Source organism: Streptomyces sp. TAA204, from assembly GCF_000424965.1.
The window spans coordinates 1-57,671 of record NZ_AUKW01000002.1 but is presented as its reverse complement, the minus strand read 5'-3'; the positions used below and the strand labels follow the sequence as shown (position 1 = coordinate 57,671).

Sequence of the window (57,671 nt, the reverse complement as noted above, 5' to 3'; positions counted from 1 at the left end):
CCCCCGCGGCGATCTGGAGGAGCAGGTCGCCCGGGTGTGGAGCGAACTGCTCGGCGTCGAACAGGTCGGCGCCCACGACGACTTCTTCGCGCTGGGCGGCCACTCCCTGCTCGCCACGCGCGTGACCGGCCGGCTCAAGGCCGCTCTGCGCAAGGACGTGCGGGTGCGGACTCTCTTCGAGCAGCCGGTGCTCCGCGCGTTCGCGGAGGAGGTCTCGAACGCCGCGTCCCTCGCCTCCGGCGGCCCGCAGCTGCGGGCGGCGCCGCGTACCCCACGTCCGCAGCGCGAGGCAGACGGGGAAACCAGGAACAGCGAGGAGGAGTGACGTGACGACGGAGCGGGCTGAGCCGGAAGTCCTCACGGCGGGAGCAACGAGCGCGCCGAGCGTCCTGCCGATGTCCTCGGGGCAGCAGCGGTTGTGGTTCCTCGCCCAGCTCGACCCCGGCAGCGCCGCCGCCTACCTGGGCTACGGCGCGGCCCGACTGCGGGGCAGGCTTGACCGGGGGGCGCTGCAGAGCGCCGTCGACGCGCTGGTACGCCGCCACGAGACGCTGCGTACGTCCTTCGGGCTGTACGAGGGCGATCCGGTGCAGTTCGTCCATGAGACCTGCCGGCTGCCCGTGACCGAACGGGACCTGCCGGCGGGCGCCGACCCCGAACTGGCCCTGCGGGAGGCGCTCCGCCAGGAGACGTCCACGCCCTTCGCCGTCGGCGGGGCGCCGCTGGCGAGGGTTTCGCTGATCAGGCTCGCACCGCAGGAGCACGTCCTCGTCGTCACCTTCCACCACGGCATCGGCGACATGTGGTCCGGAGCCGTCTTCGTGCGGGAGCTCGCCGCCTGTTACGAGGCCGCACTGACCGGAGGCGAGGCGGACCTTCCCGAACTCCCCGTCCAGTACGGCGACTACGCCGCCTGGCAGCGTGAACGGCTCGACGGCGGCGAGCTGCTGGGCCAGCTCGCCTGGTGGCGGATGACGCTCGAGGGCGTGCCCGCGCTGGAACCGGCGACCGACCGGCCGCGCCCCGCGGTGCAGTCCTTCCAGGGAGCCACCCGCGTCGCGCACGTACCGGCGGGTGTGGTCGGCGAGTTGCAGCGGTTCGCGAACGGGCGCCGGGCAAGCCTGTTCATGGTTCTGCACGCCGCCTACTGCGTGCTGCTCTCGCGCTACTCCGGGCAGGAGGACATCCCGGTGGGCACCTCCGTGGCCGGCCGCGACAGGCCGGAGCTGGAGAACCTCATCGGGATGTTCATCAACACCCTTCTCCTGCGCACGGACCTGTCGGGCGACCCGACCTTCGGCGAACTGGTCGACCGTTCACGCGAAGTGTGCCTCGGCGCCTACGCGCACGCCGAGGTGCCCTTCGAAGCGCTGGTGAAGGAGCTGCGGCCGGAGCGGGACCTGTCCCGGGCCCCGCTCGCGCAAGCGATACTCATGCTGGGCAACACCCCCGACGACGACCTGCGCATCGCCGGACTGACCGTCGAGCCCGTGCCCGTCGACCCCGGCACCGCCAAGGTCGACCTCTTCCTCGCGCTCGTCCCCGACGGCGACGGCCTGCGCGCCGAACTCGAGTACGACGCGGCTCTGTTCACCGCGGACACCGCCGACCGGATGCTCGAACACTTCCTCATGCTCCTGCGGGAGGCACCCGCGGCGGGCGAGCGGAGGCTGTCCCAGCTGCCGCCGCTGCCCGAGCGGGAAGAGGAGCAGCTGCGTGCCTGGGGCACGGGCGACCTCACCGCCCCGCTGCGCGAGGTGCCCGTGCACCAGATGGTGGAGGAGCAGGCCGCGCGCCTCGGCGACAAGTGCGCCGTGCTCCTCGACGAACAGTCCCTCGGCTACCGCGAACTCAACGAACGTGCCAACCGCCTCGCTCATCTCCTGCGCCGGCGCGGCGTGGGCCCGGGCACCCGCGTGGGCGTCTGCACCGAGCGCACGCCCGACCTGCTCGTCGCGCTGCTCGCCGTGCTCAAGTCGGGGGGCGCCTACGTGCCGGTCGACCCCGAATACCCGCCCGAACGCGTCCGGTACCTCCTCCAGGACTCCGACGTGGCCGTGCTGCTGACCCACCGCACCCTCGCCGGCCGGCTGCCCCGGCACGACGCCGAGACCATCCACCTCGACGCCGCCCCGGACCCCGCGGCCGACGAGCCCTCCAGCGATCCCGAACCCGTCGCGGGAGCGGAGGACTTGGCGTACGTCATCTACACCTCCGGCTCCACCGGCCGCCCCAAGGGCGTGATGATCCCCCACGGCCGGCTGCCGAACCTCCTGGACTCCATGCGCACCGAACCGGGGCTCGACGAGAGCGACGTCGTGGCCGCCACGATCACGCACGCCTTCGACATGTCCGTGATCGACTTCTTCCTGCCCCTCACCACCGGTGCGACCGTCGCGCTCTTCCCCCGCGGCGACGTCGTCGACGGGGACCGGCTCGCCGCCCGGATGACGGCCACCGGGGCGACGTACTGGCAAGCCACCCCCGCCGCCTGGCAGTTGCTGCTCGACACCGGCTGGCAGGCCGGCCACCCCTTCCGCGGCCTGTGCGGCGCGGAGCCGCTGACCCCGGGGCTGGCGGCGCGGATGGCTGCCGCGGGGGTCGAGGCATGGCAGGTCTACGGGCCCACGGAGACGACCGTATGGGCGAGTTGCCACCGGGCCGGGGAGGGGGAGTCCCCCGTGCCGCTCGGACGGCCGCTCGCCCACACCCGCTTCCGCGTGCTGGACCGTACGGGGCAGCCGGTGCCCGTCACCGTCGCCGGGGAACTCCACATCAGCGGTCCCGGCGTCGCACGCGGCTACCACGGGCAGCCCGAGCTGACGGAGAGGCACTTCCTGCCGGAGCCCTCCGATCCGGACAGGTCCATGTACCGGACCGGTGACCTGGTGCGCTACCGCGGCGACGGACGGCTGGAGTTCGCCGGGCGGACGGACTCCCAGGTGAAGATCCGGGGGTTCCGCGTCGAGCCGGGTGAGATCGCTGCCGTCCTGCGTGAGCACCCGGAGGTACGCGAGGCGGTCGTGACCGTACGCGAGGACACTCCCGGCGACCGGCGGCTCACCGGCTACGTCGTCCCCGGCGCCATGCCCTCGCAGCCGCGCGAACTGGTCGGTGAGCTGCGCGGGACGGCTCTGGCCCGGCTGCCCGAGTACATGGTTCCGGCCGCCGTGGTCGTGCTGCCCGCGATGCCCAGGACCCCCAACGGCAAGGTCGACAAGGCAGCCCTGCCCGCGCCGGACGGCACGGACTCCCGCGCGCCGGCGGACGGCTTCACCCCGCCCCGTACCGGGACGGAGGAGTATCTCGCCCGCCTGTGGGCGGAGGTGCTCGCCGTCGACGAGGTCGGCGCCGACGACGACTTCTTCGCCCTGGGCGGGCACTCCCTGCTCGCCGGACGGGTGGCCGGGAAACTCACCAAGCGCTACGGGCGCCGGATCCCCGTCCGGATGCTCTTCGACAGGCCCACCGTCGCCTCGCTCGCCGAGGAGCTCGACGGCCCGGACGAGCAGGAGCATCCCGCCGCGCGGGAGCGGGGGACGCCGGCCGCCGCACAGCAGCCGCAGCCCAACGGTACGGCGGTCCACGCCGAGCCCGGCGGCCCGTCACCGCTGCCCCGTGCCACCGCGCCCGACGGGTCGGCCGGGCGCTCGCTGCTGCCCAGCTCCCTCGGACAGTCACGGCTGTGGTTCCTGCACAGGCTCGACCCCGGAAGCGCGCGGGCGTACCTGATGTCCGGACAGGTCGAACTGAGCGGCCCCGTCGAGGAGGACCTCCTGGAGGAAGCTCTCGGGCGGCTCACCGGCCGGCACGAGAGCCTGCGCACGGCCCTGGTCGAGAGCGAGGGGGAGCTGCGGCAGGCCGTCCTCCCGCGTGTGGCCGTCCCCCTCGACCGCGTCGACCTTCGCGGCGTCGAGGACGGGGCGAGGGAAGCGGAGGCCGAACGCGTCCTGCGGGACGCCGCGACCCGCCCGTTCGAGCTCACCCGGCCGCCCCTGATGCGCGTGACGCTGCTGCGCACCGGGGACGAGCGCCGCGTCCTCTCGCTCGTCTTCCACCACGCGGTGTGCGACCGGTGGTCCGTCGCCGTCTTCGTCCGTGAACTCGTGGCGCTGTACGAGGCACTCCACGAGGGGCGGGAGGCCGCCCTGCCGGAGCTGCCGGTCCAGTACGGCGACTACGCCGCCTGGCAGCGGGAGCAGCTGACCGCGCCCGAGACGGAACGCCAGCTTGCCTACTGGAAGGAGCAGCTCCGGGACCTGACTGCTCTCGACCTGCCCACGGACCACCCGCGGCCCCCGGTGCAGACCTTCCGCGGCGACATCCGCTACCGCCCCGTCCCGGCGGAGCTCATGCGGACCCTGGAGGACCTGGGCAGCCGTCACAGCGCGACGCTTTTCATGGTGCTCCTCGCCGCGTTCGACGTCCTGCTGCACCGCTACAGCGGCCGGCAGGACATCGCCGTCGGGTCGCCCGTCGCGGGGCGTGGGCGTCCCGAAGCGGAGAACCTCATCGGGTTCTTCGTCAACAACATCGTCCTGCGCACCGACCTGACCGGCGACCCCTCCTTCACGGAACTGCTCGCCCGCGTACGCGAGACGTGCGTCGAGGCGTACGCACGCCCGGACGTCCCCTTCGAACGGCTCGTCGACGAGGCAGGCGCGGCGCGCGACCTGTCCCGGACACCGCTGTTCCAGACGGTGTTCTCCTTCGGCAACGTCGAAGTGCCGCAGTCCCGCATGGGACAGGCGGACGTGCGGCCCTTCGACGTCCACTCCGGCACCTCCAAGTTCGATCTCGTGCTGGAGATCGTGCCGCGCGGGGACGGGTGGCGGGCGGCGATGGAGTTCAACACCGACCTCTTCGAACCCGCCACGGTCGAGAGGATCTTCGACCACTACCTCGAAGTCCTCCAGGCCGTCGCCGGCGCACCGCAGGGACGCCTGTCCGGGCTCCCCGCCCTCCCGGAGTGCGACCGTGCGGCCCTGGAGTCCTGGAGCCGCGGCGAGGAACGCACCGTTCCCGAGGTGCCGGCACACACCCTCTTCGAGGAGCAGGCCCGCGCACACCCGGACGCGACGGCGCTCAGCAGCGGCGGCACCACCGTCACCTATGCGGAGCTCAACGCCCGTGCCAACCGCCTCGCCCGGCTGCTGCGCGGTCTGGGTGTCGGCCCCGGCACCCTCGTCGCACTCCTCACCCGCCGCTCCGTGGAGACCTACGCCGGGATTCTCGGAGTGCTCAAGGCGGGCGGCGCCTACGTGCCGATCGACCCGGACCACCCCTCCGAGCGCATCCGATTCATGCTCGACGACTGTGCGGCTCCCGTCGTCCTGACACAGACCGGGCTGCGCGAGCGCTTCCCGGAGCCCCACCGGGCGGTCACCGTCCTCCTCGACCAGGAGCCCGCCGCCGGAGAGATGGACCGGCCCCAGGACGAGGACAACCCCGAACCGCTCGCGGGACCGGACGACTTGGCGTACGTCATCTACACCTCCGGCTCCACGGGCCGCCCCAAGGGCACGATGATCACCCACCGGGGAGTGGCGGACCTGCACCTGACCCGCGACCTGGCCGGCGTCGGCCGCGAGGACCGGATGCTGGCCTTCGCCTCCACCAGCTTCGACGCCTCGGTGTGGGAGTGGGTGATGGCGCTGCTCGGCGGAGCCACCCTGGTGATACCCGGCGGCGAGGGAGCCCTGGCGGGTGAGGACCTCGCGGCCGCGGTGCGGGCGGAGCGCCCGACGGTCGCTCTCTTCCCTCCGTCCCTGCTGGCCCTCGTGGACCCGGACGAGGTCCCCTCGCTGCGTACCGTCGTCTCCGGCGGAGAGGACTGTTCCGCTGCGGTGGCCGCACGCTGGGCGGGACGCGTCCGGCTTCTCAACGCGTACGGCCCCACGGAGATCACGGTCTACGCCACTCTGTCCGGCGCCCTGTCCGGCGACCGCCACCCGCCCATCGGCCGGCCGGTGCCCAACGCGGTCCTGGAGGTCCTGGACACCGGGGGACGCCCAGTCCCGGTCGGCGTCCCCGGTGAGCTCCACGTGGGGGGCCCGGGGGTGGGAACCGGCTACCTGGGCAGGCCCGGACTGACCGCCGAGCGCTTCGTCCCCGACCCCGGCCGGCCCGGGCGGCACCTCTACCGCACGGGCGACCTCGTGCGCTGGCTGCCCAGCGGTGAACTGGAGTACATCGGCCGCGAGGACGACCAGGTCAAGATCCGCGGATTCCGCATCGAACTCGGCGAGATCGAGGAGGTGCTGCGCGCACACGCGGCGGTGCGGGACGTCGTCGTACTCGTCCGCGAGGACGTGCCCGGCGACCCCCGGATCGCCGCCTACGTCAGGGCAGGCGGGAACACCGCGGCGGACGGCGGCGGCGAACTCGCCCGGGAACTCCTCGCGTCGGCGCGGGACCGGCTGCCCGGCCACATGGTTCCCGCCCACCTGCAGGTGCTCGCGGACTTCCCGCGCACCCCCAGCGGGAAGACCGACCGCGCCGCCCTGCCCGCCCCCGACGCGCGGCGGAACCCCGCCGACGGCGGTCACGCGGCGCCCTCCACCCCGGCCGAGGCGCGCGTCGCGGCGCTCTTCGCCGAGGTGCTCGGGACCCACGACGTCGGCGTGCACGACGACTTCTTCCACCGCGGGGGCAACTCCCTGTCCGCCACACGCCTCCACGCCGCGATACGGGACACCTGGCCCGGGGCCGGCATACCCCTGCGGCTGCTGTTCGAGAGGCCGACGCCGCACGCGCTGGCACAGGCCGTCACACGGGACGACGCCGGCGGTGACGGCCCGGACCCGGCGGACGACGTGGCCCTGGACCCGGCGATCCGGGTGGAGGGGGAGTGGGAGTGGAACCCCGCTCCGCGCGCGGTCCTGCTGACCGGGGCCACGGGCTTCCTCGGCGCCTTCCTCCTCGACACACTCCTGTCGAGCACCGGGGCCGAGATCGTCTGCCTCGTCCGCGCGGAGACCTCCGGAGAGGCCCGCGCCAAGCTCGTCGGTCATCTGCGCGACCTGCGGCTGTGGGACAGGTGGGACCGGGACGCCCGGGACCGCGTGCGTGCCCTGCCCGGCGATCTGACCGAGCCGCATCTCGGGCTCGGCCCGGACGGCTTCCGCGAACTGGCACACCACGTCGAGGAGATCCACCACAGCGGGGCCGCCGTCAACTTCGCCAAGCCCTACGCGGCGCTGCGCGAGACCAACGTCGGCGGCACGCAGCAGATCCTGAGGCTGGCGTGCACGGGCCGCGTCAAGCCCGTCCACCACATCTCCACCCTCTCGGTGTTCACGCTGCGGCACGACGGCGACCCGGCCGCACGCGAGGACGAACTGCCCTCCGCCGCGCCGCCCGCCGAGAACGGCTACAACCAGAGCAAGTGGGCCGCGGAACAACTCGTCGCCGTGGCCCGGGAGCGCGGCCTGCCGGTCTCGGTCTACCGCCCCGGCCGCATCGCCGGAGACAGCGCCTCCGGGGTGTGGCGCGCCGACGACGTCTTCTGCCACATCCTGCGCGCCTGCGCCCTCGTGGGCTCCGTACCGGCACTGGACTTCAGTACGGACATCGTCCCCGTCGACCACATCGCGCACGTCGTGGGGACTGTGGCCCGTCAGAAGGAACACCTCGGCAGGACCTACCAGTTCGGCGGCACCGGGCGGCTGCGCTTCGAGACGGTGCACCGCGCGCTGTGCCGCGCCGGGCACCGTACGCGCTGGGACACCTTCGAGGACTGGTACGAGGCGTGCCGCCTCTACGCCGAGAAGCATCCCGACAGCGGACTGGGTCCCACTCTTTCCCTGTTCGGGAAGCGTGTCGAGGACGACAGGCACGGCCTGCGGGAGCCGGTCTTCGACACCACCAACACGCGGCGGGCGACAGGGGACCGGCGTCCCCCGACGGTGGACGACGCGCTGCTGGAGCGGTACCTGCGCGAACTGACGGCCATCGGCTTCCTGCCGCCGCCGCCCGGCGCCCCGCCCGCCGGCGGCTGAGGCGCCGCGCTCACCGAATCCCGGGGGCGGCCACGTGCGGCCGGCCCCGGCCACCGTCCCCCCGTTCTCCGCCCCCCCGTCCCAGTCCCCCGTCACCGAAAGGCATGACATGACAGCCAAACCCACCGTGCTCGTCGTCGGCGCAGGCATCGGAGGACTGACGGCGGCACTGGCTCTGGGCCGCCAGGGCTTTCCGGTACGCGTCTTCGAACGGCGCACGAGCCTGCGCGTGGAGACCAGCGGAACCGGCGTGACGATCTGGAGCAACGCCACCACGGCGCTCTCGGCCCTGGGCGTGGAGAAGCAGCTGTTCGAGGTCGGCATCCCGATCGAGCGGAGCCGGGTGATGACGGAAGCCGACGTGCCCGTCATCCGCACCCCGGTGCAGAGCTTCACCGCGCCGGGCAGCACCCCCGGCGTCACCGTCGCCCGCGGAGACCTCGCCCGCGTCCTGACCGACGCGTGCGAGAGCCTCGACGTCGACATCCGCTTCGGGGCCCGCATCACGGACTTCACGGCCGACGACGAGCGGGTCGTCGTGAGTTTCGAGGACGGTTCGCAGACCGAGGGCGACGTGCTGGTCGGAGCGGACGGTCTGAGGTCCGGCATCGCGACCGGGCTCCTGGGCGAATCCGATCCCGTCTACACCGGCGTCACGACGTACAGGGGCGTCAGCGACAGCGACTGCGGCGTCCCCCGGGGCACGGTGCACCTCTTCCAGGGACGCCACGGCGTCAACGGCGGCGCCTGGCACATCGCTCACGGCCGCGTGACGTGGACCATCGGGCACCCGGCCCCGGCGGACGGCCAGGACGAGCCCGGCACGAGGCGGGCACGCGCGATGGACCTGGCCGACCGCTTCCAGGGGCCGCCCCGCTGCCTGGTGGAGAACACCCCCGAGGAGCGGCTCCTGCGTACCGACCTGTACTACAGCCCATGGCGGGAGCGGTGGAGCGAAGGGCGCGTCACCCTCCTCGGCGACGCCGCACACGCCGTGACGACCGTCCTCGGGCAGGGAGCGTGCCAGGCCATCGAGGACGGCGCGGTCCTCGCCGACGAGATGGCCGCCGCCCCCGGCGACCCCGTGGCGGCGATACGGGCCTACGAGCGGGCCCGGCAGGAACGCGTCCGCCGGGTGCGCGAGACGATCTTCAAAGTCGCAGGCGCCCCGCAGGTGAACAACCCGCTCCTGCGGCCGCTGTTCCTCCGGCTGACCACCTTCTTCGCCCACCGCAACCAGGAGGCCATGTGGCGCGGCCTGATGGAGCCGCCCCGTCTGCGCCGCACACCGGCGGTGGACGCCTCGGCCGGCCGCCCCTGAAAGCCGTCACCGGCCGTCCCGGCCACCTGCCCCCGCGAACGCGAGAGGACCCGAGATGACAGCACGCGCTGCCGGGGATGCTCCCCAAGCTCTGACCACACTGCCGGAACCGGCCCGGGCCTGGCAGGAGAAGGTCCGGCGCTTCTGCCAGGACTCCGTCGCCCCCCGCGCCCGCGCGATGGACGAATCCGGCAGGCTCGACGACGCTCTCGTCAAGGAGCTCTTCGGCGAGGGCCTGATGGGCATCGAGATCCCCGAGGTCTACGGAGGAAGCGGCGGCGACCTGTTCGACGTCGTACTGGCCATCGAGGAGACCGCCCGGCACGATCCCGCCGCCGCCGTCTTCGTCGACGTGCAGAACGCCCTCGTCATCAGCGCACTCCTCCGGCACGGCAGCGGCGACCAGAAGCGGCGTCACCTGCCCCGTCTCGCGGGCGGCCAGGTCGGCGCCTACGCCATATCGGAGGAGCACGCGGGCAGTGACGCCTTCGCGCTGGAGACCCGGGCCGAGCGGCGGGGCGACGGCTTCGTGATCAACGGCCGCAAGCGCTGGATCACCAGCGCCGCGGAAGCCGGGCTGTTCCTGGTCTTCGCCCGGACCGGGGAGGAGCCCTCGCCGTCGGTACCCGGGCTCAGCGCCTTTCTCGTGGACCGGGAGACACCGGGCCTCGCCGTGGGCGAACCGGTGCCGAAGATGGGCATCCGTGCGAGCTCGACCTGCGAGGTGGTCTTCGACGAGGTCCGCGTCGAACGGGGCAGCCTGATGGGCCGCCCCGGCGACGGGGGCGTCCTGATGGTGGAGACGCTCGACATCGGCAAGCTCGGCATCGCGGCCCAGCTCGTCGGCCTCGCGGACGGAGCCCTGAGTCACGCGCTGCGGCACGCGGAGGAGCGGGAGCAGTTCGGCACCAGGATCGCGGACTTCCAGGGAGTGCAGTTCCCGCTCGCCCGCATCGCCGCGGAACTCGAGGCCGCCCGCGTCCTGTTGTACAACACCGCCCGGCTGCTCCAGCACGGGGCGCCGCAGGCGGAGCGCATCAAGGCCACCTCCATGGCCAAGTACGTCGCCTCCGCCGTCGCCGAACGGGCCGCCTCACAAGCGGTGGAGACACTGGGCGGCGCCGGGTTCGCGGGGCGGCACCCGGTGGAGAAGCTCTACCGCGACGCGAAGATCGGCTCGATCTACGAGGGCACCTCGAACATCCAGTTCAAGACCATCGCCTCCCTGCTGACCCGCCGTGCAGAGGACCCGGCGGAACACACGGACCGCAGCGCCACCCCGAGAGAGGACTGAACGGCAATGGAGCACGACACCAAGCCGGGACGGGACCCGGTGGCCGCCCCCGGCCCGGCGACCCCGCTGCAGCTGTTCTGCCTTCCCTACGCCGGGGGTTCCTCGCGCCTCTACGCCGACTGGCAGGGCGGGCTCCCCGCTCACGTCGAGGTACGGCCCGTCGAGCCCCCAGGCCGGGGCACGCGCTTCAGGGAGGCGCCGCACGACCGGCTGGGGCCGCTGGTCGCGGATCTGCTGCCCGACGTCGTCGCCGTGGGGGACGCTCCTTACGCGCTCTTCGGATACAGCCTCGGAGCACTCGTCGCCTTCGAACTCGCCCGGACGATGGAGCAGCGCTACGGCCGTCCTCCCGTCCACCTCTGCGTCGGTGCGTTCCGGGCCCCGCATCTTCGGCGTACGGCGGTTCCCGACTACAACCTGCCCGAGCCGGTCTTCCGGGAACGGCTGCGGTCCTTCAACGGCACTCCGGCGGCAGTACTGGCCGACGATTCCCTCATGGAGCTGATGATCCCGATCCTCCGGGCAGACCTCGCCGTCGCCGACACCTACCGCTTCAGCGAGGAAGGGCCGCTCAGCTGCCCCATCACCGCCTTCGCCGGCAGCGAGGACGGCGAGGTCGATGTGGCGTCGGTGGCCCAGTGGAGCCGGCACACCAGCACGGCATTCAGCCTGAAGGTCCTCGAGGGCGATCACTTCTTCCTGCACCGTCAGCAGCCCGAAATCCTGAGGCGCCTGACGGAGGTTCTGGCCGGCTCCCCGGAAGACGCACGCGGACGGGGCGCCTGATCCGGGCGTCACGACCGTCGCGTTCGCGCCCCCGTGCGAGGGTGGCGCCGGACCACGGGTGAGGCCGGGACCACCGCATCCGGCCGCGGCTACACTGCCGGGTGCCGCGGCCGGCCGTGCGTCATCGTGGCCGTGGAACGGCGCCGCCCTCGGCACGGGTCCACTGCACGGGACCGACCGGGACCGACGCCGTCCGTACGGCTGCTGCTCTTCCGTCGATCGGAGCCGACACCATGCCTTCTCCCTCCAGGTCTCCCCGCCGGGCGGCACGGGCTCTGGCCGACTGGTCGCCGCGACGCTGGACGATCGCCTTCTGCGCGGCCGCCGGTACCGCGCTGGCCGTCGGACTTCCCACCGCCGTGGTGCCGAACCCGCTCTTCTCCCGGGCCGTCCCGGTGCAGTGGTGGAACTATCCCGCGCTCGCCCTGACCGCGGTCCTGGGAGGTCTCGTACTGGCGACGTACGTCCGCGGGCCGGAGGCCCCCGTGAGCCGGCGGCCGGCTGACCGCCTCGGATCGGTGGGCGGTGTCCTGTCGTTCCTCGCCGTGGGCTGCCCGGTGTGCAACAAACTCGTGATCCTGCTGCTCGGCACGTCAGGTGCTCTCAGTTACTGGGCGCCTGTGCAGCCGTTGGTCGCCGTCGCATCGGTTCTGCTCCTGCTCGAGGCGGCCCTGCGCCGGCTTTCGGTCGCGGACGAGTGCCCGGTCCCGCCCGGAACCGAGGCGACGGTCCACGGGGAAGACCGCGGCTCAGCGACCACCGTCCGCTAGCGGACCGGGCCCTGCGGGCGCGAACCGTCTCGGCACACCAGGCACGCCCACGGCCGCGTTCCGGAGGAACGTGAGCGGGAAACGTCACAGCGGTGAGCGCCGCTCCCGCGCGTGCGTGCCCCCGGCGGGCGCGTGCGAGCTTCGCTGGCCGCGAGGTGCCGTCGGACCGTGACGCCGCAGTACTCAAGAATCATCGTACGTATGGCCGAATGTTCGGCTAGCTTTGGTCCGGACTGAAGTGTGCCGGGGGCCGCGAACGAGCGGCAGGGCAAGGAACGTGGGCCTGCAGGGACGAGTGCCGGCAGTTCCATCGAGGAGGGACCGCCGATGGCAGCACAGGAGTGCCCCACGTGCGGGGAGCCTGTCCGGATGGAGGGCTCGTCGCCCTGCTCGTGCGGGCTGACCGCCGTTGAGGAAGCCGACGCGATCTTCGACGCGGCCAGGCCGCGTCAGGCGGCCGTCCCCTCCCGCCCTGCCGGGGAGCGCATGCCCCAACCGGCTGAGGACGGGACCGGGGGCGCCGGCGAGACCGGTGAGGGCAGTGAGGGCGGCAGGACCGGGGAGAGCCTGCAGCCCGGTGAGGGCGTCGAGACCGATGAGGGCGGGGCGCCCGGCCGTCCCCGCATGGGCCTGCGCGGCAGGGGCGCCGTCGTCGGCCTCGCCGCAGCCGTGACGCTCGGGGCCGGAGTGCTCATCGCGGAGAAGGCGAGTACCGGGCCCGGAGTGCAGAGCAGCGGCAGGGCATCCGCTCCTTCCCCGTCCGGCCGGGAAGTCACCCCGCCGGAGGCGGCGGAGGGCTCCGGCTCCCCCTCCGCACCGGGCGAACCGCGTGGTACATCCGGCTCTTCGGGCTCCCCGGACAGCGGTATGTCCGAGCAGGGCGGAAACGCGGGGGGCGGTGCGGAGCGCCACGGCCCGAAGTCCCCGGCGCCGCCGGACGGCGAGGCTCCCTCCCCGTCGTCGCCTGGTGACGCGTCTGGCGGCACCCCGAACGGTGGCGGGTCCTCGAATGGCGGTTCCGGGGGAGAACCGGGCGGAGACGAGGGCGGCTCGTCGGACGGCGGGAACAGCCACGGCGGCGGTGACAACGGCGACGGCGACGACGGGTCCGGCGGGCTGCTGGGCGGCCTCTTCGGTGGTCTCCTCGGCGGTGACGGCGACCGGTGACGAACGGCAGGGCCGGGGCGGGGCTCGGCCCGGCCGCCCGGCCGACCCCCTCCAGGAACAGGGGCATCTTGTCAGGGGTCCGGTCGACCACGTGGACGGTCAGCTTGGCCACGTCGTCGAAGGAGCCTCCGATTCCGCTCAGTGCCTTGCCGATGTTGAGGTAGCACCGCTCGACCTGAGCGGCGAGGTCCCCGGCCGCCCGTCCAGGGGCCAGGTCAGCTCGCCGGCCGGCCTGAGGAGGAGGCGACCGCGGCGGTGTTGGCGCAGACGATCACGAGGATCGCCCACCAGGCGAGCGCATCGAGGCGCTGGTCCAGTACCACCCGGCCGACCAGGGCGGCGAAGACCGGGTTGACGCTCATGAAGGCGCCGAAGAAGCAGGCGGGAACCCGCCGCAGCGCCAGCAGGTCGGCAAGGAACGGGACGGCGGAGGAGAGTACCCCGGCGGTCAGTGCGCAGAGCAGGGAAGCCGGGGTGGGCGGATGCTGCCACAGCACCACTGCGCCGAGGGGGACGCAGGCCGCCGCCGAGACGAAGGCCCCGGCCGCCGATCCCTGGATGCCGGGCACCCGACGGGCCACGGTGCGGTTGAGCAGGATGTAGGAGGCCCAGCAGGCGGCGGCCAGCAGCCCCAGCCCGATGCCCGCGTAGTCGGTGGAGGGCTGAGGACGGACGAGGACGGCGACGGCACCCGCGGCGGCCAGCGCGCAGACGGCGTCCTTGCGGCGGCGTGAGCCGGCCAGCGCGACGGCCAGGGGGCCGAGGAACTCCAGGGTGACGGCGAGTCCCAGGCCGATGCGGTCGATCGCCGTGTACAGCGAGAGATTCATGGCGCCGAACACCAGGGCCAGCCCGAGGACGGGCCGCCACTGTGCCGCGGTGAAGCTCCTGAAACTCGGCCTGCCGAGCGCACACAGCAGCACGGCCGCCACCCACTGCCGTACCGCGACCACGCCGGCCGGTCCGATCACCGGGAAGGCCAGCGCCCCCACCGAGGCCCCGATCTGGTTCGACAGCCCACTGCCGAGCATCAATCCCACGCCACCGGGACTCACCCCGCCCTGGGCGGAGGGGCCTTCGGGGCCGGTGGCGGCCGGCTGACCGGGGCCGCCCCGCGATATCTCCATCACCATGCCGACCACGGTGCGGCCGGCTGACAGATACGCAAAATGCATCCAGCATGCCGTTGATACGCTGTGCGCATGGATCGGGACGGCCTCACCGGCCTGGAGTTCAAGCATCTGCGCTGCCTGGTGGCGGTCGTGGACCAGGGCGGCTTCACCGACGCCGCCCTGGAACTGGGGATCTCCCAGGCCGCCGTCTCCCGGGGCGTCCTGGCCCTGGAACGTCTGCTCGGCGTCCGTCTTCTGCACCGCACGAGCCGTTCGGTGGAGCCGACGACGGCCGGGGTACGCGTCCTGGCCCGTGCCCGGGTGCTGCTGGCCGGTGCCGAAGAGCTGGTGCGTGAGGCGGTGAGCGGCCACGCCCGGCTGCGCGTCGGCCATGCCTGGTCCGCCTTCGGCCGCCGCACCGCCGAGTTCCAGCGCCGCTGGCACGAGCGCTACCCGGACGTGGAGGTGCAGCTGATCCGCCAGAACACCGCCACCGGCGGACTCGCCGAGGGCATGTGCGACCTGGCGGTCGTCCGCGCCACGCTCGACCTGCGGGCCTGGTCGCACGCGCTGATCGGCCACGAACGGCGCGTCGTCGCACTGGCCTCCGACGACCCCTGGGCCGGCCGGCGATCCGTGCGGCTGGACGAGATCCCCTCCCGCACCCTGGTGATCGACCGCCGCACCGGCACCACCACTCTCGGCCTGTGGCCCGAAGCGGAACGTCCGGCCGTGGAGTACACCCGCGACATCGACGACTGGCTCGCCGCCATCGCCACCGGCCGCTGCGTAGGGGTCACTCCGCAGTCCACCGCCGCTCAGTACCGCCGGGACGGCATCGTCTACCGTCCCCTGCGCAACGCCGACCCCGTTCCCGTCCATCTCATCTGGCGGCGGCACGACCCGCACCCCGCCACGCACGCGGCCGTCGCCCTGGCCATGGACCTCTACCGGGAGGACGCACGCGGCACGAACAGGCCTCCGGCCCGCCGGGACGCGGGCAAGCCGGGACGGGGGTAAGCCGGGAGGCAAGGGAAGCGGCTGCGGCCGCCGTGAGGTGAAGCGGTGTCGACGCGGCGGGACGGGTGTCGTCATCGTCAGGCGGAACGGTGGTCCCCGTCGGGCCCGCGCTCGGTGCGGCAGTAACCTCGCGGACAGGTCGCGTTCGTACCGGCGAGACGGAAGAGGATCGTTCATGTTCCGCAAGGTGTTGGTCGCCAACCGAGGTGAGATCGCCATTCGCGCGTTCCGCGCGGGCTTCGAGCTCGGCGCACGTACAGTCGCGGTCTTCCCGCACGAGGACCGCAACTCCCTGCACCGGCTGAAGGCCGACGAAGCCTATGAGATCGGTGAGCCCGGACACCCGGTGCGGGCGTACCTCTCCGTCGAGGCGATCGTCCGGGCGGCGCGCACGGCAGGCGCGGACGCCGTGTACCCCGGGTACGGGTTCCTCTCCGAGAACCCGGATCTGGCTCACGCCTGCGAGGAGGAGGGTGTCACCTTCGTCGGCCCCTCCGCGGAGATCCTCGAGCTGACCGGCAACAAGGCCCGCGCCGTTGCCGCCGCCCGCGCGGCCGGTGTACCGGTGCTCGGCTCCTCCGAGCCGTCGACCGACGTGGACGAACTGGTCCGCGCGGCGGACGGTCTCGGCTTCCCGGTGTTCGTCAAGGCCGTCGCCGGTGGCGGAGGGCGAGGAATGCGGCGGGTCGAGGACGCGGGGACGCTGCGCGAGTCGATCGAGACGGCCGCGCGTGAGGCCGAGTCCGCATTCGGTGACCCGACCGTCTTCCTCGAGCAGGCCGTGGTCGAACCCCGGCACATCGAGGTGCAGATCCTCGCCGACGGCTCCGGCGAGGTGATCCATCTCTTCGAACGTGACTGCTCGGTGCAGCGCCGCCACCAGAAGGTGGTCGAGATGGCACCCGCCCCGCACCTCGATCCCGATGTGCGCGAGAGGATCTGCGAGGACGCGGTGAATTTCGCCCGGCACATCGGCTACCGCAACGCGGGGACGGTGGAGTTCCTCCTCGACCGCGACGGGAAGCACGTGTTCATCGAGATGAACCCGCGCATCCAGGTCGAGCACACGGTGACCGAGGAGGTCACCGATGTCGACCTCGTGCAGGCCCAGTTGCGCATCGCCGCCGGCGAGACGCTCGCCGGTCTCGGGCTGTCGCAGGAGACCGTCGCCCTGCACGGCGCCGCACTGCAGTGCCGCATCACCACCGAGGACCCGGCCAACGACTTCCGCCCCGACACCGGAATGATCAGCGCATACCGCTCGCCGGGCGGCTCCGGAATCCGGCTCGACGGCGGCACCACCCACGCCGGTACGGCGATCAGCGCCCACTTCGACTCGATGCTGGTCAAACTCACCTGCCGGGGCCGGGACTTCCCCACCGCGATCGGCCGTGCCCGGCGTGCCGCGGCGGAGTTCCGCATCCGCGGAGTGGCCACGAACATCCCCTTCCTGCAGGCCGTGCTCGACGATCCGGACTTCAGCGCAGGCCGGGTCACCACGTCCTTCATCGAGCAGCGGCCGCATCTGCTGACCGCACGGCACTCCGCCGACCGCGGCTCGAAGCTGCTCACCTACCTCGCCGACGTCACGGTGAACAAGCCCAACGGCGAGCGGCCCCGGCTGGCTTCGCCGACCGCCAAACTGCCTCAGCCGCCCGAGGCCGAGCCGCCCGCCGGCTCCAGGCAGAAGCTCACCGAACTCGGTCCGGAGGGATTCGCCCGCTGGCTGCGCGAGTCACCCACCGTCGCAGTCACCGACACCACCTTCCGGGACGCGCATCAGTCGCTGCTCGCCACCCGTGTCCGTACGAAGGACATGCTCGCCGTGGCGCCGCTGATGGCGCACACCGTGCCGCAGCTGCTGTCCCTGGAATGCTGGGGAGGCGCCACGTACGACGTCGCTCTGCGTTTCCTCGCCGAGGACCCGTGGGAGCGCCTGGCCCAGTTGCGTGAGGCCGTGCCCAACATCTGTCTCCAGATGCTGCTGCGCGGACGCAACACCGTCGGCTACACGCCCTATCCGGCCGAAGTCACCAGCGCCTTCGTCGAGGAGGCCACGGCCACCGGCATCGACATCTTCCGCATCTTCGATGCCCTGAACGACGTCGGACAGATGCGGCCCGCGATCGAAGCCGTCCGCGAGACAGGTTCCGCGGTCGCCGAGGTCGCGCTGTGCTACACCTCCGACCTCAGCGACCCCGCGGAGAAGCTCTACACCCTGGACTACTACCTCGGGCTGGCCGAACAGGCCGTGGAGGCCGGTGCGCACGTGCTGGCGGTCAAGGACATGGCCGGACTGCTGCGCGCACCCGCGGCCACCCGCCTCGTCTCCGCGCTGCGCAGGGAGTTCGACCTGCCGGTCCACCTTCACACCCACGACACCGCGGGCGGTCAGCTCGCCACCTGTCTCGCGGCGATCCAGGCGGGCGCGGACGCCGTCGACGGGGCGGTGGCCTCCATGGCGGGCACCACATCCCAGCCGTCGCTGTCGGCGATCGTGGCCGCCACCGACCACTCCGACCGGCCGACAGGGCTCGACCTGGGGGCGATCGGCGACCTGGAGCCGTACTGGGAGGGCGTCCGCAAGATCTACGCGCCCTTCGAGGCAGGTCTGGCGTCACCGACCGGACGCGTCTACCACCACGAGATCCCCGGCGGGCAGTTGTCCAACCTGCGTACGCAGGCCGTCGCCCTCGGCCTGGGCGACCGCTTCGAAGACATCGAGGCGATGTACGCCGCCGCCGACAAGATCCTCGGACGCCTGGTGAAGGTCACCCCCTCCTCGAAGGTGGTCGGCGATCTCGCGCTGCACCTGGTCGGCTCCGGGGTCTCGCCGGAGGCATTCGAGGCCGAGCCGAACACCTACGACATCCCGGACTCCGTCATCGGTTTCCTGCGCGGCGAACTGGGCGACCCGCCCGGCGGCTGGCCGGAGCCGTTCCGCAGCAAGGCGCTGGAGGGCCGCGCCGCGCCGAAACCGGTGCGGGAACTGTCCGGCGAGGACCGCCGGGGGCTGGCGGAGGACCGGCAGGCGACGCTGAACCGGCTGCTCTTCCCCGGCCCCACCGAGGACTTCGAGACGCACCGTGAGACGTACGGCGACACCAGCGTGCTCGAGAGCCGCGACTTCTTCTACGGCCTCCGCCCGGGCAAGGAGTACGCGGTGGACCTCGAACCGGGGGTGCGGCTGCTCATCGAACTGGAAGCCGTCGGAGAGGCGGACGAGCGGGGCATGCGCACCGTGATGTCGACCCTGAACGGTCAACTGCGGCCGATCCAGGTGCGGGACGCCTCCGCGGCATCCGACGTCCCGCCGACGGAGAAGGCGGACAAGGCCGATCCGTCCCACGTCGCCGCGCCCTTCGCGGGAGTCGTCACACTCACGGTCGCCGAGGGCGACTCCGTCGAGTCCGGTGCGACCGTGGCCACGATCGAGGCGATGAAGATGGAAGCAGCCATCACCGCGCCGAAGAGCGGGACGGTCTCACGCCTCGCCGTCAACACCATCCAGCAGGTGGAGGGAGGCGACCTCCTCATCGAGCTCGCCTGAGGTCGCCCGCGTGGGATGCCGCCGTACTGGCCGCGCCCCGACGGCACAACGCTGTGGACGACCGGTACGGCGGCATCCTGACGGACGGCGGCACCGGCGGCATCACCCGTGGCGGCCCGGCAATCAGGGGGCGGCTTCGTCCGTGAAGCGGGACAGCGCTTGTCCACCGGTTTCGGAGGCGGTCGGCGACCCCGGGCGACCGGGGATGTTCACGGGCGGCTGCGGCTCGTCGCCGTCGGGCTTCGGGCGCCGCTGACCGGGGAGACGGCGATGGGTGGCGAGGATGCCGAGGATGACCAGGGCCGCGCCGGCCGTCTGTGTCCAGGCGACCGGCTCGCCCAGGAGAATCACGCCGAGAGTGACGCCGACGACCGGAGTCAGATAGGTGACAGCGGCGGCGTCGGCGGCGCCCCAGGCTGCGACGACGTTGGTGTTCCAGACATAGGCAAGACCCGTGCCGAAGACACCGAGGGCGAGGGTGGCGAACAGCGCCGGACCGACCGGAGCCATCGCCGGTGCCGGGGTGAGGAAGGGCGTTGCGGCCAGCATCAGCAATGCGCCCGTGGTGACCTGGATGACGGCGACAGAGAGTGCGGGCAGCTCGCGCGGCGAGACGAAACGCCGCAGGTGGACGAAGGCGATGCCGTAGCAGGCCGTAGCGGTCAGGCAGGCGAGCTGTGCCGCGAGGTTCCCGCCGAGGTCGACTGCGAGTGGGTCGAGGATCACGAGCACGCCGGCGAAGCCGAGCAGCAGTCCAGCGGTGCCGTGGCGGGTGAGGCGTTCGGCCGGCAGCAATGCGGCAGACCACGCCACGGTCATCAGCGGGGTGGTGGCGTTGTACGTGCTGGCGAGACCGGAGGGGATGCGCTGTTCTGCCCATGCGAAGAGCGTGAACGGCACGACGCAGAGCAGCACGGCCACGATGCTGAGGTGACCCCAGAGCACCGGGTCGCGTGGCAGCCGGCGGCGTGTGACGAGGACGGTCAGCCAGAGGGCTCCGGCGCCGAACACCATGCGGCCCCACACCACTTGCAGCGGAGACAGCTCCTCCAGTCCGATCTTGATGCACAGGAAGCTGGAGCCCCATGCCAGGGCGAGCAGGATGAACTGGGCAAAGACCGGCAACGCTTGTCTCCTCCGGGACGGGCACGTATCGCATGCCCTACCGAGAGAAGCGCGACCCGGGCCGGAACACTGGCGGGATTCCGACATCGCACTCAGGCCGGGTCGAAGCTGTCTGCGCCCGGCCGCCGCACCGGACGCACGCCGCGCCGACGGGCGCGGGCCCGCACCGGGGTGGCTGCCGGAGCCACCCCGGTGGTGGGTGTCCGTGCGGCTACTTCATTCCGAGGAGCTGCTCCACCGGGTCGATGGCGAAGTAGACGAGGAAGAGCGCCGCGGTGCTCCACAGCAGCCAGTGGACCTCGCGGGCCTTGCCCAGGCACGCCTTGATGACCACGTAGGAGATGAAGCCGGCGCCGATGCCGTTGGTGATGGAGTAGGTGAACGGCATGACGGAGATGGTCAGGAACGCGGGGATGGCCAACTCGTAGCGGTCCCAGTCGATGTGCCTGACCTGGGTCATCATCAGGAATCCGACGACGACCAGCGCGGGGGAGGCCGCCTGCATGGGCACGATCGTCAGGACGGGGGTGAAGAAGAGGGCGAGAGTGAACAGGCCGCCGGTGATCAGGTTGGCGAAGCCGGTACGGGCGCCCTCACCGACACCCGCCGCGGACTCGATGTAGGCGGTGGCCGACGAGGAGGAGGCGGCGCCGCCCGCGACGGCCGCCGCGCCGTCGATGAGCAGGACGCGGCCCAGACCGGGAACCTGGCCGCGCTCGTCGAGGAGTCCGGCCTCGGCGGTGACGCCGACGACGGTGCCCATCGTGTCGAAGAAGTCGGACAGGATGAGGGTGAAGACGAGCAGTACGACGGTCAGGACGCTGACCTGACCGAACGCCCCGAGCAGGTCGAACTTGCCCAGGAGCCCGAAGTCGGGGGCGGCGACGGGGTTGTCCGGCACCGAGGGGGAGGTCAGGCCCCAGGACTTGATGTCGGCGAGCTTGTTGATGACGACCGCGACGACGGTCATCACAACGATGCTGATGAGGATGGCGCCCTTGACCTTGCGGGCCAGGAGGACGACCGTCAAGAGCACGCCGAGGCAGAAGACGAGCATGGGCCAGCCGGTGAGGGTGCCGGTGCCGAGCTGCACGGGCACAGTGGTCTGAGCCGCGTCCGGAATACGGGTGACGAACCCGGCGTCCACGAAGCCGATCAGGGCGATGAACAGACCGATGCCGACGCTGATGGCCTGCTTGAGGGGCTGCGGGATGGCGTGCATGACGGCCTCGCGCAGACCCGTCAAGACCAGCACGCAGATCAGCAGGCCCTCGAGCACGATGAGGCCCATCGCGTCGTCCCACGCCATGAGGGGCGCGACCTGGACGGCGACGATGGCGTTGATGCCGAGACCGGCGGCCAGAGCGAGCGGCAGATTGCCGCCCACGCCCATGATCACGGTCATCACCGCGGCCACCAGAGCCGTGGCGGTCGCCAGCTGAGTGGCGTCCAGCTGCTGGCCGAATTTGTCCTCCGCACTGCCCAGGATGATGGGGTTGAGTACGAGGATGTACGCCATGGTGAAGAATGTGGCGAACCCACCGCGTATCTCCCGACTGACCGTCGAGCCGCGTTCACGGATGCGGAAGAACCGGTCGAGGGGACCGTCGCCGTTTCTGGTGGGTGGCGTGTCGGGCGGGCTCGTCGCGCTGGTCTGCATGACTGCGTCTCCTGGACCTACAGGTATGGGGGGAAGAAGAAGGTGGTGCGCCGCCGGCAGCGTGTGAGAGGCGGTGCGCAAACACGCGTGCGGCGCCTTGCCGAGCGGATCATACGCGGCAAGGCGGGTTGCACAATCGTGTGGCGGCATCCGGCGTCAGGCGGCCCCGCTCGCTCCTGTCGGTTCCTACAGAATCAGCCCCGACCTATCCCGCAAACCGGGATGCAGGTGACAGCGGCGAATGCGGTTGCCGTAGGTAACTGCTTACTCTCTGCCCGTGCATTCACCGATCCCCTTCAACGCGCGTGCTGCCCGCACGCTGCGCGAGAAGCTCGGGATGGCCCCCGGTCACGTCGCCTACGGCATCCGTGCCTCGTACGGCATGAACCACATCACCCCCGACACCGTCGCCGCGTGGGAACGCGGTGCCGCCGTGCCCACCCCCGGCGAACTCACCGCCCTGGCCGGGGCTCTGTGGTGCGCTCCCGACGAACTCATGGGCGCCCCCCGCACCTTGCTCGCACACCGGCTGTCCCGGGGCATCTCCGCCGAGGACGTCGCCCGGCTCATCGGCATCGACCTCGACGCCTACCGCCACATGGAGGAGACCGGCCACTGGACCGGCGACAAGCGGCAGTCCGCCAACCTCGGCAGCGTCCTCAGCCTTCCCCCGCGCGACTTCGTCGCCATCACCGGCCTGGAGGACGAGCTCGCCCGGCTGCTCACCGAAGCGGTCTCCACGCGCTGGCAGGCCCATGTCCGCGCCATCGCCCGGCTCGTGGCCATGGACCGCCGCGAGTTGAAGGAACCGCTGAGCGCCATGCACCACGAGTACCAGACCCTCCTGGCCGCCACCCTCAGCCGGGCCAGCGGCAGTGTCGCCTCCGGTGAGGAGGGGCGGCGCTACCTCGAGGACATCATCGAGCACTTCTGGGCCCGGATCCCGGAAGGCCGCTCGTAGAGGCGGGCAGCCGGCGCGGCGCGAGGTGCCACGGAGCGGGGGTGACGCGGCACGCGGACCACTGCGGTCGAACGGCGCAGCCCCCTGTGGGAGTGGTGCCGCGCTTGTGTAAGTTTGCGGGCGGTGTACCGGAGAATCCGGCCGGCAGGCGGGTGCGACACGGTCCACGGTCCGGGGCGCACCGGTTTCGTCCTTGTCTGCGCGCAGTCCGTGCCCGTCACTCGCACCGGTGGCCGCGCCCGGCGTGTGAGGGCCGCAGCCGGCCCACGGACCGGCCCCGGGCACCGGTACCGGCCGGCTCAGTACCGGCCGACAGGCACATGACAAGGGGGATTGCGTGAGCCAGACTGTGAAGAGGGCCGCCAGGGCGGTCTCGGAGAACCCCGAGCTGCGGGAAGCGGCCGAGGGCGAGTTGCGCAGCCGCGGCGGTGCCGCGGCGCAGCAGCGTTCCAAGGACGGGCGTGACCGCGGCGGTTCGGGCGAGCCGCGCGGCGAGGACGGGCTCGATCCCGCCGACTTCCCGGCCGCCCGCGAGCAGGGCGGCAGCATCGCCACCGTCATGACGCAGCAGACCGTGCCCATGGACGAGGCACGCGAGGTGCTCAACCGCAGCGAGCAGCGCCGTGAGGACGGACGCAGTGTCCACGCGATCTGCCCGATGGCCCTGCCGCGCGGCCGTTCGTTCATGAGCATGCTGCCGGTACTGCTGCTGCTGGTACTGGGCGTTCTCGGCAGCGCCGTCGCGGCGGCAGCGGGCAGTTCGCTGCTGACCCACCCGCTCTTCGGCGTCCACTACTGGGTGCTCTCCCTGGCCGCCGTCGCCTTCGTGTGGTGGCGTCAGGGCATGGTGATGGTGCCGGACGGATGTCAGGCGCTGATCACCCGTTTCGGGAAGCTGGAGCAGGTCGTCGGTCCCGGCCGGGTGGTTCTGCTCAACCCGTGGAAGCGGGCGTCGTACATCATCAACACCACCCGCGAGTACCCGTTCAACGCGCCGGTGCGCGAAGCCCCCACCAAGGGCGGCGTCAAGGCGTCGATCGATCTGTTCATCCAGTTCCGCATCAGCGACCCGGTCGAGTTCGTCTACACGCTCGGCGCCGTACGAGGCTTCGAGGAGAAGCTGAGCAACGCCGTCAGCGAGACCATCCGCAGCCTCATCTACGACCAGACGGCCGCGGAGATCTACGACATGGTCGGTGAGGACACCGGCCGTCTGCTGGAGCAGCTCAACCAGCAGTTCCGTCCCGCGGTGGAGCTGACCAACGCCAACATCACCCACGCCGAACCGTCCGACCGCGGCTACCGCATGGACCTGGCCTCGCCGGAGATGGTGCGCGTCGCCAAAGACGCCTACACCCACGAATACGCACTCCACCTGCGCAAGGAGCAGGACGAGGGCGACCTGACGAAGGAACTGGCCTCCCGCCGGGAGACACTCTCGGCGATCATGGCGGACGTCGCCCAGTACCAGGCGCAGATGGACACCGCGGTGGAACGTGAGACCAACCGCGCCGAGGCCACGGCCCGTCAGCGCTATGTACAGGCGGAGTCGGAGGCGAAGGCCAACGCGGCGCTGCTGGAGGCGCAGGCCCTGGACATCCGCGCGGTGACCGCCGCCGAGGCCCCCGAGATCCTGCAGTACCGCTACCAGCAGCAGGTCCTGGACACACTGGAGGAGGTCGCCGACCACCTTCCGCGTCTGCTGCGCATCGGCGGCGGCTCGGAGTCCGACGGCGACGGCGTGGGTGTCGATTTCCTCGCGCTGGCACAGGAACTGGTGGGGGAGCGGGGCACGGAGCTGTTCTCCGAGGAGGACATGGCCCACGTGCGCACCCGCCTGGAGGAGGTCTCGGACCGCATCCGCGCACGCGAGGAAGAGATCAGCGCGCTGCTCGAGGCGGAGCGTCCGACCGTACCGGCGGCTGCCGGTGCCGCCGGCGCGGACACGGACACGGACTCCCCGACGGAGGAGCCGGCCGGGGACGGCCCCGGAGAGACACCCGGCACGACACCCGGAAAGGCAACCGGGGAAGCACCGGCCACGGCCGCATCCGAGGAGGCCGCAGAATGAGCGCCACACGCACCCGCAGGTCGGTCATCTCCGAAGAAGTCGCTCCCTGGAGCGAGATCCGTCAACTGCTGCGCGGTGGCGAGACGGACAAGCTGATCCCCGTCATCATCCCCAAGCACACCCGCAGGCTGTGGTGGCTGCTGCTGATCTGGCTCGGGCTGTTCGCACTGCTGACCGGCCTGATGCTCTCGCTTGAGGAGTCCGGCGACGGCGGCGCCGGGGACGTGGCCTACGGCGTGCTGGCCACGACGAGTTACACCGGTGGCGCCTTCCTGCTGATGGCAGGGGCGCTGTGGTGGTGGCGCTCCTCCATCGCCGAGATCGAGCAGGGCACCGCCGGTGTCCTCACCCGCTACGGCGCCGTGACCCGCACGCTCGACCCCGGGCGCCACTACCTCTGGCACCCCTGGTCGCGCGTGGACTTCGTGGTCGACACGGCCACCGAAATCCCCTACTCGGCACCGGTGATGGCCTGCCCGACCCGGGAGAACGTGCCGCTGCGCTCCATCGAGTTCTTCCTGAAGTTCCGTATCAGCGACGCTGTCCTGTTCGTACGGACCATCGGCGCGGGCAACTTCGATCTGGTGCTCTCGCAGGCGGTGCAGGACGCCATCCGTCAGCGCGCCCGCCTGGTGCAGACGGAACGGGCGTACGACCTGCGCGGTTCCGACGTCGCGGACATGCAGGACCTGCTCAACCGCCAGCTCTCCCGCTACGGGGTGCGCATCACCGGCTCCAACATCCCCGACGTCCAGCTGCCCGCCCAGTACCAGCAGCACCTGGCCACACGGGAACGCGTCGCCAAGGAACGCACCGCGTACGATCAGGAATGGGGCCTGACCCGCAAGCGCCGCATCGACAGCCTCCAGATGGACATCGAACGGGCGAAGAAGGTGCGCGACGCCCGCATCGTCGAGGTGAAGGCCGCACTGAACAAGGCACGTGAGGATGTCGCCCAGCTTCTGGAGGAGCAGGAGACCAACGCGCAGAAGGTCCGCTTCGAGATCGAGACCCGCGGACGCAGCGGCCTGATCTCCGCCGAGAACGAGGCACGCGCCCAGCGCCGGCTGGCACAGGCCTACCGTGACAACCGGGCGGTGCTGAAGTACGAACTGGCGCGCAGGCGTCTGGAGGTGGGCGCGATCCTCGCCGGACGTGCCCCACAGCCCGTAGTGGTCCGCACCGACGGCAACGGCGGAGACACCACGGCGCTCTCGACACTGCTCACGGCGCAGCTGATGCCGAGGCTGAACGGGACGCTGACGCCCATGGACGGCACAGGCGGCCCGGACCGGGGCTGAGTGCCCCTCCTCCCGGCAGGGTTCGTCCTATCGCGCCGAAGCGCGCTCGCGGCGGGCGGACCACGGGCCGCGCGGACTCCCGCGCGGCCCGGCCGGCGGGCCGGCGGGCCGGGTGGCCCGGTGGCCCGGTGCTCTCAGCGCTCCGGAGACGAGGTCAGCGCACCGACGACGCCGTCGAGGATCTCCTCCAGCACATCGGCGGAGGTGGCGAAGTTGAGCCGGAGGTATCCGCCTGCCTGTGGGCCGAACGGTTCCCCGCCGTCGAGGAGCACTCCGCCGTGCCGGAGGACGTACGGCACCAGGTCTTCCGCCGGCCGAAGGTCTCGGGGCAGATGAACGCTCAGGGCGTCCTCACGCGCCTCGGCGGCATCGACGAAGTGCTCGGTGCCGTGGCCCGCGACACCATCGACCTGCTGAGTTCTCCCCAGATCTCCCGCATGAAGGAGTGCGCGGGTTCGGGCTGCACCCGTCTCTTCGTGGACGTTTCCCGTTCCGGCGCACGCAGGTGGTGCGGGATGGCCGAATGCGGCAACAAGCGCAAGGCCGCCGACTACCGGCAGAGGAAGAGGGCGGCACCGAAAGCGTGACCGTCCGGGCGGGTCACGCTGACGCTCATGGAGAATCGCCCGCCAGTGCGGAGAACAGCGCTTCGTCGCCGTCGGCGATCCGTCGTGCGACGACGGACAGCCGCTCGTCGTGGGCGCGTGCGTGGTCCCGCATGACCGCGAACGCCTCGTCCATCGGGATCCGCAGCCGCGCGGACAGTACGCCCTTGGCCTGCTCGACAGTGACTCTGCTGGTCAGGGCGCTCTGCAACTGGCCTGCGAGGATCTCGCCCTCGCGGAGGCTGCGCTGGGACAGGACGCTGAGGGTGGAGATGTCCGCCAGGGCCTGTCCGACGTGCATGTCGGCGTCGCTCAGCGCGCGGGTCTCGCTGTGGAAGAAGTTCAGGGTTCCGATGATCTCGCCCCGAAGACGCAGCGGGAGCGCGTGGAGCGAGGCAAAGCCTGCTTCGTGTGCCGCCTCCCTGAGGCGCGGCCAGCGCGGGCTGTCCAGGTCGGCGTTGATGACCGGTTGCCCCGTGCGGAAGCACTCCACGCTGGGCCCGGCCTCGGTCTGTGACTCGAACAGGTCCAGCAGCCGGGCATGCTCCGAAGAGGAAGCGGCCGAGCGCAGCCGGCCGTGGTGGTCGCCGAGCAGAATTCCGGCGGCCTGCACGTCGAGCAGTTCGACGCAGCGGTGGGCCAGGGTGTGCAGGAGATCCATGACGTCGAAGTCGTCGACAAGAGTGTCAGCCAACTCCACGAACACCGTGACCAGTTGTTGTTCACGCATCGTGAGTCTTCCTCCAGTTGCACGCTACCGCCGGGCGGTAGGAATGGCCGTCTCTGTCAGATCGGCCGGTGTGGGCCAGGTTCGTCATAGGCAGTCGTTGAAGTCCAGCCGGTTTGCCACGACATCCGCCGCGACTTCGTCGATGGGACGGTTGCTGCCGAAGGCGTGGCCCCGCAAACGGAGCAGTGCCTCGTCCAGGCCGACTCCCAACTGTGCGGCGATCACCCCGGTGGCCTGGTGTACTGAGCTGCGCAGGACGACGAACTCGCCGCCGAGGCCCAGCCGCAGCAGACGTGAGGTCAGCGTGTCGGCGAGAACCAGTACGTCACCGATCTGGCTTGTTCTCATCGAACCCGGCGTACCACGGTGCAGCTCCAGTACACCGAGATCGATGGCGCCGATCCGCAGCGGGAACGCGAAGACCGCGCGCACCCCCAGCTCGCCGGCCGCACCGGCGAACGCCGACCAGCGGGGTATCGGCATCTCCGTCAGATCCGGTTCGAGCACCATCACGCCGTGGCGTGCGGCGTCGACGGAGGGGCCCTCTCCCAGCGTCAGCTGGAGCGCTGCCAAAGCGGCGTCGGTCGCGCCACTGGACCAGACGCTCTCGGCGGTTCCCGCCGTGGAGGTCACTACCGCGCCGAGACCACTGACACCCGCCGCGGTTGCTGCCTGGTCGGCGAGCGCCGCGGACAGGTCGCCGTCCGAAGTGACCTGTGCCAGGACTGCCGTCATGCGCTCACTGGCCACTGTTGTCCGTCTCTTGCCGGGCTTCCTGGTTGAGCGTCGTAGCCCTGAGCTTTCACAAGTCCGGGGCACAGGGGCCGCCTGCTGACGAGGCTCCCACGATGTGCGTTCTCATTCGGTGGTGGACGCAGCCTCCTGTGCACCGATGATCTGCACCGTCAGTCGGCTGCGTCGACGTGCAGTACGCCTCGCCCAGCTTAGTACCTCCGGCGCCCGCGGGGACGGGCAGCCCCCGGAGAAAGAGGCAGGGGGAGGAGCAGGAGCGCAGGGCCCTGGGCTGAACCTGAGTGAGCCCTGCGGCAAGTGCCGTGAACAGGCGTCGCGCCGGACGAGCCGGTCAGTGCCCGGGGGCGAGATGGACGGCGGTGGCGAGCACTCCCGCGTGCGTTGCCCACCGCCCGGTGAGGGAGCGCAACCGGGTGCCGCCCAGCACCGGCCCCTCGACCAGCAGCCGCGCGCGGAACGTGCCGGTGTCCGCGTCGATCGTGATCTCGGCCTCGCAGAAGTCGAGTTCACGGGAGGTCAGGGGGTACCAGGTCTTGAAGACGCTCTCCTTGGCGCTGAACAGCACACGGTCCCAGCTCACTTCGGGATGCGCCGCGGACAGGGAGCGCAGCACCTCCCGTTCAGCGGGCAGGGAGACGGCGTCGAGGACTCCGTCCGGCAGAGGCCCGTTCGGTTCGGCGTCGATGCCGATGCCGGCCGCGTCGGCCGAGCGGGCGACGGCCGCCGCCCGGTATCCGGCGCAGTGGGTCATACTGCCGACGACGCCACGCGGCCACCGCGGCGCCCCGCGGCGGCCGGGCACCAGCGGTACGGGCTCGATGCCCAGCCGCCGGAGCGCGCTCCGCGCGCACACCCTCACCTGCGCGAACTCCCGCTGCCGCTTGGGAACCGCCTGGGCCACCGCGGCCGCCTCCTCGGCGAAGAGATCGCCGGCCGCGTCCCCGCCCACGTCCCCGAAGGATTCCTCCGCGCACACCCGGCCGGGGAGCAGTCCGCCGATCACCGCCCGCTCCCGGGTGCCGGCCGGGCGGCGGTGGAGGGTGCGGGAAGGATCTGGCGCAGCCGTCCGCGAGGCGGACGGCTGCGCCACTCACGGGGATAGCCGACGGAGACCTCCTCGAAGCGCACGCCGTCGTACCAGGTGACCCTGGGGATGTGCAGGTGGCCGTAGACAGCTGTGACGGCGTTGAACCGCTTGTGCCAGTCCGCCGTCAGCTCCGTCCCGCACCACTGGGCGAAGTCGGGGTACCGCAGCACTCTCGTGGGAGCGCGCACGAGGGGGTAGTGGTTCACCAGCACGGTGCGTTCGGACGGTGCGAGGGCGCCGAGCCGCTCCTCCGTCTCCCGGACGCGTGCCCTGCACCAGTCGTCCCGCCCCGGGTAGGGGTCCGGATGGAGGAGGAACTCGTCGCTGCACACCACGCCCGCCTCATGGGCCCTGCGCAGCGACTCCTCCTTGGTCGAGGCGCCGGGGACGCGGAAGGAGTAGTCGTAGAGCACGAAGAGCGGGACCACGGTCACCGGCCCTCCCTCGCCCCGCCACACCGGATATGGATCCTCGGGTGTCGCGATCCCCAGGCTGCGGCAGAGTTCGACCAGATGCAGGTAGCGCTTCTCGCCTCTCAGGTCGCACGAGTCCTGGGGGTGCGTCCACAGTTCGTGGTTGCCCGGAGTCCAGATGACTTTGGCGAAGCGTTCGGACAGTTTCCGAAGCGCCCACGCGATGTCCTCGTAGCGTTCGGCCACGTCTCCCGCCACGACGAGCCAGTCCTCGCCGGTCTCCGGCCGCAGTTCCTCGGTGATCGTCCGGTTCTCCTCGTAGGCGACGTGCAGGTCGCTGATCGCGAACAACTTGCCCACCATGGAAACGTTCTCCCCCTGCCTGCTCGGAGTCGCCTGCGCGGGTGAGGAACACACCGCGTGGCAAGTACACCCCGCGGACGGAGGGGAAATCACTCGACTTTGCCGGACGGTCGGTGATCGGCGGCCACTCGGTGCCGTGAAGCTTCCTGTGTGCCGGAATCGTCCGGTATCAGCCGGCGGCCGGGCCCGGCGTGCGGTGTGCCTGGGCGGCCCGGGCGGCAGGGACTAGGGAATCTTCCACTCCTCTCTCTGCGAAAGTGAAGGTGACACGAGTGGTCGAGTCAGGTCGGGTGGGGAACCGGTCCGCCCGCCTTGCCGCGAAAGAGGTGCAACGCGATGACGGTGTCCGAGGACGAGGGACTGTGGGTCCGGCGCTACCACCCCGCCCCGGACTCTCCACGGCAGCTCGTGTGCTTTCCGCACGCCGGCGGCTCGGCGTCGTTCTTCCACCCGGTGTCCGCGCAGTTGTCGTCCGTGGCCGAGGTGCTCTCCGTCCAGTACCCGGGACGTCAGGACCGCCGGGGGGAGACCAGCCCGAGCGACCTCGGCACCATGGCGGACGAGGTCTACGGAGCGTTGCGCGACCAGCTCCGCTCCCGTCGGACGGCCTTCTTCGGGCACAGCATGGGTGCGACGCTCGCGTTCGAAGTCGCGCTCCGGTTCGAGGAGGAGGGCGGAGAGCTCTCGCGGCTGTTCGCTTCGGGACGTCGCGCCCCCTCCCGGTATCGTGACGAGAAGGTGCACCTCATGGGGGACGACGGCGTCGTGACCGAGCTGAAGCGGCTCGCCGGTACGGACAGTTCCCTGCTCGGTGACGAGGAGATCCTCCGGATGATCCTCCCGGCCCTGCGCAGCGACTACACGGCCATCGAGACCTACCGCTGCGCACCGGGAGCCGCCCTTCAGGCTCCGATCACCGCACTCACCGGCGACAGCGACCCGAAGACGTCTCTGGACGAAGCCGAGGACTGGCGCCACCACACCAAGGGCGATTTCGACCTCGAGGTCTTCCCCGGCGGGCACTTCTACCTCGGTGCCAGAGCGGCCGACGTGATAGCGCTGCTGAAGGAACACCTGCACACCGTTGTGTGAGACACGTCTTGGCCGGACGGGGGCGGGTCCGCTAGCGTAAACGATCACCAAGTCGTTGCACGCGCAAGTTGTGGCGGGCGCCGACATCCCCGTCGCGCCTGCGAAGTGACAAGGCTGCGAGGAGTGGCATGGTGCCGGATCGGGTGCCTCCTACCGGTTCCTCCAGCTACCTGGTGGGCCGGACCGCAGAGAAGGCGGTGCTGAACAGCAGCGCGGAGGCAGCTCGGCGCGGACGTGCCGGGCTGGTCACGCTGCTGGGTCCGCCCGGTATCGGCAAGACGAGTCTGCTGCACTCCTTCACCGCGGGCGACGCGTGCCGGGGGATGACCGTGCTGCACGGCGTGTGCAGCGAGATCGACGCGGGGACCGGATACGGAGGCGTACGGGCCCTGTTCGGTTCGCTCGGCCTCTCCGCGCAGGAATGGGCCGCGTCGCCGTGGCTGCGCGGGGGCGCCCGCCGGGCGCTGCCCGCACTCGCCGACGGCCCCGTCGCCCACGAGTCCTCCGCGGCGTACCCGGTCATGCACGGCCTGTACTGGCTCGCGGTGAATCTGATGGCGGAGCGCCCCCTGGTGCTCGCGCTCGATGACGTCCACTGGTGCGACGAACGGTCCCTGGCCTGGATCGACTTCCTGCTGCGGCGGTCGGAGGCACTGCCCCTGCTCGTCGTGTTCGCGCAGCGCACCGAGGTCGTTCCGGTGGCCTCCTCCGCGCTGGCCGACATCGCCGCGCGGAGTTCGTCGGCCACCCTGCACCTCTCGCCGCTGGACCGGCGGGACATCGTGGAGCTGGTCGGCCACGCGTACAGCGGGCCGGTCGCACCCGCCTTCGCCGAGAGCGTCGCCGCTCTGCCGGGCGGCAACCCGATGCTGCTCAACAGGCTGCTGATGGAGCTGAAGAGCGCCGGTGTGCGCCCGGACGAAGAGGGCGTGCAGCGCGTCACCGAGGTCGGCTGGCACGTCGTGTCCGACTCCGTGCGGGCCATACTCTCCGCTCAGCCGGAGTGGATCAGCACGCTGGCACGTGCGATCGCCGTGCTGGGTCAGGCCCCCGCCCAGCGGGTGGGCGCGCTGGCCGGTCTGTCCCTCGCGCTTGTCGAGGAGGGGACACACGTGCTCCGCCAGGCCGAGATCGTCGCCGCGGACCGCGTGGACCTCGTACACGAACTGGTGCGATCGGCCGTGCTGGAGGAGGTGGACGTCGAGGAGCTGGCCCGACTGCGCACCAGCGCCGCCCAGTTGCTCAGCGACGAGGGGCTGCCCTCGGAGGAGGTCGCCAACCAGCTGCTCCTGCTGCCCGAACTGACCGCCCCATGGATGACCGCGGTACTGCGCGACGCCGCGGCACAGGCAGAGAGGCGCGCCGCGCCCGAAGCCGCCGCCCGTTACCTCCGCAGAGCGCGGGAAGCCGACCCCGGCAGCCTGGAGCTGTGCCTGCAACTGGCCGAATGCGTCTCGGAGACCGAGCCCGGTGAGGCGTTCCGGTTGCTCAGGGGCGCGTTGGAGGCGCCCATGGACGCCCGCCGCCGGGCGGGGGTCGCGCTGCAGCTCGCGCGAGTGTGCGTTGCCGCTCAGCAGTCGACCGAGGCGGTGCGGATACTGGAGGAGGTACTGGACGAACTCGACGCCGAGTTGGGGCCGGGGCCCGGCCCGGCCGACCTGGAGCTGCGCACCGGCGTGCAGGCCGCGCTGCTGATGGTCGGGGCGGACGGGAAGCTGACCATCGGCCCGGTGCGAGAACGGTCCGCTGCGATGCCCGTCCCGCCGGGCGACACACCGGCCCAGCGGCAGATGCTGTCGATGCAGGCACTTCTGGGGGCGTTGGGCAGCGGCACATCGGCGGAGTGCATCGACAAGGCGCACCGGGCAAGGCGCTCCGCCGACCCTCTCACCGAGGACGCCTCGCTGTTCGCGGCGTCCTTCACCCTCAGCCTGGCCGACGAGGTCGAGGAGGCGCTGGGGACCTTCGACGAGCTGCTGCGGGCGAGCCGGCAGAACGCCGCGGCATGGACCTGCGCGCTCGTGCTGGCCGGCCGCGCCTTCGTGCTCCACGGCATCGGAGCCCTGCCCGAGGCACTGGCGGACGCGCAGACCTCCGTGGACATCGTCGGAGACGAACGGTGGGAGCACACCTCGGCGATGCCGCAGATCGCCCTCGCCATGGTGCTCACGGACCTCGGTGAGCCGCAGCGGGCCGAGGCCGTACTCGACGCGATCAAGCGCCCGAACCTGGACGGAATCGTCATGGAGTACCCCTGGTACACCCAGGTGAGGGCCCGCACCCGGTGGTCCCTCGGTGACGTGGACGGGGGAATCGAGATGCTGTACGAGTGCGGCGCGTCGCTCGAGCAGGCCGGCGTCGCCAACCCCGTCTTCCTCCCGTGGTGGCTGGACGCGGCCGGCATGCTGATGGATCTGGGCGGGACGCAGGAGGCACGCCGGCTCGCCGAGCACGGCGGTGAGATGGCGCAGCGCTGGGCGACGCCCCGTTCGAAGGCGCTCGCGGCCCTCGGCCTGGGTCTGACGACACCGGGCAGGGAAGGTGTCGAGCTGCTGGAGAAGTCGGTCGAGCTGTTCGCCGGCTCACCCGCACGAGGGGAGCACGCCCGCGCCGAATTCCTCGTGGGACGCGCGCTGCTGGCCGAGGGCGACCGGCGTTCCGCGCGCGATCATCTGCGTACCGCGGCCGACCTCGCGCAACGCTGCGGCACCCTCAAGCTCGGTGAGCTCGCCCGGACTCTGCTGATCCAAGCGGGCGGCCGGATGCGGAAGATGAGCGTCTCTCCGCTGGACATGCTCACCGGCATGGAGCGCAAGGTCGCCGATCTCGCGGCCTCCGGGACGAGCAACAGGGCCATCGCCGAAGCGCTCTTCGTGACCGTACGCACCGTCGAGACGCATCTGACGAGCGTGTACCGGAAGCTGGGCGTGAGCAGGCGGGCCGATCTCGCGCCTGTGCTCACCGCCCGGGAGGACCTCGTCAAGCAGCTGCCCTTCAGGCCCGCGTATCCGCATGTGCGACCCTGAATGTGACAGAGGTGGCACATGTGACCAGCGAAACCGGCGACCGTCCGAAACCGCACTGCACGGGGCCGAACCGCCGGGGCACACCCAGGCCCGCGCTTCCTCTGCTGGAGAGGGCGCGGGAGCAGCAGCAGCTGTCCTGCGCCCTGGAACGCCTGAGCGGGGGGACGCCCTTCCTGTTCACGCTCGAGGGCAGGCCCGGTGAAGGACAGAACGCGCTGCTGCGCTGGGTCGCCCGGCGGGCACAGAAGCACGGCCTGCGGGTGCTGTACGCACAGGCCACGCCCGTCGAGCAGGAGTTGCGCTACGGAGCGGTTCTCCAGCTTCTGACGCCGTTGAGCGGAATGATGGAGGAGTCCCTGCGCTCCATGTCCGGGGAGCACCGGTCGGGAACCCTCCCGGGCCTGGCCGAGTTGCTGCGCTCCGCACCCGGCACACCGACCCTGCTGGTCGTCGAGGACGTGCAGTGGCTGGATGCGGCCTCCCGGGGATGGCTCCAGGCACTGGCGCGGCGGATGCACGCGGACGTACCGGTCGGGATGGCCGTCAGCAGCTGCCGGGCGGCCGGCGCCTGGGGCCGGCTGACGCCCGCCTCACCGGCCGAGGTCCCCGTCCGGAACCTCGTCATGCGGCCGCTGAGTTCCCGGTCGGTGGCGACGGCTGTGCAGCGCATCTGCGGCACCCGCGGGGAGGGGGCCTTCAACTCCGGGGCCGAGCAGGCAACGATGGGCAACCCGGCCGTGCTGTGCGAGTCGCTGTGGCGCTTCCACGAGCGGGGGCACGAGCCCGTGCCGGCCCTTCTGCCCGAATTCCGCGCGATCAGCGACGACATCGTCGGTGAACGGGCCGTCCGCGCCCTGGACGGACTTCCGCCCGAGGCACGGGCGGCGATGCGCGCACTGGCAGTGTGCGGGGACGTGCTCGACTTTCCCCTCGTCCGGACTCTCGCCGGGCCTCGTGAACTGCCCGAGCCCGAACTGCTGGCCATGCTGCGGTCGGTGGGGCTGACCGAGACGCAGGGCGAATCGGACTGCATCCCCAATCCCGCGGCACGCATCCGCGTCCTGGAGCAGATGCCGGCGGAGGAGCGGGCCGATCTGCACGTCCGCGCGGCCGCCCTGGCGCACCGGGTGGCCGCCCCCGACGAGGACATCGCCTCGCTCCTCTTCCGGGCGACCGCGATCGGCGCACCGTGGGTCGTCGAGACCCTGCACCGCAGCTGCTCCCAAGCCCTCGCCAGGGACGATCTGAACCATGCCACGGCCTGCCTCTCCCGCATACTGCTGGAACCGCTGGAGCCGGCGCGGCGTGCGCGGTTCAACCTGGAACTGGCCGGAGCCGAGATCGTCGGCGCACCGGAGGTGGCCGACCGCCGTCTGGGCAACCTCGCCAGGAACGAGAGCGGCTGGACGGCCGATACGCTGGTGCGGGCGATCGACCTCGGCCTGGCCCGCGGAAACGAGGACTGGGCCGCGCGGGCGGCTGCCGAAGCGTTTCCTTCCGCCACGGCCTCCGCGACTGCCTCCGCCACTGACGGTGCTCACCACGACCTGACCGCCCTCTACTGGCTGGCCCACCGCGACCACCAGGACGAGGCCGAGCTGACGCTTCCCGTCGTACCGGCACTGCCGGAGCGGCCGGCAACTCCCCTGCAGGGCGGGGTACTGGCGTGGCGGCTGGCAGTGAGAGCCGAAGAGCTGCGGGCGACCCGGTCCCTGGCCCGGCACTGCCTGGAGGCGGCAGGCACCGCTTCAGCCGTGATGCCGCGCCTGGCCGCGTGCAGAGCCCTCCTCGTGGCCGATGACGTCGAAGCGGCACGGGCCGGGCTCGACGTCCTCATCAGGGAGGCGCGCCGCGGCCACGCCCGGGCCGCGGCCGCACGTGCGCTGACACTGCGAGCGGAGATCAATCTGCGCTGCGGACGCCTGGAAGCGGCCGAATCCGATGTCCGTGCCGCGCGGGAGGCCCTTCCCCCGCAGAGCTGGCACCCCAGGGCCGCGCCCGACCTCGCTGCCGTGAGCATCTGCGTCGCCGTCGAGAGCGGCCAGTACGAACTGGCCGGGAGTCTCGCACAGGACGAGATGCCCGAGGGGGCCGAGAGCGGTGCTGCCTGGTGGCGGCTGCTCTTCGCCCGTGCCCGGGTGGCATGCCTGGACGGGCAGTGGACGCACGGACTTCAGCTGGCCAGGGAGTGCGGCAGCGGACTGCTGCGCCGCGGGTGGCTCAACCCCGCCCTGGTGCCGTGGCGTTCGATGGCGGCCCGCTGCCTGAACGCGCTCGGCAGCCACGAGGAGGCAGAGTCTCTGGCCCGGGAGGAGATCGCGCTCGCCCGCGAGTGGGGGACGGCTGCGGCGATCGGTCTGGCGACTGTGACTGCCGGGCCACTGACGGGGTATGCGCCCATGGTCAGGCTCCGGGAAGCAGCCCGGATGTTCGACGGTTCACCGGAGCGGCTCCTGCACGCCTGGAGTCTGGTGCAACTCGCCGAAGCCGAGCTGAGGTCGGGCGACCACCCGGCCGCTGCGACGCGGGTGGCCCGTCTGACCAGGCTCACCACCACATATCCCTCCAGCTGTCCGGCTGAGGCCGTCCGCCGGCTCACCGAGGAGCTGGAGAGGCCGGCGACCCCGGCCGCGGAGCTGTTGCCGGCCTCGGCCCCACTGACCGAGGCCGAGCGGGAGACGGCCGTACTGGCAGTGCGCGGACACGGGAACCGTGAGATCGCCGATCTGCTGTCGGTCGGCAGGCGTGCCGTGGAGCTGCGGCTGAGCAGCGTGTACAAGAAGCTGCACATCACCGGGCGCGAGGAGCTGCGCGCGATGATGCGGACAAGAGAGGAGCGGCCTCCGGATGTTGCTTGAGCGGAACAAGGAGATGGCTCAGGTGGACGGCGCGCTGCGCGCCGCCCGGGAGGGTCACTCCTCCCTGATCCTGCTGACCGGACCGCTCGGCATCGGAAGGTCCGCCCTGCTGCGGCAGCTCGCGGGCTGTGCCGAGGGCAGCGACGTTCGGGTGCTCACCGCGAACGCCGCCCTGATGGAGCAGGACTTCGCGTTCGGCGTCGTCCGCCAGCTCTTCGACTCCCTGATGACGGGCGCGGCGCAGGAGTCACTCCCGTGCCCGAGCGAGGAGCCGGACAAGTTCGCGCGGCTCGTCTTCACCGGGGACGACGCCACGACGGGTGTGGACCCGGACATCGACACCTCCGAAGCGGCGCTCTACGGTCTCCGGTCGCTTCTGGCCGGACTCAGCGACGAGACACCGCTGCTGCTCCTCGTCGACGACCTGCAGTGGACGGACGTCCCTTCGCTGAGATGGCTGGCCTATCTGGTGAAGCGGCTGCACGGCCTGCGGATCGTGCTCGTGTGCACCCTGCGGGAGGGCGACCCGTGGTCCCGGTACTCCCTCGTGCGGGAAGTGACGGACTGTGCCCATCTCACCGTCAGCCCCGCCCCGCTGTCCCTGGACGCCACCAGGGCGATGATCGAGGAGCAGTTCGGGGAGCCCGGGGACGAGGCATACGCACGCGCCTGCTACGAGGTCTCCGCGGGCAATCCGCTCTTCCTGCTGTCCGTGCTGCTGGGCATGGTCGTCAGCGGCCACCGCCCCACGGAGGAGTACGCGGAGACCGCGCGTTCCCTGCGCCCCTCCGAACTGCGTGAGCGCCTGGCCGGCTGCATACGCGTCCAGACCGAGTCCGTAAGGGACCTGGCCGCCGCCATCGCCGTCCTCGGTGATCAGGCCGACCCCGCTCTGATCGCCCAGCTCGCGGGCCTCGACGACATCGGCCTCACCTCGGCGCTCCGGGCGCTGCACCAGCTGGGACTCCTCACCGACGAGCACACGCCCTGCTTCATGCACCGCGTCGTGCAGGACGCCGTGGAGTCGTCCCTGACGGTCACGGAGCGCGAGGATCTGCACAACAGCGCCGCGGCGCTGCTCTACGAGGGCGGCCGCCCCGCCGAGCAGGTGGCGGCCCAGCTCATGGCCGTCACGGGGCAGGGGCCCGAATGGTCGACGGCGGTGCTGCGTTCGGCCGCCGCCACCGCCCTGCGCAGGGGGGCACCGGAGATCGCGGCACGCTATCTGCGCCGGGCGCTGCTGGACAGCACGGAGCAGAACGAGGAGCGGGCGCGCCTGCTGATCGACCTCGCCACCGCTGAACGCACCTTCGACTCGGGCGCGTCCGAGCGGCACATCGCGCAGGCGCTGCCGATGCTGTTCCAGGTCAAGGACCGGGCAGCGGCGGTTCAGCGCATGCCGCCCGCGCTCTTCGCGCGTCCCTCCTCCGCGATGGTCGAGCTCGTGCGCGGGATATTCGAGGAGCTGGGCGAGCCGGGGGGACTGGGCGGAACGACACGGGAGACGGCGCTGCGTCTGGAGGCCAGACTGCGGCACTACGCGCAGGAGGACCCCGACGCGCTGTCCTCGGCGTTGGAGCGGCTGCGGGAGATGGGCGGCGAACCGCCGCTGGAGTGCGGTGCCGAGCGCGAACTGACCGCCGTGCTGCTGTGCTCGGCGACCTTCGCCGGACGGCTCTCCGCCAGCGCGGTGGCGGAGACGGCCCGGCGGGTCCTCGAACGCGAACCGGCGGACCAGGCGCGGGCGCACACGACGGTGCCGCTGGCGGTGGTCTCCCTGCTCGCCGCGGACTCCGCCCGGGGCATCGAAGCCTGGCTGACGCCCCAGGAGCACCCCCGGCGTCCCGCGAGCGCGGCGGACGACGCCCTGCTGCTGGCCCAGCGCGCGATGGTTCGCGTCTCCTGCGGCCGCCCCGCGTGGGCGCGGGAGCACGCGGAGAGCGCGGTGCGGCTGACGGCACCGTACTGGTACGAGGCACCCAGCCTGGTGCTGGCCGCGGTGGCGCTCGAACTGGGTGACACGGCGCTGGGGGAGGAGATCCTGGCGGGTGCGGGCTCACGCAGACCCACGGGCCTGGCCCTCACCTCCATGCTGCGGATACTCCAGGCATCGGTTCACGCCCAGCGCGGCATGCGGGTACGGGCGCTGGAGAATCTGCTGGCCTGCGGCCGGCAGCTGGAGTCACGCGGGTGGCACAACTCGGCCGTCTTCCCGTGGCGTCCGCGGGCGATCGGCCTCTACCAGCGGCTCGGTGACGACCTCTCGGCGATGGTGCTCGCGGACGAAGAGCACTCGTGGGCGGCTGCCTGGGGAGCGCCCGCCGTTCTGGGACGGGCGCTGCGGCTGAAGGGCCAGCTGCACGGGGACCGGGGCATCCCCATGCTGCGGCAGGCCGTCGAGGTCCTGCGCTCTTCGAACAACGAGCTCGAACTGGCGCGCAGCCTGGTGCTCCTGGGCAACCGGCTCAGCAGTGGGGCGGAGGCGGAGGCGGCGCTGCGTGAAGGAGGCGATCTGGCTTCCGCGTGCGGCGCGCCATGGCTCGTGGAACGTGCGGAAAGCGGGCTGGGAACGGTTCCGCACCAGAGGAAGCAGGTGCTGACACCCAGTGAACGCAGAGTGGTGTCACTCGCGGGGGACGGACTCACGAACCAGGAAATCGCGGAAAGGCTCGGCGTGAGTTCCCGGGCCGTCGAGAAACACCTGACGAATTCCTATCGAAAGATAGGCGTCTCGGGGCGGGCGGAACTCGCGCAGGCACTGCGCGCGCCCGAGTTCGCACACCTTCGCACTTGATTGGGAAGAGTCCCCTCATGGGGTGTTTCAGAACCTTATGAGGGGTGGTCGCGCGCCTGAGCATCCACTTGAGCTGCACTTGAGGTTGTATTTAAGCCGGAGTTGAGGTTTCTCCGCACCGCACCACACCACCGAAGCCGGAGCCCCGACCGAACCGAACCCTCTTCGGCCCACGGGATTAGCCGGGACCACAGAGTTTTCGTTGACCGCCGTAGCGCCGCTGCATAGCCTCCTTTTCGGAAGACGGAAAAGCGGCCGCTCAAAAGGCGGCGGGAAATTTTCCCGATGTTTCGAGAAAGCTTCTTAAGGCGGGGGGTAAGAAAGGATGGCAGTTCGATGGCGGCTACTGCATCTGTGGGCCCGGCGCGGGTGACCCCGGGCGAAATCAGGTCGGGCGGAGACATCCACGGCATTCCCCGGCAAAGCTTCCACCAGCCGGGGCTGTGCATGGCCTCGCTGGACCCCGGACTGGTCATCCAGCAGACGAACCGCGAGTTCTCACGCCAGTTCGGTGCCTCCTCCGCGGAGGTGTGCGGTCTCAACTTCCGCGATCTGGTGCATCCCAGCGTCAAGACGCCCCTGATGCGGCAGTTCTCACGGCTGATCGAAGGAAAGCGCCAGCTCTTCGACACCCATGTGGTCGCGGTACGTCCCGAGGAGTCGGCCTTCGTGGGCTCCCTCACGGCGGCGGCCGTCTCGGACGACTCACCCGAGGTCTCCGCGGTCCTGATCTTCATGCGTTCCTCCGAGGAGTCCGAGGACGCGGATGTGCTCCCGGTGCGCAAGAAACTGCTGAGCGACATCGACGCACGGATACTCGAGGGCATCGCGGCCGGCCTCTCCACGATCCACCTCGCTTCGCGGCTCTACCTGAGCAGACAGGGAGTCGAGTACCACGTCACGGGTCTGCTGCGGAAACTGCGCGTACCCAACAGGGCGGCTCTGGTCTCCCGCGCGTACTCGATGGGTGTCCTCAACGTGGGTACGTGGCCACCGAAGGTCGTCGAAGACTTCGTCAAGTGACGTCGCCCGACGGGGCAACCCAGCGGCGTGGTCACGGTGGGAACACGCTGCGGCCGCGCCGTCGTTCCCGGGCGGAGGAGATGACCGCCCTGCTCGAGGCGAGGGACTCGCCGATCGCGGACTACGCCTGCGGCGGCCTCACCAGAACGGTACGCCTCGCCGGCAGCACACCCTCCAAGGCGGAAATCCTGCACTTGCGCAGGGAACACTACGAACCCACGCTCGCGACGATGGGCGTACCCGTCTGGGACCTGCACGACGAGAGCGCGGTGCACCTCCTGTGCTCGGAACAGACCGGCGCCGGTCCGGGCGGTGCCGCCCCCGCCACCGGCGCTGTGGGCGGAATGCGGGTCACCGTGAACGGAGCCGGAAGCGGCGACCTGTATGAGGACTTCGCACGCCTGAGGGACGTCGTCGGCGACGACGGGGACTTCCTGGTGTTCGCGCGCCAGCTGGTGCACCCCTCCTGCCGCGGCACCGACGTCTCCACGGTGCTCGCTCACGCCGCCTGCCTGTACTGGCGGGCACATTCCCCGGTGCGGCGTGTGCTGTTCACGACCATCGCGGGAGGGACGCCCGAACGTCCCGGACCCGTCTTCGGCGCCACTCCCGTGGCCCCGCCGGTGTCCCTCGGCCCGCAGGCCAGGAAGGTGGTCCTCTTCGCCGGGGACCTCAACACGATCATCGAGCAGGCGGCCGGACGGCTGGAGCGTACGGGCTGGTCCGTCGCGGAACGGACGAACGTCCCCGCGGCCGCGAACGCCTGCTCTCCGGGCACCTCGCCCGCGGCACCGATGCGGCTGCCCGCCCCGAACGACACACCGGCCCAGCCCTCCTCCGTCTACCGGCGCCTGCGGCGCGAACGTCCCGTGTGCCGGGTGCGGATGGCGACGGGCGACCCGGCCTGGCTCATCACCCGATTCGACGACGCGCGGTTCGTGCTGGCCGACCCCCGCTTCAGCAAGGCCGCACTCCTGGAGCCCGACTCTCCGCGCACCCGGCCGGGCGCCCTGCCCCCGGGGACGCTCTTCACCACCGACCCGCCCGAACACACCAGGCTGAGCGGCATGGTCAAGTCCGCCCTGTCAAAGGACCGGATCGCTGCCTTCCGCCCGGTGATGGAGCGGATCGCGGCGGAACTGACGGAAGCGATGAGCGCGGCGGAGGAGGGTCAGGACGCCGATCTCGTACGGGACTTCGCCCGTCCGCTGGCGATGCGGGTCATGTGCGGACTGCTGGGAGTGCCGGAGGAGGACGCGGGCCGCTTCGCCTCGTGGGCCGGCACGGTCCTCACCGCTGGACCGGCCGGCGGAAGCGAGGTCGAGCGGGCCCAGGACGAACTGCTCGCCCGCACCACGGAGCTGGTACTCGAACGCAAGGCGGAGTCCGACGGCGCGCAGCCTGGCGGCGACCTGATCTCCGCGCTGCTCGGCCACGACGGCGACGTGGCAGCGGCGGTCTCCCTCGTCGCCACCCTGATGTCCGCGGGCTACGAGACGATGGTCGCCTCCGTCGCCAACTCCGTGCTCTTCCTCCTCGCCTGCGGACACGGCATGCCCGCTCCCTGGCCGAGCGATGCCGGCGCCACGGTCGAGGAGCTGCTTCGGCTGAGCACCTTCGGGGACGCGCTGCGCTCGCGCCGCGCCCTGGCCGACGTACGCATCGGGGAGGTGCTGGTGCGCAAGGGCGACGTCGTTCTCGTCTCGCTCGCCTCCGTCAACAGGGACGAACGCGCCTTCACCGACCCGGACCGGTTCGCTCCCGGCCGTAGGCAGCCGCGCCACCTGGCGTTCGGACACGGCGTGCGCCGCTGCCCGGCGTCCGAACTGGCCCGCGTGGAACTGGGCGTGGCGATGGAACGCCTCGTGACGTGCTTCCCCGGGATGCGTCTGGCCGTACCGCCCGGAGAGGTGACGCTGCGCACGCACGCCTCGGAGAGTTCCCCCGAGAAGCTGCCGGTGGTGCTGGGCCGGAGCGCGGCGCGCGGCGCATGAGTCACACGACGCGCGGCGGGAGAGCCGGAGCCCCGCGGCGCGGCCCCGGCCCCCGCAGCGGTCAGGAGTCCGGGGCGTCTTCGACGACGATGGACTGAGAGGGGCAGATCTTGCTCGCCATGCGGGCCTTCTCGCCCTGCGCCCCCTCCGGCCGCTCGTCCAGCACCTCGACGAAACCGTCGTCGTCCTGGTCGAAGACGTCCGGTGCGGTCAGCACGCACTGCGCCGCTCCGATGCAGCGGTCGGGGACCACGCTGATGTGAACCATCGTTCCTCCTTGGTGGGTCGCTACCAGCGCACCGGCAGCGCGTGCAGTCCGAAGAGCACGCCGTCGTACTTGAAGGGCAGCTCTTCCAGCGGTACCGCGACCTCGAGCGTCGGGATGCGCTCGAAGAGCGTGCGGTAGGCGATCTCCATCTCGACCCGGACGAGGTTCTGCCCGAGGCACTGGTGCACGCCGTAGCCGAAGGCCACGTGCTGATGAGCCGAGCGGGCCGGGTCGAACCCGTCGGGATGGTCGAAGACCGACGGGTCGTGGTTGGCCGCGGCGACCAGCGGGACGACGCCCTCGCCCGCCTTCACGAGCTGGCCGCCGATCTCGATGTCCTCGACGGCCACCCGCAGGGCGACCAGATCCGCCACCGAATGCAGACGCAGCAGCTCCTCGACGGTGCGTTCGTCGCCGATCCACTCCGGGTTGGCCAGCAGGGTCACCGCACCGAGCGCGATGTTGTTCGCCGTGGTCTCGTGACCCGCGATCAGCAACAGCATCGCGACGCCCGACAGTTCCTGGGACGTCATCACGCCGTTCGCCAGCAGCCTGCTCAACAGGTCGTCGCCGGGCCGCTTCTCCTTGATCGCGATGAGCCTCGTCAGGTAACGCAGAAGCTGCTTGCTGGCGGCCTCGCGCTCCTGGTCCGTCGAGTGGATGGTGACCAGGACGCGGGTCTTGGCCTCGAAGAAGTCCCGGTCCACCTTCGGCACGCCCAGCAGCGAGGAGATCACCAAAGACGGCACCGACAGTGCGAAGTCGGCCATAAGGTCCGCGGAGTCGCCACCCGCGAGGAGGTCGTCGACGCAGCCGTCGACGATCTCCTGGATCGCGGGACGCATCGCCCTGATGCGGCGGACCGTGAACTCCTGGATGAGCGCCTTGCGGTACTTGGTGTGGTCCGGCGGATCCAGCGCCACGAACCAGCCGGGCACCTTGTCCGCGGTCGGCACGCCGCCGGTGCGCCCCGGGCTGGGAAACCCCTCGTGAGACGGATTGGAGCTGATGCGGGAGTCGGTGAGGACCGAACGGACCTCCTCGTGCCGGGTGACCAGCCAGACGACGTCCCCGGTGGGCAGCTCCGAGCGGACCAGTCCCGCACGGCGGCGGAAGTCCTCGTACTCCGTCGGCGGGAACGGCTCGCCGGGGCGCCGCAGTATGAACGGGACCGGTTCGGTGCCGGTGCCGGCGTCAGTGCTCGTCATGTGGTCTTCCCCTCGGTGCGGCGTACGCAGGGTGTCGCAGTCACGTTGGAGCCGGAGTCATGGGGCCCCGGCTCAGTCCGCCAGCGCCGGCAGACCGCGGATCAGTTCGGCCGCGGCGGGCCTGCCGCCCGCCGCCTGCTGGAGTTTCGCGAGCGCCTCGGCACGTTCACGGAACGAGCTGTCCTCCAGCACCCGGGTGAGCTTGTCCACGACATCGTCCGGATCGACGGTCGCCGACCGGTCGAGCCGCAGGCCGACACCGAAGTCCTGGGCACGGACGGCCTGGTCGTAGCAGTCCACCCACAGCGGGCGCAGAACCATCGGCTTACCGAAGTAGAGGCTCTCGTGGTAGGCGTTGCCGCCGCCGTGCGTGAAGAACGCCTTGACGGCGGGGTGCGCCAGTACGTCCAGCTGCGAGGGCACCCAGCCCTCCACACGCAGATTCCCGGGCAGCGTCTCCAGGGGCGGCAGCCATTTCTGCTGCTCCTCGGGCAGCTTCCACAGCACGTCATGGCGGCCCTCCAGGCGCCGGGCCACCTCCACCAGGGCGCCCACCTGCTCCTCGGTCAGCCGCGTGATCGTCCCGAAGCCCATGTAGACCACGGATTCGCGGGCATCGAGCCATTCGGTGAGGTCGCTCGCCGCCGCCTGCGGAAGCGGCGGAATCATCGCGCCGACCATGTGCATCATGTCCGGGATGTCGAAGGAGTAGTCCAGCTCGGGAACCGAATAGCACAGCACCGTCTCCGCGTGCTCGACCCTGGCCAGCAGGCCGTTGGAGGCAGGGTCGATGCCCAGCTCCTCGCGGACCCGGGCGTCTCGCGCGTTGCGCTTCCGAAGGGAGGAGGAGAGGAACATCGCCATCGTGCGCCACTTGAACAGCCGGTTCGCCATCCGCTGCGTGAAGCTCTTGTCGTATCCAAGGCCCGAACTGGGCACCGGGAAGTCCGCGGGCACGTAGGACCTGCCCACCGGCACCGTCGAAGCGAGCACGTTGCTGGCGACGTTGGGGACGCTCAGCACGTACGGGATCTTCTTGGTGATGGCCAGCTCGTACCCGTACTGGCACAGGCACTCGATGACCATGAGGGCCGGCTGGATCTTCTCCACCGCCTCCTCGAGCCTCTGGTACTTCGCCACCCGCAGCTCCGGGGCGAAGGTCTGCTCGATGACGGCGCGGCGCGCCTTGAACCGCGACCGCTGGGTCACCCGTCGGTAGGTCTCGTCGTCCCAGGTGACCGAACTCATCTCCGGCACCACGTCTCCGAGCGAGACGAACCGGAGCGGCGTGTCCACGCCCGCCGACTCGACATCGGACCGCCGGTGCTCGTCCGTGGCGAAAAACAGATCGTCCACGCCCTGGCGGGAGAGCTCCTCGGCCAGGACCAGCATCGAGTTCAGCAGGCCGCTCTCCGGAAGCGTCACGAACAGGACCGGCCGTCGGCTCGTGCTCATCGGCAACACCCCTCAGGAGTAGCGGCTGACGCGGCCGGTGCCGGGTGAGGCCCTCCAGCCCGAACCGCTTCCGTGCACGCTTTTCCATTCCGGGGCACAGCCTGCCCGCAGGGGACGGCCGCTGTCCTCGTCCGTCCGGAAAGTTGAGGAGAACCCCTAGTTCACGCCTTCGGCAGTGCCGGCAGTACACGGTGACCTGGAACGATGGCCGAACGTCAGAACTGGCACCGGGCGAGAGGTTCTGGATCATGACCGGGACGACCGACGACGGGAGGGTTCGGCCCGGTGGCCTTGCCGAGCGCGACGAGCAGTGGTCCTGCCTGACGTCCCTCCTCGCGGACGCCACATCCGGACACGGACGGGTGGCCCTGGTGACGGGGCCCGTCGCCGGCGGCAAGACGAAACTCCTGCACGCATTCGCACGTCACGCGGAACGCTCCGGCGCCGAGTTCGTCAAAGCGGTCTGCTCGCGCTCCGAGAGCGCCCTGCCCTTCGGTGTCGCCGCCCAGGTCTTCCGCGCGCTCGCACTGCCCGGTGCCCGTGCCGAGGAGGTCACCGGCCTTCTGCGGAGCGCCACTTCCCCGGCCGGCGCTGTGCCGGACGCCGGGAACGGCGACCCTTCCGACCCGGCCACGGCCCGAGTCCTGCACGAGCTGTGTCTGGAGTTGCTCGACCACGCGCGCACGGGGACGCTGCTGATCGGCGTCGAGGACGTCCAGCACGCCGACCTCCCCTCGCTGCACTGGCTGCTCTACCTCATCCGCCGGCTCGCCCCGGCCGGCGCGCTGCTGGTGCTCACCGAGACGCCGGGTCCGCGGCCCGCACCCTCCCCCCTGCACACGGAGTTCCTCCGGCATCCGCACTGCCACCGCGTCACGGTGGGCCCGCTGTCCGAACAGGGCGTGGCGAGCGTCCTGGGGAGCAGGCTGACCTCTCCGGCGGCCCGGAGGACCGCTGCCGCGGCCCACCGCTTCAGCGGTGGCAACCCGCTGCTCGTACAGGCGCTGCTGGAGGACCAGGAGGCCGCCGCGCCGGGGATGTCACGCGTTTCGCGGGGCAGTGCCGCGCTCGTCGTGCCGCACAACGCCGAGACCAGTGCGGGAGCCAACTTCCAAAGGGCGCTGCTGAGTTGCCTCGACCGCTGCGAACCGGGCGTACGGTCCGCGGCACGCGCACTCGCCGTCCTCGGCGATCATGCGCGGCCGGCGGGCCTCGCGGGGCTCCTCCGCGCGGACACCGGCACGGTCGACAGGGCGCTGAGCACCATGAACGACGCCGGACTGCTCGACGGCGGACGGTTCCGGCATCCGGCGGCCCGGGACGCGGTGCTGGAGAGCATCCCCCCGCCGGAACGCGACGCGCTCCACCTCGCCGCGGCCGCACTGCTGCACAGCGAGGGCGCGCCCGCGGCCGACGTCGCGCCCTACCTCGACCGGGCCGGGGAGTGCGGGGATCCCACCCTCGCGCCCGTCCTGGCAGAGGCGGCCGAGCACGCGCTGCGCCACGAGCGGACCGAGGTGGCCGTACGCTACCTGGAGCTGATCCACCGCGGATGTGAGGACGAGCGCCAACGGGCCGCGACAGAGGTCAAGCTGGTCTGCGCCGAGTCCCGCACCAATCCGGCCGCCGCCGCCCGCCGTCTGCCCGCTCTGGCCGACGCCGTCCGCGCGGGCACCCTCACCGGCCGGGACGTCACGGCGCTGATCGTGCCGCTGCTCACTCACGGCCGCGTCGAGGACGCCGCAGACGCCCTGGACCGGGTACGCCGGGCGGACAACGCCGGCGGCCACACAGACGGCCCGGGGGCGGACGGTCAGGCAGCGGACACCCGTGCGGCGGCCGAACTGCGGGCCGCTGAGATGTGGCTGGCCTGCTCGTACCCACGCCTCGCTCACCGCGCACAGCTTCCCCACCGGCCGGACAGGCGCCAGGGCGAACTGGTCAGTCCAGCCACCGGGCCCCTTCTCAACGCCGCCACCGCGCTGGCCCAGGTACTCACACAGGGCGCCGCCGAGCATGCCGTCACCGACGCCGAACACGTCCTGCAAACCGTCCGGCACAGCGACACCACCTCCTGGGGGACGGAACCGGCCCTGCTGGCCCTGCACGCCCTCATCTACGCGGACCGGCTCGACATCGCGCAGCCGTGGTGCGAACGCCTCCTGGAGGAGACCAAGGACAGGGGTACGGCCCCGGGCCAGGCCCTCTTCGCCGCCGCCCGCGCGGAAATCGCCCTGCGGCGCGGCGAGTTGGCTCTCGCCGCCGACATGGCGCACGAAGCCCTGACGCTCATGCCCCCGGCGGCGTGGGGAGTCGCGCTCGGACTGCCGCTGGGCTGTCTGATCGCCGCCGAGACACGCAGGGGCAGGCACGCCGAAGCCGCCGCACACCTCGAACAGCCCGTCCCCGAGGCGATGTTCCAGACCCGCTACGGACTTCACTACCTGCACGCCCGGGGACAGCATTACCTCGCCGCCGACCGCCACTACGCGGCCGTCGCCGACTTCCTCTCCTGCCGCGAACTGATGACGGACTGGGGCCTGGACACGCCGGGCCTCGTATCGTGGCGGACCAGCACGGCGGAGGCGTGGCTGCGCCGCGGCGGCAACAATGAGGAGGCCAAGCGGCTGGTCAACGAACAGCTCGCCAAGCTGGGCCCGGGCAGCTCCCGCACCAGGGGAGCGGCGCTGCGGCTGCTGGCCGCCCTCACCAAGGCACACCACCGGCCCCCGCTGCTCGCCGAGGCGGTGGCGATCCTCGAGGAGCACGGCGACCAGTACGAACTGGCCCGTTCGCTCGCGGATCTCAGCTCGGCACACCGGGAACTGCGCGCACACCGGCGTGCGTGGAGCGTGGCCCGCAGAGCCTGGCACGTGGCGCACACGTGCGACGCGACCGCGCTGTGCGAGGAGTTGCTTCCCAGCCGTACCCGGGGCGAGAGTCCGGAACGCGGCGCGCGGGAGCGGCGCGGCCCCGAACGCGGCGTCCCGCAGGCGGGCTTGGCCGAGTCGCTCACCGACGCGGAACGCAGGGTCGCCGCGCTGGCGGCCGCCGGGCACACCAACCGTGAGATCGCGGGGAAGCTGTGCATCACCCCCAGCACGATCGAGCAGCACCTCACCCGCGTCTACCGCAAACTCCGCATCAAGTACCGGCGGGACCTGCCCCCCGACCTCCAGACATACCTGCCGGACACCGCCTGAAGCGGCCCGTGCGCCGCGGGGACCTCCCTCCCGCTGCGCCGACCCCGGCCCCGGGTTCCGGCGGCCGGCCGGATCAGATCACCTCGCGACAGCGGCCTTCGGCCTCGACAGGCCGGCGGAAGCGGTGAGCTGCCTGCGCAGGTCACGGACCAGACGGGAGAGGTCCGCGCGGTCCCGCGCGGTGCCGAAGATGTAGAAGTCCGGACGCACCAGCGCCCCGACCTGCCCGCTCTCCGAGAGATAGGGGAGGTAGAGGTTGTCCACGTCGACGACCTCGTGCGGCCGTATCTGCTTCGGCGGAGTGCCGACGGGCAGCACCCGCACCAGGTGCGCGCCGATCTTCTCCAGGAACGCGAGGCCGTTCGCGTCCAGTGCCTCGTAGGGGTCGAGGGTGGTGAGGAGTGTGAAGCCGCGTCCCACGACGTCGTCGAACAGGCCCCGCTGCTCGCCGCGGGCCACCTTGCCCTGGGGAGAGAGGTCTCCGGTCGGTCCGGCACCCCCGCTGCGTGGGTCGCGCCGTACGATGCCGCACTCCAGGGGGAAGAACGAGGGTGCCACATCGGGCCGCTGGGGATCGTCGCGCATGGCGCCCAGGTACGCGTCGCGCCGCTCCGCCGCGGCCGGGTCCAGCTCGGAGACGATCTTTCCGACCTCGATGGACATGTCGATGGTGTGCCGCACCTGCTTGCCGCGTTCGGCCGGGTAGGTGTCGAGCAGCCTCTCTCCCGCGACGCCGCGCAGGACGAGGTCGAGTTTCCACGCCAGGTTGGCCGAGTCCCGGATGCCGGAGCACATGCCCTGCCCGGCGAACGGCGGCATCTGGTGGGCCGAGTCCCCCGCCAGCAGCATCCGCCCGGCCCGCCACTTCTCGGTCATGCTGGCCTGGAAGGTGTAGACGATGTTGCGTGTCAGTGTCGCGTTGTCGGGCGTGACACCGTGCGGTTCGAGGAGTTTCCACATGGTCTCGACCGTGCTGAGTTCCTCGACGCTCTCGCCCGGCAGCCGCATGAACTCCCAGCGCCGGTGGCCGCGTCCGCTGGCGACGATGGTGGTCGGGCGGGCCGGGTCGCATATCTGCACGTCGTTCGGCGTGAACTCGCGGGGTTCGTGGAAGACGACGTCGCACAGCAGCCAGTCGTGCCGGAAGCCCAGATCGGTGACCTCGGCGCCCATACGTTCACGCACGAAACTGTTCGCGCCGTCGCAGCCCACCACCCACGACGCCGTCAGCGGACGGTCCCCCAACCGGGGCCCGGACGCCCTTACTTCGGCATGATCCCCGTGGTCGGTGATGTCCTCGGCCTTGTGCCCGCTCAGCAGCGTCAGTCCGGGAAGGGTCGCCGCGTGTGCCCGCAGCGCCGTCTCGAACGTCGGCTGGTGCATCACGGTGGCCTTCGGCCAGCCGTCGCGGTCGGCCTCGTAGGGCGCCTCGAAGCTGAGCAGCGTCCGGCCGGCGGCGTTCTGGAAGGCGTACTCCCCTAGGGGCTCGCCGAGTTCGTTCAGCGAGCCGCCGATTCCGGCGGCGGCGAAGCTCCGCGCGGTCTCCCCGTCGAAGGCGACCACACGCGGGAAGGGGTACTGGTCGCTGTACTGCTCCAGAATGGTGACCCGCCACCCCTGCTGCGCGAGCAGGATGGACAGGACCAGTCCGACGGGCCCGCAGCCGACGACCGCCACGTCCGTATCGGTCTCCCGGCCGGAACCGGAGGGCTCAGCAGAGGTTGGCATCTCTCTTCCCGCTCACTTCTCGCTCGGTGTGGATCCGACAAGCGGACGCCCGTGGCGACCGCGCGCTGTCACCCTAGAAGGCCGCAGGTGCGGATCAGAAGACGGTGTCGATGAGTTCGAGGGCTTGTACTGGATTCAGCCGCGGATCGCAGAGGGACTCATAGCGCTCCTCCAGCGCCGCCTCGTCACGCACCGGCCCGCCGAGGCACTCGGTCACCTCCCCCGACGCCACCTCCAGATGCAGGCCGCCCGCGTGCATTCCGGCGTCCTCGACGACCTGCCGGAAACAGCGGGCCTCCTCGATCAGGTCCCCCAGATGCCGGGTCTTGATCCCGGAGCCCGTACGGAAGGTGTTGCCGTGCATGGGGTCGCTGAGCCACACCACGGGGTGACCGGAGCGCCGTACGGCACGGACGATCGGGGGCAGAGCCTCGGCCACGGACGCCTTTCCCATCCGGACGATCAGAGTCAGCCTGCCGGGGACGCGGTCCGGGTCGAGCACCTCGCACAGCCGCACCACTTCCCGCGGGGTCGCGGACGGCTCGATCTTGCATCCGACGGGGTTGCTGACCGACGACAGCAGCCGCACATGCGCCCCTCCGGGCTGCCGAGTTCGCGCACCGGCCCACGGGAAGTGCGTGGACCCGAGGAACCGCCGGCCCGTGGCGGGATCCCTGCGCACCAGCGCGTTCTCGTAGTCCAGGACCAGCGCCTCGTGACTCGACCACGGCCCCCGCCACCCCTCGCCGCTTCCCGGGTCCTGCGCCGCGTCCCACCGGTGCCCGCGCAGCGCGCCCATGACCTTCGCGCTGGCCCCGTACGCCCGCAGCATCCGGTGCGGATCGTGCCGGCGGGCGTGGACGTCCGGCGCGGCGGAGTTGACCGAGTCGCCCCGGTACACCGGGATCTCCGCACCGCCGACCGTCTCCGTGGGACGCGAACGCGGCTTGGCGTACTGGCCCGCCATCCGTCCGAACCGCACCACGTCCTGCGAGGTGCGGCGCCCCAGCTGCTCCGCGAGGCGGCCGAGCACCGCGACCTTCTCACGCGTACGGGCGGGACCGCTGTCGGCGAAGCTCTCTGCGCAGTCCCCGGCCTGGAGCACCCGCGCGAAACCGGACGCCACCGCGGCCAACGCCTCCCGCGCCGCCTCCGTTTCCGCGGCGCTCACCAGCGGCCGGGCCGAGAGCAGAGCGCCGTGAACACGACCGAAGTCGGGATGGGTGTGCCAGTCGGGCTGCTGCGAAGCCGGCGGGGACTCACGTCCGGCCGGTTCGCGCTGTGTCAGTCTGCCGGCGAGCTGCATTCGGCCAGATCTCCCATTGGTCTCAGGCGGCGGTCTCAAGCGGGCGTCAGGCGACGATTCCCTCGATTTCCACGAGGAGATCGGAACGGCAGATGTCCACGTTCAGGAACTCGATGTCGGCGTCCGGGGCGAAGGCCTGCTCGCACAGGTCCCGCACCGCCGGCACGTGCTCCGGGTGCCGGACGTAGACCTTGATGTTGCGCAGATCCGAGAGCTCACGGCCCTCGGCGAGCCCGTGCTCCGCCAGGTTCTCCGCCCCGACGACATGGGCGATGTTCTCCAGCGTGAGACGGCACTGCCGGTCGATGTCCCCCTGGTGCAGCGTCTCGTGGCCCCGGATGCTCGCCGTCCCGGAGACGTAGATCTGGCCCGACGCCAGACCGGTGTGGTCCCTGGCCAGACACGTCGCCCTGGAGAACTTCGGCGGCCGGGGACCGTAGCGCACCGGATAGTGGTACGGCGGTATCTGCTTGGTGTTCTCCACCGAAGCGATCGCCCCCGACCGGCTCGCAAGAAAGTAGAACGCTATTCCGCCGCCCAGTGATCCTATTCCGGTCGCGGCAGGCAATTCGGTCCCGCTGAACCGGAACTGCTCGAAAGCCTCGGCCCTGCCGCGGCAGAAGTCACGGTAGACCTCGAGGCCGTCGGCGTTCTCCCCGTTGATGTCGTTGACGAAATTCCACATGCGGAAACAGTTCTTGAAGCCGAGGGTGTCCATCAGGTCCAGCGCCTCGACGTACGCGGCCCTTGTTTCCTCCGCGTAACGCGCACCCTCGGGTATGTGGCCCGCGCAGAACAGATACTCGCCGTCATGCGCGTACACGATTCCCTCGCGCCGCCCCGACTCCACAGGGCGCCCCGCGGTCCAGACCTCGGCGAACCCGCTCTCCCGCGGTCCCGTCATGTGGAGGCTCAACTCCGCCGTCCCGTCCGCCACGCGCGGCCCGGAACATTCCGACGTGTACCGCACGACACCCAGAGCGGTACCCAGGGGCGGTTCGGCGTCGATTTCCTTGAGGCTCACGAACTTCGAAGAGGGCAGGCAATCCGGCGGCTTGCTGTGTTCCATCGTCATCCCTTCCTGAGTGCCCGCCGCGCTCCCGGCCACAGGAAAAAGGTGAGCCCGGGGAACCGGAGGTCCGAAGGACGGATCTTTCTTATCCGCGTCCCCGGCGACGTTAGCAGCGCTCGCGCACGCTTTTTCCTCCGTGCCCGGCCCGACCGGCCCAGGGGGAGAAGATAGGGGGGTGGCAGGGGTTTGTTAGGTGATTTCCTAGTGACGGCGGTGGGAGGCTGCGCCGGTAGCACGCTGTTGCGGATGACCGGAGCCTGAACCAGGGAGCGCCGTCGGGATGTTTCGTATCGAGCTGATCCGCCCCTTGTCCGAGCTGCTGCGTGAACACGCCGACCTACGGGGGGACAAACCCGCCTTCCGCGACCGCAGGCAGACCCTCACCTACACGGACTTCGAACGCCGCACCCGCCACCTCGCGGGCCACCTCGCCGACCTGCGCATCCAGCCCGGCGACCGCGCCATGATCTACCTCGGCAACTGCGTCGAGACCGTGGAGAGTTACCTCGCCGTCGTCCGCGCCAGCGCTGTCGGCGTCCCCCTCAACCCGCACTCCGCCGACGCCGAACTCGCCTACGTCCTCGACGACAGCGGAGCCAGGGTCGTCATCACCGACCCGGCACACCTCGACCAGGTCCGCACGATGCTCCCCGAACGCCCCTACCTGCGCATCGTCGTGACGGGGGAGGAGCCCCTGCCCTGGGACGCGGGCGGCACCGTCGTCTCCTACCAGGACCTCGTCACCACCGAGCCCGCCGCCCCCGCACGCGACGACCAGAGCCTCGACGACGTGGCCTGGATGCTCTACACCTCCGGCACCACAGGCAAACCCAAGGGCGTGCTCTCCACGCAGCGCAGCTGCCTGTGGTCCGTCGCAGCCTGCTACGCGCCCATCGTCGGACTCAGCGAGGACGACCACGTCCTGTGGCCCCTCCCTCTCCACCACAGCCTCGCCCACGTCCTGTGCGTCATCGGTGTCACCGCCGTCGGCGCCACCGCACGCATCCTCGACGGCTTCTCACCCAACGAAGTGCTCCAGGTCATGCGCGAGGAGTCCTTCACCTTCCTCACCGGCGTTCCCGCCATGTACCACCGCCTCCTGACCGCGGCACGCGAGGAAGGCGTACACACCGGACAGCTTCAGCGCTGCCTCACCGCGGGCTCCGTCTGCCCGGCCTCACTGCGCCAGGGCTTCGAGGGGACCTTCCAGGTCCCGCTGCTCGACGGCTACGGCAGCACCGAGACCTGCGGCCTGATGACCGTCAACTGGCCCGAGGGCGCCCGCGTCGACGGCTCCTGCGGACTCCCCGTACCAGGTCTGTCGCTGCGGCTGGTCGACCCCGACAGCGGCGCCGACGTCCCCACCGGCCACGAGGGTGAAGTCTGGGTCCAGGGCCCCAACCTCATGGCCGGCTACCACAATCAGCCCGAAGCCACCGCCGCCGCCCTTCCCGGGGGCTGGTACCGCACCGGCGACCTCGCCCGGCGTGACGCGTACGGCTACGTGAGCATCACCGGCCGCGTCAAGGAACTGATCATCCGCAGTGGGGAGAACATCCACCCCGGCGAGGTCGAGAACGTCCTCCTCCAGGTCGAGGGCGTCGCCGACGCCGCCGTCGCCGGCCGCCCCCACGACGTCCTCGGCGAAGTGCCCGTCGCCTTCGTCGTGCCCGGCCCCGGCGGCGTCGATCCCGAACAGCTCTACGCCGCCTGCCGCGAGCAACTGTCCAACTTCAAGGTCCCCGAGGAGGTGTACGAGACCGAAGACATCCCCCGAACCTCCTCCGGCAAGATCACCCGGCATGTGCTGCTCGACCGCCCCGCCCGCCTGCGCGCCGCGGGCGGCAGCCAGCACGAGTCCCTGCTGCGCACAGACTGGCTCCCGCTGCCCTCCGTACGCGCCGCCGCCGAACCCGCCCCCACCCGCTGGACCGTCCTCGGCCCCGACCCCTTCGGCCTCACCACCGCCCTCGAGGAAGCCGGACACGACGTCAGCGCCCACGACGGCACCGACGCCCTGCACGCCGCGGTCGAAGCAGGTGCCCCCGCCCCCGAGATCGCCGTACTGAGCTGCCCCGACGACACCGACCCCGGCGGCCACCTCGCCGCGACGGCGGACGCCGAACTCCGGCGCCTCGAAGGCATCCTGCACGCGTGGGCGCAGGACGAACTCCTCGCCGGGACGCGGCTGCTCATCGTCAGCCGCGGCGCCGTCGCCACGGGGGCCGGTGAGCAGGTCACGGACCTCGTGCACGCCTCCCTGTGGGGGCTGTTGCGGTCCGTGCAGGCGCGGCACCCCCGACGGTTCACGCTGCTCGACCTCGACGGACGTGAGGAGTCCCGTGCCGTCGCGGAGGTCGCCGCGGCATCGGACGAACCGCAGCTGGCGGCACGTTCGGGAGTGGCGCTCACGCCGAGGCTGGCGCGGGTGCCGGTCTCCGCGGAACGCGACCGCGTCCTGCGGCCCGACCCCGACGGCACAGTCGCCCTCGCGGGCACGGTCAGTCCCATGGGCGCGGCCCTCGCCCGCCATCTCGTCGCCGCGTACGGCACCCGCAATGTGCTGCTGATCAGCCCGGGGGGCCGAGCCGAGGACGCAACGGCCGCCCTGGAGAGCGAACTTGCCGCACTGGGCGCGAATACCACCGTGGCCGCCGGCGACATGACGGAACGTCAGGAGCTGGCGGCGGCGCTCGCACGGGCCGGGAGTCCCCTGACCGCCGTGATCCACTGCGCGGACGAAGCGGACACGGACGTCCCGCCCGTCCCCGCGGTCCTCACGGACGACCACCACCGGGCGTTCCGTGCCGTCGCGGAGGGAGCGGTCAGCCTCCACCAGCTCACCAAGGACACCGACCTGGCCGCGTTCGTGACGCTCGGCCCCGCGGAGGGCGCGCTCGGCGCGGCCGGACACGGCGAACAGGCCGCCGCCCATGCCTTCCTGGACGCCCTCGCACACCACCGTCGGTCCCGTGGCCTGCCCGCTCTCTGCCTGTCGGCGGGGGCGTCCGCGTCCACACAGGAAATCACCGCCATGTTCGACGTGGCCGTGCCCGCCGGCCTGACACAGGCCCTCGTCATGCGTGTCACCGGCGGGGAGCTGCTGGAGCAGACACAGCCCTCCACCGCCGTGCCCGCCCTGCTGCGCGGCCTCATCGACGTCACACCGCACCTGGCCAAGCCCGATGAGCGCGACCTGTCGGCGCTGCGGCAGCGCATGGACGGAATGTCCCCCGAAGAGCAGCACAGCCATCTGCTCGATCTGGTCCGCGGCGAGATGGCGAACGTCCTCGGCCTCACAGGTGTCGAACGCGCCGCGACAGCACGGACGTTCAGGGAGATCGGCCTCACGTCCGTGAGCGCGGTCCAGCTCAGCAGCCGTCTGACCGCGGCGACGGGCCTCGCCCTTCCCGCACCCGTGGCATTCGACCACCCGACACCTGTCGCACTCGCCCGGCACCTGCGGGCGGAGCTGCTGGGACAGCGGGCGGGGGAGCTGCCGGGGGAGCGGACGGCGACGCCCGGCACGGGCGCCGTTGGCACGGCGGCGGGCGCTTTCTCGACGGGCGTCACCGGACCTGCAAACGCGGCGGAACATGCGGCGCCCGCAGCGGACGAACCGATCGCCATCGTGGGCATGGCCTGCCGCTACCCGGGCGACGTGCGCTCCCCGGAAGACCTGTGGCGTCTCGTGTCCGAAGGCACCGATGTCATCTCCTCCTTCCCCTCCGACCGGGACTGGGACCTGGATGCGCTCTTCGACAGCGGCACCAGGGGGCGTACAGGCACGAGCGACACCCGCCACGGCGGATTCCTGTACGACGCCGCGGACTTCGACGCGGGCTTCTTCGGCATCTCGCCACGCGAGGCGGTCGCGATGGACCCGCAGCAGCGGCTGCTGCTGGAGACTTCCTGGGAAGCCGTCGAACGGGCGCGTATCGACCCGACAGCGCTGCGCGGCACCCGTACGGGCGTCTTCGCCGGCGTCATGTACCACGACTACGGGACCGGCCTGGCCACCCCTCCGCAGGGAACCGAGGGGTACTGGACGACCGGCACCGCCGGCAGCGTCGTGTCCGGACGGATCGCTTACACGCTGGGGCTCGAGGGGCCGGCGGTGACGGTGGACACGGCGTGTTCGTCGTCGCTGGTGGCGATGCACTGGGCGGCGCAGGCGCTGCGGCAGGGCGAGTGCTCGCTGGCGCTGGCCGGTGGCGTGACGGTCATGTCCACTCCCAACACCTTCGTGGAGTTCTCACGTCAGGGCGGGCTGTCGCCCGACGGACGGTGCCGGGCATTCTCCGACGACGCGGACGGCACCGGCTGGTCCGAGGGCGTGGGCGTGCTGGTGCTGGAGCGGCTTTCGGATGCGGAGCGTCATGGGCATCGGGTGCTGGCTGTTGTGCGCGGCAGTGCGGTGAATCAGGACGGTGCGTCGAACGGTCTGACGGCTCCGAACGGTCCGTCGCAGCAGCGGGTGATCCGTCAGGCGTTGGCCAGTGGTGGTCTGTCCGCTGGTGATGTGGATGTGGTGGAGGCGCACGGTACGGGCACG

Annotated in this window: 35 protein-coding genes and 1 pseudogene (1 of these 36 running past the window's edge); 21 read left to right on the top strand and 15 right to left on the bottom strand. The window is 71.3% G+C overall.

What is annotated here, in order from left to right; all coding sequences use genetic code 11:
- From H343_RS28615 to H343_RS35470, 7 genes are all read left to right on the top strand, one after another.
- On the top strand, positions 1 to 325 hold the final stretch of the coding sequence (locus tag H343_RS28615) for a non-ribosomal peptide synthetase (RefSeq protein WP_051264529.1). 2,978 nt of this gene lie to the left of the window's left edge; only the last 325 of its 3,303 coding nucleotides appear in the window; its start codon lies off the left edge, out of view; the stop codon is at positions 323 to 325.
- Position 326: 1 nt separating this feature from the next.
- On the top strand, positions 327 to 8,000 hold the full coding sequence (locus tag H343_RS28610) for a non-ribosomal peptide synthetase (RefSeq protein ID WP_051264528.1): 7,674 nt from the start codon (positions 327 to 329) through the stop codon (positions 7,998 to 8,000).
- A gap of 109 nt (positions 8,001 to 8,109) precedes the next feature.
- Entirely contained in the window at positions 8,110 to 9,321 is a 1,212-nt protein-coding gene (locus H343_RS28605; RefSeq protein WP_051264527.1) for an FAD-dependent monooxygenase, read from the top strand.
- A gap of 55 nt (positions 9,322 to 9,376) precedes the next feature.
- Entirely contained in the window at positions 9,377 to 10,615 is a 1,239-nt protein-coding gene (locus tag H343_RS28600; RefSeq protein WP_051264526.1) for an acyl-CoA dehydrogenase family protein, read from the top strand.
- A gap of 6 nt (positions 10,616 to 10,621) precedes the next feature.
- On the top strand, positions 10,622 to 11,401 hold the full coding sequence (locus tag H343_RS28595; protein ID WP_051264525.1) for a thioesterase domain-containing protein: 780 nt from the start codon (positions 10,622 to 10,624) through the stop codon (positions 11,399 to 11,401).
- A 233-nt stretch (positions 11,402 to 11,634) separates the two neighbouring features.
- A complete protein-coding gene (locus H343_RS28590) occupies positions 11,635 to 12,171 on the top strand; it encodes a hypothetical protein (protein ID WP_051264524.1) in 537 nt (178 codons plus the stop codon).
- A gap of 327 nt (positions 12,172 to 12,498) precedes the next feature.
- Entirely contained in the window at positions 12,499 to 13,338 is an 840-nt protein-coding gene (locus H343_RS35470) for a hypothetical protein (protein ID WP_199778865.1), read from the top strand.
- A gap of 13 nt (positions 13,339 to 13,351) precedes the next feature.
- On the opposite strand, the pseudogene H343_RS35765 reads toward H343_RS35470, so the two are convergent.
- Positions 13,352 to 13,552, bottom strand: a pseudogene (locus H343_RS35765) (RidA family protein); the annotation flags it as partial.
- Between the two features lies 1 nt (position 13,553).
- A complete protein-coding gene (locus H343_RS0103120; RefSeq protein ID WP_486586765.1) occupies positions 13,554 to 14,471 on the bottom strand; it encodes an EamA family transporter in 918 nt (305 codons plus the stop codon).
- Positions 14,472 to 14,540: 69 nt separating this feature from the next.
- On the opposite strand from H343_RS0103120, the gene H343_RS28580 reads away from it, so the two are divergent.
- On the top strand, positions 14,541 to 15,470 hold the full coding sequence (locus H343_RS28580; protein ID WP_078504968.1) for a LysR family transcriptional regulator: 930 nt from the start codon (positions 14,541 to 14,543) through the stop codon (positions 15,468 to 15,470).
- A gap of 175 nt (positions 15,471 to 15,645) precedes the next feature.
- The gene (locus tag H343_RS0103110; protein ID WP_028429944.1) at positions 15,646 to 19,020 is read left to right on the top strand and encodes a pyruvate carboxylase; all 3,375 of its coding nucleotides are present in this window, start codon (positions 15,646 to 15,648) and stop codon (positions 19,018 to 19,020) included.
- A gap of 123 nt (positions 19,021 to 19,143) precedes the next feature.
- Here H343_RS0103110 and H343_RS28575 read toward each other — a convergent pair whose 3' ends face one another.
- Positions 19,144 to 20,145: a DMT family transporter gene (locus tag H343_RS28575; protein ID WP_486586764.1), complete on the bottom strand. Its 1,002-nt coding sequence runs from the start codon at positions 20,143 to 20,145 to the stop codon at positions 19,144 to 19,146.
- A 211-nt stretch (positions 20,146 to 20,356) separates the two neighbouring features.
- Positions 20,357 to 21,805, bottom strand: coding sequence for an NCS2 family permease (locus H343_RS0103100; protein ID WP_028429943.1), 1,449 nt, complete (start codon positions 21,803 to 21,805; stop codon positions 20,357 to 20,359).
- A gap of 277 nt (positions 21,806 to 22,082) precedes the next feature.
- Between H343_RS0103100 and H343_RS0103095 the strand changes: the two genes are divergently transcribed.
- The 3 genes from H343_RS0103095 (at position 22,083) to H343_RS0103085 (ending at position 26,138) form a co-directional block, all read left to right on the top strand.
- A complete protein-coding gene (locus H343_RS0103095) occupies positions 22,083 to 22,766 on the top strand; it encodes a helix-turn-helix domain-containing protein (protein ID WP_028429942.1) in 684 nt (227 codons plus the stop codon).
- 559 nt (positions 22,767 to 23,325) lie between these two features.
- Positions 23,326 to 24,837, top strand: coding sequence for an SPFH domain-containing protein (locus H343_RS28570; RefSeq protein WP_486586795.1), 1,512 nt, complete (start codon positions 23,326 to 23,328; stop codon positions 24,835 to 24,837).
- On the top strand, positions 24,834 to 26,138 hold the full coding sequence (locus H343_RS0103085) for an SPFH domain-containing protein (RefSeq protein WP_028429941.1): 1,305 nt from the start codon (positions 24,834 to 24,836) through the stop codon (positions 26,136 to 26,138). The genes H343_RS28570 and H343_RS0103085 overlap by 4 nt, the downstream gene beginning before the upstream one ends.
- A gap of 134 nt (positions 26,139 to 26,272) precedes the next feature.
- Here H343_RS0103085 and H343_RS34740 read toward each other — a convergent pair whose 3' ends face one another.
- Positions 26,273 to 26,437 (bottom strand): beta C-S lyase family protein, encoded by a 165-nt coding sequence (locus H343_RS34740; protein ID WP_199778864.1) that lies wholly within the window; start codon positions 26,435 to 26,437, stop codon positions 26,273 to 26,275.
- Here H343_RS34740 and H343_RS33450 point away from each other — a divergent pair.
- Positions 26,417 to 26,725, top strand: coding sequence for a CGNR zinc finger domain-containing protein (locus tag H343_RS33450; RefSeq protein ID WP_051264523.1), 309 nt, complete (start codon positions 26,417 to 26,419; stop codon positions 26,723 to 26,725). The genes H343_RS34740 and H343_RS33450 overlap by 21 nt on opposite strands.
- Positions 26,726 to 26,750: 25 nt before the next feature.
- Here H343_RS33450 and H343_RS0103075 read toward each other — a convergent pair whose 3' ends face one another.
- The 4 genes from H343_RS0103075 to H343_RS0103060 form a co-directional block, all read right to left on the bottom strand.
- A complete protein-coding gene (locus tag H343_RS0103075; RefSeq protein WP_028429940.1) occupies positions 26,751 to 27,473 on the bottom strand; it encodes a GAF and ANTAR domain-containing protein in 723 nt (240 codons plus the stop codon).
- Between the two features lie 84 nt (positions 27,474 to 27,557).
- Positions 27,558 to 28,208 (bottom strand): ANTAR domain-containing protein, encoded by a 651-nt coding sequence (locus tag H343_RS0103070; RefSeq protein WP_051264522.1) that lies wholly within the window; start codon positions 28,206 to 28,208, stop codon positions 27,558 to 27,560.
- 349 nt (positions 28,209 to 28,557) lie between these two features.
- The gene (locus tag H343_RS0103065) at positions 28,558 to 29,229 is read right to left on the bottom strand and encodes a 4'-phosphopantetheinyl transferase superfamily protein (protein ID WP_028429938.1); all 672 of its coding nucleotides are present in this window, start codon (positions 29,227 to 29,229) and stop codon (positions 28,558 to 28,560) included.
- Positions 29,226 to 30,089, bottom strand: coding sequence for a metallophosphoesterase family protein (locus H343_RS0103060; protein WP_028429937.1), 864 nt, complete (start codon positions 30,087 to 30,089; stop codon positions 29,226 to 29,228). Before H343_RS0103060 ends, H343_RS0103065 begins: the two co-directional genes overlap by 4 nt.
- A gap of 336 nt (positions 30,090 to 30,425) precedes the next feature.
- Between H343_RS0103060 and H343_RS0103055 the strand changes: the two genes are divergently transcribed.
- The 6 genes from H343_RS0103055 (at position 30,426) to H343_RS33445 (ending at position 42,876) form a co-directional block, all read left to right on the top strand.
- The gene (locus H343_RS0103055; RefSeq protein WP_028429936.1) at positions 30,426 to 31,181 is read left to right on the top strand and encodes an alpha/beta fold hydrolase; all 756 of its coding nucleotides are present in this window, start codon (positions 30,426 to 30,428) and stop codon (positions 31,179 to 31,181) included.
- A 128-nt stretch (positions 31,182 to 31,309) separates the two neighbouring features.
- A complete protein-coding gene (locus H343_RS28560; RefSeq protein ID WP_078504965.1) occupies positions 31,310 to 34,207 on the top strand; it encodes a LuxR family transcriptional regulator in 2,898 nt (965 codons plus the stop codon).
- Positions 34,208 to 34,227: 20 nt separating this feature from the next.
- Positions 34,228 to 37,065, top strand: a complete 2,838-nt coding sequence (locus tag H343_RS28555; RefSeq protein WP_051264521.1) for a helix-turn-helix transcriptional regulator — start codon at positions 34,228 to 34,230, stop codon at positions 37,063 to 37,065.
- The gene (locus H343_RS0103040) at positions 37,055 to 39,859 is read left to right on the top strand and encodes a LuxR family transcriptional regulator (RefSeq protein WP_028429935.1); all 2,805 of its coding nucleotides are present in this window, start codon (positions 37,055 to 37,057) and stop codon (positions 39,857 to 39,859) included. Before H343_RS28555 ends, H343_RS0103040 begins: the two co-directional genes overlap by 11 nt.
- Before the next feature lie 336 nt (positions 39,860 to 40,195).
- Positions 40,196 to 40,882: a LuxR C-terminal-related transcriptional regulator gene (locus tag H343_RS0103035; RefSeq protein ID WP_078504963.1), complete on the top strand. Its 687-nt coding sequence runs from the start codon at positions 40,196 to 40,198 to the stop codon at positions 40,880 to 40,882.
- Positions 40,883 to 40,962: 80 nt separating this feature from the next.
- Positions 40,963 to 42,876 carry a cytochrome P450 gene (locus tag H343_RS33445; RefSeq protein ID WP_051264520.1) on the top strand — a complete coding sequence of 638 codons (1,914 nt, stop codon included), beginning with the start codon at positions 40,963 to 40,965 and terminating at the stop codon, positions 42,874 to 42,876.
- Positions 42,877 to 42,937: 61 nt separating this feature from the next.
- Here the strand turns inward: H343_RS33445 and H343_RS0103025 are convergent, their stop codons facing one another.
- The 3 genes from H343_RS0103025 to H343_RS0103015 form a co-directional block, all read right to left on the bottom strand.
- Positions 42,938 to 43,144 carry a ferredoxin gene (locus H343_RS0103025; protein WP_028429933.1) on the bottom strand — a complete coding sequence of 69 codons (207 nt, stop codon included), beginning with the start codon at positions 43,142 to 43,144 and terminating at the stop codon, positions 42,938 to 42,940.
- Positions 43,145 to 43,164: 20 nt separating this feature from the next.
- A complete protein-coding gene (locus H343_RS0103020) occupies positions 43,165 to 44,352 on the bottom strand; it encodes a cytochrome P450 (protein WP_028429932.1) in 1,188 nt (395 codons plus the stop codon).
- 72 nt (positions 44,353 to 44,424) lie between these two features.
- Complete coding sequence (locus H343_RS0103015; protein ID WP_028429931.1) at positions 44,425 to 45,807, bottom strand: glycosyltransferase; 1,383 nt, start codon at positions 45,805 to 45,807, stop codon at positions 44,425 to 44,427.
- 248 nt (positions 45,808 to 46,055) lie between these two features.
- Between H343_RS0103015 and H343_RS28545 the strand changes: the two genes are divergently transcribed.
- The gene (locus H343_RS28545) at positions 46,056 to 49,010 is read left to right on the top strand and encodes a LuxR family transcriptional regulator (protein ID WP_051264519.1); all 2,955 of its coding nucleotides are present in this window, start codon (positions 46,056 to 46,058) and stop codon (positions 49,008 to 49,010) included.
- A 78-nt stretch (positions 49,011 to 49,088) separates the two neighbouring features.
- Here the strand turns inward: H343_RS28545 and mhpA are convergent, their stop codons facing one another.
- From mhpA to H343_RS0102995, 3 genes are all read right to left on the bottom strand, one after another.
- On the bottom strand, positions 49,089 to 50,738 hold the full coding sequence (gene mhpA, locus H343_RS0103005; protein ID WP_051264518.1) for a bifunctional 3-(3-hydroxy-phenyl)propionate/3-hydroxycinnamic acid hydroxylase MhpA: 1,650 nt from the start codon (positions 50,736 to 50,738) through the stop codon (positions 49,089 to 49,091).
- A 94-nt stretch (positions 50,739 to 50,832) separates the two neighbouring features.
- Complete coding sequence (locus tag H343_RS0103000; protein WP_028429929.1) at positions 50,833 to 52,044, bottom strand: 3-deoxy-7-phosphoheptulonate synthase; 1,212 nt, start codon at positions 52,042 to 52,044, stop codon at positions 50,833 to 50,835.
- Between the two features lie 46 nt (positions 52,045 to 52,090).
- Complete coding sequence (locus H343_RS0102995) at positions 52,091 to 53,119, bottom strand: FkbO/Hyg5 family chorismatase (RefSeq protein ID WP_199778863.1); 1,029 nt, start codon at positions 53,117 to 53,119, stop codon at positions 52,091 to 52,093.
- Between the two features lie 277 nt (positions 53,120 to 53,396).
- On the opposite strand from H343_RS0102995, the gene H343_RS35465 reads away from it, so the two are divergent.
- A partial coding sequence (locus H343_RS35465; RefSeq protein WP_037902236.1) for a beta-ketoacyl synthase N-terminal-like domain-containing protein occupies positions 53,397 to 57,671 on the top strand: 4,275 nt, incomplete at its 3' end.

Coding starts and splice junctions, on each gene's coding strand:
- H343_RS28605 (WP_051264527.1), top strand. CDS start 8,110: ATGACAGCCAAACCCACCGTGCTCGTCGTCGGCGCAGGCATCGGAGGA.
- H343_RS28600 (WP_051264526.1), top strand. CDS start 9,377: ATGACAGCACGCGCTGCCGGGGATGCTCCCCAAGCTCTGACCACACTG.
- H343_RS28595 (WP_051264525.1), top strand. CDS start 10,622: ATGGAGCACGACACCAAGCCGGGACGGGACCCGGTGGCCGCCCCCGGC.
- H343_RS28590 (WP_051264524.1), top strand. CDS start 11,635: ATGCCTTCTCCCTCCAGGTCTCCCCGCCGGGCGGCACGGGCTCTGGCC.
- H343_RS35470 (WP_199778865.1), top strand. CDS start 12,499: ATGGCAGCACAGGAGTGCCCCACGTGCGGGGAGCCTGTCCGGATGGAG.
- H343_RS0103120 (WP_486586765.1), bottom strand. CDS start 14,471: ATGGTGATGGAGATATCGCGGGGCGGCCCCGGTCAGCCGGCCGCCACC.
- H343_RS28580 (WP_078504968.1), top strand. CDS start 14,541: ATGGATCGGGACGGCCTCACCGGCCTGGAGTTCAAGCATCTGCGCTGC.
- H343_RS0103110 (WP_028429944.1), top strand. CDS start 15,646: ATGTTCCGCAAGGTGTTGGTCGCCAACCGAGGTGAGATCGCCATTCGC.
- H343_RS0103100 (WP_028429943.1), bottom strand. CDS start 21,805: ATGCAGACCAGCGCGACGAGCCCGCCCGACACGCCACCCACCAGAAAC.
- H343_RS28570 (WP_486586795.1), top strand. CDS start 23,326: ATGACGCAGCAGACCGTGCCCATGGACGAGGCACGCGAGGTGCTCAAC.
- H343_RS0103085 (WP_028429941.1), top strand. CDS start 24,834: ATGAGCGCCACACGCACCCGCAGGTCGGTCATCTCCGAAGAAGTCGCT.
- H343_RS0103075 (WP_028429940.1), bottom strand. CDS start 27,473: ATGCGTGAACAACAACTGGTCACGGTGTTCGTGGAGTTGGCTGACACT.
- H343_RS0103070 (WP_051264522.1), bottom strand. CDS start 28,208: ATGACGGCAGTCCTGGCACAGGTCACTTCGGACGGCGACCTGTCCGCG.
- H343_RS0103060 (WP_028429937.1), bottom strand. CDS start 30,089: ATGGTGGGCAAGTTGTTCGCGATCAGCGACCTGCACGTCGCCTACGAG.
- H343_RS0103055 (WP_028429936.1), top strand. CDS start 30,426: ATGACGGTGTCCGAGGACGAGGGACTGTGGGTCCGGCGCTACCACCCC.
- H343_RS28560 (WP_078504965.1), top strand. CDS start 31,310: ATGGTGCCGGATCGGGTGCCTCCTACCGGTTCCTCCAGCTACCTGGTG.
- H343_RS0103040 (WP_028429935.1), top strand. CDS start 37,055: ATGTTGCTTGAGCGGAACAAGGAGATGGCTCAGGTGGACGGCGCGCTG.
- H343_RS0103035 (WP_078504963.1), top strand. CDS start 40,196: ATGGCGGCTACTGCATCTGTGGGCCCGGCGCGGGTGACCCCGGGCGAA.
- H343_RS33445 (WP_051264520.1), top strand. CDS start 40,963: ATGACCGCCCTGCTCGAGGCGAGGGACTCGCCGATCGCGGACTACGCC.
- H343_RS0103025 (WP_028429933.1), bottom strand. CDS start 43,144: ATGGTTCACATCAGCGTGGTCCCCGACCGCTGCATCGGAGCGGCGCAG.
- H343_RS0103020 (WP_028429932.1), bottom strand. CDS start 44,352: ATGACGAGCACTGACGCCGGCACCGGCACCGAACCGGTCCCGTTCATA.
- H343_RS0103015 (WP_028429931.1), bottom strand. CDS start 45,807: ATGAGCACGAGCCGACGGCCGGTCCTGTTCGTGACGCTTCCGGAGAGC.
- H343_RS28545 (WP_051264519.1), top strand. CDS start 46,056: ATGACCGGGACGACCGACGACGGGAGGGTTCGGCCCGGTGGCCTTGCC.
- mhpA (WP_051264518.1), bottom strand. CDS start 50,738: ATGCCAACCTCTGCTGAGCCCTCCGGTTCCGGCCGGGAGACCGATACG.
- H343_RS0103000 (WP_028429929.1), bottom strand. CDS start 52,044: ATGCAGCTCGCCGGCAGACTGACACAGCGCGAACCGGCCGGACGTGAG.
- H343_RS0102995 (WP_199778863.1), bottom strand. CDS start 53,119: ATGACGATGGAACACAGCAAGCCGCCGGATTGCCTGCCCTCTTCGAAG.